The 55,927-nt window shown below is 57.4% G+C and carries 55 protein-coding genes and 1 pseudogene (1 of these 56 only partly in view); 25 read left to right on the top strand and 31 right to left on the bottom strand.

Features of this window, described 5'->3' with window-relative positions:
- Window positions 1-75 precede the first annotated feature (75 nt).
- The 6 genes from MED193_RS13105 to MED193_RS13080 form a co-directional block, all read right to left on the bottom strand.
- Window positions 76-882, bottom strand: a complete 807-nt coding sequence (locus MED193_RS13105; RefSeq protein ID WP_009810214.1) for a DUF1217 domain-containing protein — start codon at window positions 880-882, stop codon at window positions 76-78.
- Window positions 879-1,283, bottom strand: a complete 405-nt coding sequence (gene flbT / locus MED193_RS13100; protein WP_009810213.1) for a flagellar biosynthesis repressor FlbT — start codon at window positions 1,281-1,283, stop codon at window positions 879-881. The genes MED193_RS13105 and flbT overlap by 4 nt, the downstream gene beginning before the upstream one ends.
- Before the next feature lie 2 nt (window positions 1,284-1,285).
- Window positions 1,286-1,672 carry a flagellar biosynthesis regulator FlaF gene (gene flaF, locus MED193_RS13095; RefSeq protein ID WP_009810212.1) on the bottom strand — a complete coding sequence of 129 codons (387 nt, stop codon included), beginning with the start codon at window positions 1,670-1,672 and terminating at the stop codon, window positions 1,286-1,288.
- Between the two features lie 82 nt (window positions 1,673-1,754).
- The gene (locus MED193_RS13090) at window positions 1,755-2,579 is read right to left on the bottom strand and encodes a flagellin (RefSeq protein WP_009810211.1); all 825 of its coding nucleotides are present in this window, start codon (window positions 2,577-2,579) and stop codon (window positions 1,755-1,757) included.
- A gap of 229 nt (window positions 2,580-2,808) precedes the next feature.
- Window positions 2,809-3,189, bottom strand: a complete 381-nt coding sequence (locus MED193_RS13085; protein ID WP_009810210.1) for a flagellar protein FlgN — start codon at window positions 3,187-3,189, stop codon at window positions 2,809-2,811.
- Window positions 3,182-3,478 (bottom strand): rod-binding protein, encoded by a 297-nt coding sequence (locus MED193_RS13080; protein WP_009810209.1) that lies wholly within the window; start codon window positions 3,476-3,478, stop codon window positions 3,182-3,184. Before MED193_RS13080 ends, MED193_RS13085 begins: the two co-directional genes overlap by 8 nt.
- Window positions 3,479-3,607: 129 nt before the next feature.
- On the opposite strand from MED193_RS13080, the gene MED193_RS22315 reads away from it, so the two are divergent.
- From MED193_RS22315 to MED193_RS13065, 3 genes are all read left to right on the top strand, one after another.
- Window positions 3,608-5,491, top strand: a complete 1,884-nt coding sequence (locus tag MED193_RS22315) for a flagellar hook-length control protein FliK (protein WP_009810208.1) — start codon at window positions 3,608-3,610, stop codon at window positions 5,489-5,491.
- A 3-nt stretch (window positions 5,492-5,494) separates the two neighbouring features.
- Window positions 5,495-6,190, top strand: coding sequence for a flagellar hook capping FlgD N-terminal domain-containing protein (locus MED193_RS13070; RefSeq protein ID WP_009810207.1), 696 nt, complete (start codon window positions 5,495-5,497; stop codon window positions 6,188-6,190).
- Window positions 6,191-6,325: 135 nt separating this feature from the next.
- The gene (locus MED193_RS13065; protein ID WP_009810206.1) at window positions 6,326-7,138 is read left to right on the top strand and encodes an aminoglycoside phosphotransferase family protein; all 813 of its coding nucleotides are present in this window, start codon (window positions 6,326-6,328) and stop codon (window positions 7,136-7,138) included.
- On the opposite strand, the gene MED193_RS13060 is transcribed toward MED193_RS13065, so the two are convergent.
- From MED193_RS13060 to MED193_RS13040, 5 genes are all read right to left on the bottom strand, one after another.
- On the bottom strand, window positions 7,111-8,430 hold the full coding sequence (locus MED193_RS13060; protein WP_009810205.1) for an FAD-binding oxidoreductase: 1,320 nt from the start codon (window positions 8,428-8,430) through the stop codon (window positions 7,111-7,113). The two genes, MED193_RS13065 and MED193_RS13060, sit on opposite strands and share 28 nt — an antisense overlap.
- Window positions 8,430-9,245: an ABC transporter permease gene (locus MED193_RS13055; RefSeq protein ID WP_009810204.1), complete on the bottom strand. Its 816-nt coding sequence runs from the start codon at window positions 9,243-9,245 to the stop codon at window positions 8,430-8,432. The genes MED193_RS13060 and MED193_RS13055 overlap by 1 nt, the downstream gene beginning before the upstream one ends.
- A complete protein-coding gene (locus MED193_RS13050; RefSeq protein WP_039966874.1) occupies window positions 9,242-10,123 on the bottom strand; it encodes an ABC transporter permease subunit in 882 nt (293 codons plus the stop codon). The genes MED193_RS13055 and MED193_RS13050 overlap by 4 nt, the downstream gene beginning before the upstream one ends.
- Window positions 10,123-11,250, bottom strand: a complete 1,128-nt coding sequence (locus MED193_RS13045; RefSeq protein ID WP_009810202.1) for an ABC transporter ATP-binding protein — start codon at window positions 11,248-11,250, stop codon at window positions 10,123-10,125. Before MED193_RS13045 ends, MED193_RS13050 begins: the two co-directional genes overlap by 1 nt.
- A gap of 111 nt (window positions 11,251-11,361) precedes the next feature.
- The gene (locus MED193_RS13040; protein WP_009810201.1) at window positions 11,362-12,447 is read right to left on the bottom strand and encodes a polyamine ABC transporter substrate-binding protein; all 1,086 of its coding nucleotides are present in this window, start codon (window positions 12,445-12,447) and stop codon (window positions 11,362-11,364) included.
- A 145-nt stretch (window positions 12,448-12,592) separates the two neighbouring features.
- Between MED193_RS13040 and MED193_RS13035 the strand changes: the two genes are divergently transcribed.
- From MED193_RS13035 to MED193_RS13005, 7 genes and pseudogenes are all read left to right on the top strand, one after another.
- Window positions 12,593-13,282, top strand: a complete 690-nt coding sequence (locus tag MED193_RS13035) for a GntR family transcriptional regulator (RefSeq protein WP_009810200.1) — start codon at window positions 12,593-12,595, stop codon at window positions 13,280-13,282.
- Between the two features lie 65 nt (window positions 13,283-13,347).
- Entirely contained in the window at window positions 13,348-14,739 is a 1,392-nt protein-coding gene (locus tag MED193_RS13030) for an aspartate aminotransferase family protein (protein ID WP_039966180.1), read from the top strand.
- 390 nt (window positions 14,740-15,129) lie between these two features.
- A complete protein-coding gene (locus MED193_RS13025; RefSeq protein WP_009810198.1) occupies window positions 15,130-16,230 on the top strand; it encodes an ABC transporter ATP-binding protein in 1,101 nt (366 codons plus the stop codon).
- 87 nt (window positions 16,231-16,317) lie between these two features.
- Window positions 16,318-17,424 carry an extracellular solute-binding protein gene (locus MED193_RS13020; RefSeq protein WP_009810197.1) on the top strand — a complete coding sequence of 369 codons (1,107 nt, stop codon included), beginning with the start codon at window positions 16,318-16,320 and terminating at the stop codon, window positions 17,422-17,424.
- 89 nt (window positions 17,425-17,513) lie between these two features.
- Window positions 17,514-18,785, top strand: coding sequence for an ABC transporter permease (locus MED193_RS23255; RefSeq protein WP_009810196.1), 1,272 nt, complete (start codon window positions 17,514-17,516; stop codon window positions 18,783-18,785).
- A gap of 15 nt (window positions 18,786-18,800) precedes the next feature.
- A pseudogene (locus MED193_RS23250) lies at window positions 18,801-19,646 on the top strand (ABC transporter permease); the annotation flags it as partial.
- A gap of 133 nt (window positions 19,647-19,779) precedes the next feature.
- On the top strand, window positions 19,780-20,199 hold the full coding sequence (locus MED193_RS13005; RefSeq protein WP_009810194.1) for a DUF1801 domain-containing protein: 420 nt from the start codon (window positions 19,780-19,782) through the stop codon (window positions 20,197-20,199).
- Window positions 20,200-20,211: 12 nt separating this feature from the next.
- Here the strand turns inward: MED193_RS13005 and rnr are convergent, their stop codons facing one another.
- The 4 genes from rnr to dapE all read right to left on the bottom strand — a co-directional run bounded on the left by rnr (window position 20,212) and on the right by dapE (window position 24,712).
- Window positions 20,212-22,503 (bottom strand): ribonuclease R, encoded by a 2,292-nt coding sequence (rnr, locus tag MED193_RS13000; RefSeq protein ID WP_009810193.1) that lies wholly within the window; start codon window positions 22,501-22,503, stop codon window positions 20,212-20,214.
- A gap of 69 nt (window positions 22,504-22,572) precedes the next feature.
- Entirely contained in the window at window positions 22,573-23,148 is a 576-nt protein-coding gene (locus tag MED193_RS12995) for a TIGR04282 family arsenosugar biosynthesis glycosyltransferase (RefSeq protein ID WP_009810192.1), read from the bottom strand.
- Window positions 23,145-23,570, bottom strand: coding sequence for a GNAT family N-acetyltransferase (locus MED193_RS12990; protein ID WP_009810191.1), 426 nt, complete (start codon window positions 23,568-23,570; stop codon window positions 23,145-23,147). The genes MED193_RS12995 and MED193_RS12990 overlap by 4 nt, the downstream gene beginning before the upstream one ends.
- Window positions 23,567-24,712, bottom strand: coding sequence for a succinyl-diaminopimelate desuccinylase (dapE, locus tag MED193_RS12985; protein WP_009810190.1), 1,146 nt, complete (start codon window positions 24,710-24,712; stop codon window positions 23,567-23,569). The genes MED193_RS12990 and dapE overlap by 4 nt, the downstream gene beginning before the upstream one ends.
- A gap of 378 nt (window positions 24,713-25,090) precedes the next feature.
- Between dapE and MED193_RS12980 the strand changes: the two genes are divergently transcribed.
- From MED193_RS12980 to MED193_RS12970, 3 genes are all read left to right on the top strand, one after another.
- Window positions 25,091-26,662, top strand: a complete 1,572-nt coding sequence (locus tag MED193_RS12980) for a Hint domain-containing protein (RefSeq protein WP_009810189.1) — start codon at window positions 25,091-25,093, stop codon at window positions 26,660-26,662.
- A gap of 4 nt (window positions 26,663-26,666) precedes the next feature.
- Window positions 26,667-27,752: a Hint domain-containing protein gene (locus MED193_RS12975; protein ID WP_009810188.1), complete on the top strand. Its 1,086-nt coding sequence runs from the start codon at window positions 26,667-26,669 to the stop codon at window positions 27,750-27,752.
- A gap of 78 nt (window positions 27,753-27,830) precedes the next feature.
- Window positions 27,831-28,886 carry a transporter substrate-binding domain-containing protein gene (locus MED193_RS12970; protein ID WP_009810187.1) on the top strand — a complete coding sequence of 352 codons (1,056 nt, stop codon included), beginning with the start codon at window positions 27,831-27,833 and terminating at the stop codon, window positions 28,884-28,886.
- A gap of 59 nt (window positions 28,887-28,945) precedes the next feature.
- Here the strand turns inward: MED193_RS12970 and MED193_RS12965 are convergent, their stop codons facing one another.
- On the bottom strand, window positions 28,946-29,293 hold the full coding sequence (locus MED193_RS12965; RefSeq protein ID WP_009810186.1) for a hypothetical protein: 348 nt from the start codon (window positions 29,291-29,293) through the stop codon (window positions 28,946-28,948).
- Window positions 29,294-29,486: 193 nt separating this feature from the next.
- On the opposite strand from MED193_RS12965, the gene MED193_RS12960 reads away from it, so the two are divergent.
- Both MED193_RS12960 and MED193_RS12955 read left to right on the top strand, forming a co-directional pair.
- Window positions 29,487-31,070 carry a choice-of-anchor L domain-containing protein gene (locus tag MED193_RS12960; protein WP_009810185.1) on the top strand — a complete coding sequence of 528 codons (1,584 nt, stop codon included), beginning with the start codon at window positions 29,487-29,489 and terminating at the stop codon, window positions 31,068-31,070.
- Window positions 31,071-31,148: 78 nt separating this feature from the next.
- Window positions 31,149-31,703, top strand: a complete 555-nt coding sequence (locus MED193_RS12955) for a HutD family protein (RefSeq protein WP_009810184.1) — start codon at window positions 31,149-31,151, stop codon at window positions 31,701-31,703.
- A gap of 73 nt (window positions 31,704-31,776) precedes the next feature.
- Here MED193_RS12955 and dapD read toward each other — a convergent pair whose 3' ends face one another.
- The 3 genes from dapD to MED193_RS12940 all read right to left on the bottom strand — a co-directional run bounded on the left by dapD (window position 31,777) and on the right by MED193_RS12940 (window position 34,293).
- Window positions 31,777-32,604: a 2,3,4,5-tetrahydropyridine-2,6-dicarboxylate N-succinyltransferase gene (dapD, locus tag MED193_RS12950; protein WP_009810183.1), complete on the bottom strand. Its 828-nt coding sequence runs from the start codon at window positions 32,602-32,604 to the stop codon at window positions 31,777-31,779.
- Window positions 32,605-32,722: 118 nt separating this feature from the next.
- Window positions 32,723-33,322, bottom strand: a complete 600-nt coding sequence (locus tag MED193_RS12945; protein ID WP_009810182.1) for a GntR family transcriptional regulator — start codon at window positions 33,320-33,322, stop codon at window positions 32,723-32,725.
- A gap of 38 nt (window positions 33,323-33,360) precedes the next feature.
- Entirely contained in the window at window positions 33,361-34,293 is a 933-nt protein-coding gene (locus MED193_RS12940) for a threonine/serine dehydratase (protein ID WP_009810181.1), read from the bottom strand.
- A gap of 171 nt (window positions 34,294-34,464) precedes the next feature.
- On the opposite strand from MED193_RS12940, the gene MED193_RS12935 reads away from it, so the two are divergent.
- The gene (locus tag MED193_RS12935) at window positions 34,465-35,313 is read left to right on the top strand and encodes a TIGR00730 family Rossman fold protein (RefSeq protein ID WP_009810180.1); all 849 of its coding nucleotides are present in this window, start codon (window positions 34,465-34,467) and stop codon (window positions 35,311-35,313) included.
- Window positions 35,314-35,496: 183 nt separating this feature from the next.
- On the opposite strand, the gene MED193_RS12930 is transcribed toward MED193_RS12935, so the two are convergent.
- The 4 genes from MED193_RS12930 to MED193_RS12915 all read right to left on the bottom strand — a co-directional run bounded on the left by MED193_RS12930 (window position 35,497) and on the right by MED193_RS12915 (window position 38,584).
- The gene (locus MED193_RS12930) at window positions 35,497-35,718 is read right to left on the bottom strand and encodes a hypothetical protein (protein ID WP_009810179.1); all 222 of its coding nucleotides are present in this window, start codon (window positions 35,716-35,718) and stop codon (window positions 35,497-35,499) included.
- A 192-nt stretch (window positions 35,719-35,910) separates the two neighbouring features.
- Window positions 35,911-37,098, bottom strand: a complete 1,188-nt coding sequence (gene rlmN / locus MED193_RS12925; RefSeq protein ID WP_009810178.1) for a 23S rRNA (adenine(2503)-C(2))-methyltransferase RlmN — start codon at window positions 37,096-37,098, stop codon at window positions 35,911-35,913.
- A 175-nt stretch (window positions 37,099-37,273) separates the two neighbouring features.
- Window positions 37,274-37,831 carry a carboxymuconolactone decarboxylase family protein gene (locus MED193_RS12920; protein WP_009810177.1) on the bottom strand — a complete coding sequence of 186 codons (558 nt, stop codon included), beginning with the start codon at window positions 37,829-37,831 and terminating at the stop codon, window positions 37,274-37,276.
- Between the two features lie 219 nt (window positions 37,832-38,050).
- Window positions 38,051-38,584: an invasion associated locus B family protein gene (locus MED193_RS12915; RefSeq protein ID WP_039966175.1), complete on the bottom strand. Its 534-nt coding sequence runs from the start codon at window positions 38,582-38,584 to the stop codon at window positions 38,051-38,053.
- A 171-nt stretch (window positions 38,585-38,755) separates the two neighbouring features.
- On the opposite strand from MED193_RS12915, the gene MED193_RS12910 reads away from it, so the two are divergent.
- A complete protein-coding gene (locus MED193_RS12910; protein ID WP_039966173.1) occupies window positions 38,756-39,754 on the top strand; it encodes an asparaginase in 999 nt (332 codons plus the stop codon).
- A 158-nt stretch (window positions 39,755-39,912) separates the two neighbouring features.
- Here MED193_RS12910 and MED193_RS12905 read toward each other — a convergent pair whose 3' ends face one another.
- From MED193_RS12905 to MED193_RS12895, 3 genes are all read right to left on the bottom strand, one after another.
- A complete protein-coding gene (locus tag MED193_RS12905; protein WP_009810174.1) occupies window positions 39,913-40,671 on the bottom strand; it encodes a TSUP family transporter in 759 nt (252 codons plus the stop codon).
- A 6-nt stretch (window positions 40,672-40,677) separates the two neighbouring features.
- Entirely contained in the window at window positions 40,678-41,553 is an 876-nt protein-coding gene (gene serB / locus MED193_RS12900) for a phosphoserine phosphatase SerB (RefSeq protein ID WP_009810173.1), read from the bottom strand.
- A gap of 93 nt (window positions 41,554-41,646) precedes the next feature.
- Window positions 41,647-42,690 (bottom strand): AI-2E family transporter, encoded by a 1,044-nt coding sequence (locus MED193_RS12895; protein ID WP_009810172.1) that lies wholly within the window; start codon window positions 42,688-42,690, stop codon window positions 41,647-41,649.
- A 254-nt stretch (window positions 42,691-42,944) separates the two neighbouring features.
- Here MED193_RS12895 and MED193_RS12890 point away from each other — a divergent pair, with 254 nt between their 5' ends.
- From MED193_RS12890 to MED193_RS12875, 4 genes are all read left to right on the top strand, one after another.
- The gene (locus tag MED193_RS12890) at window positions 42,945-44,090 is read left to right on the top strand and encodes a phosphoserine transaminase (RefSeq protein WP_009810171.1); all 1,146 of its coding nucleotides are present in this window, start codon (window positions 42,945-42,947) and stop codon (window positions 44,088-44,090) included.
- Between the two features lie 104 nt (window positions 44,091-44,194).
- The gene (gene serA, locus MED193_RS12885; protein ID WP_009810170.1) at window positions 44,195-45,790 is read left to right on the top strand and encodes a phosphoglycerate dehydrogenase; all 1,596 of its coding nucleotides are present in this window, start codon (window positions 44,195-44,197) and stop codon (window positions 45,788-45,790) included.
- A gap of 133 nt (window positions 45,791-45,923) precedes the next feature.
- Complete coding sequence (locus MED193_RS12880) at window positions 45,924-46,517, top strand: ATP-dependent Clp protease proteolytic subunit (protein ID WP_009810169.1); 594 nt, start codon at window positions 45,924-45,926, stop codon at window positions 46,515-46,517.
- 134 nt (window positions 46,518-46,651) lie between these two features.
- Window positions 46,652-47,383 carry a metallophosphoesterase family protein gene (locus MED193_RS12875; RefSeq protein WP_039966171.1) on the top strand — a complete coding sequence of 244 codons (732 nt, stop codon included), beginning with the start codon at window positions 46,652-46,654 and terminating at the stop codon, window positions 47,381-47,383.
- A 168-nt stretch (window positions 47,384-47,551) separates the two neighbouring features.
- Here MED193_RS12875 and tdh read toward each other — a convergent pair whose 3' ends face one another.
- Both tdh and MED193_RS12865 read right to left on the bottom strand, forming a co-directional pair.
- Entirely contained in the window at window positions 47,552-48,604 is a 1,053-nt protein-coding gene (gene tdh, locus MED193_RS12870) for an L-threonine 3-dehydrogenase (protein ID WP_009810167.1), read from the bottom strand.
- Window positions 48,601-49,788 (bottom strand): glycine C-acetyltransferase, encoded by a 1,188-nt coding sequence (locus MED193_RS12865; protein ID WP_009810166.1) that lies wholly within the window; start codon window positions 49,786-49,788, stop codon window positions 48,601-48,603. The genes tdh and MED193_RS12865 overlap by 4 nt, the downstream gene beginning before the upstream one ends.
- A 222-nt stretch (window positions 49,789-50,010) precedes the next feature.
- On the opposite strand from MED193_RS12865, the gene MED193_RS23160 reads away from it, so the two are divergent.
- The gene (locus tag MED193_RS23160) at window positions 50,011-50,568 is read left to right on the top strand and encodes a hypothetical protein (RefSeq protein WP_157041355.1); all 558 of its coding nucleotides are present in this window, start codon (window positions 50,011-50,013) and stop codon (window positions 50,566-50,568) included.
- Window positions 50,569-50,614: 46 nt separating this feature from the next.
- Here MED193_RS23160 and MED193_RS12855 read toward each other — a convergent pair whose 3' ends face one another.
- Window positions 50,615-51,181, bottom strand: a complete 567-nt coding sequence (locus MED193_RS12855) for a helix-turn-helix domain-containing protein (RefSeq protein ID WP_009810164.1) — start codon at window positions 51,179-51,181, stop codon at window positions 50,615-50,617.
- A 131-nt stretch (window positions 51,182-51,312) separates the two neighbouring features.
- On the opposite strand from MED193_RS12855, the gene MED193_RS12850 reads away from it, so the two are divergent.
- Window positions 51,313-52,488 (top strand): acetyl-CoA C-acyltransferase family protein, encoded by a 1,176-nt coding sequence (locus MED193_RS12850; RefSeq protein WP_009810163.1) that lies wholly within the window; start codon window positions 51,313-51,315, stop codon window positions 52,486-52,488.
- A 144-nt stretch (window positions 52,489-52,632) separates the two neighbouring features.
- Here the strand turns inward: MED193_RS12850 and ubiB are convergent, their stop codons facing one another.
- Together ubiB and ubiE are read right to left on the bottom strand one after the other, a co-directional pair.
- Window positions 52,633-54,159 carry a 2-polyprenylphenol 6-hydroxylase gene (gene ubiB / locus MED193_RS12845; RefSeq protein ID WP_009810162.1) on the bottom strand — a complete coding sequence of 509 codons (1,527 nt, stop codon included), beginning with the start codon at window positions 54,157-54,159 and terminating at the stop codon, window positions 52,633-52,635.
- Window positions 54,160-54,162: 3 nt separating this feature from the next.
- The gene (gene ubiE, locus MED193_RS12840) at window positions 54,163-54,915 is read right to left on the bottom strand and encodes a bifunctional demethylmenaquinone methyltransferase/2-methoxy-6-polyprenyl-1,4-benzoquinol methylase UbiE (RefSeq protein ID WP_009810161.1); all 753 of its coding nucleotides are present in this window, start codon (window positions 54,913-54,915) and stop codon (window positions 54,163-54,165) included.
- A gap of 86 nt (window positions 54,916-55,001) precedes the next feature.
- Here ubiE and MED193_RS12835 point away from each other — a divergent pair, with 86 nt between their 5' ends.
- Complete coding sequence (locus MED193_RS12835) at window positions 55,002-55,613, top strand: hypothetical protein (RefSeq protein WP_009810160.1); 612 nt, start codon at window positions 55,002-55,004, stop codon at window positions 55,611-55,613.
- 51 nt (window positions 55,614-55,664) lie between these two features.
- Window positions 55,665-55,927 carry the 5' end (the start) of a hypothetical protein gene (locus MED193_RS12830; RefSeq protein WP_009810159.1) on the top strand. It continues 355 nt past the right edge of the window, so only the first 263 of its 618 coding nucleotides appear in the window; the start codon lies at window positions 55,665-55,667; its stop codon lies beyond the right edge, outside the window.

The following is a 55,927-nucleotide window of genomic DNA, read 5'->3' as shown; positions in this document are numbered from 1 at the left end:
GATGCAAAAAGGGCGCTTTCCAGTGCATCTGGAAGCGCCCTTTGTTTTATCTCGATCGATTGGTCAGGTAATGGCTCAGGACTGCAGGAGCGAAAGCGCCAGGGAGGCAGAGGAGTTGGAGCTTTGATAGGCTTCCAGCTCTGTCCGTGCCAGATAGGTGTTGATCAATGTCTTCATCTCTTCGGGGTCAGAAAACATCTTGAGATCATCAGAGCCAAATCGCTTTTTTGCGGCATCCTGCAGAATGTCCACCTGCTGATCAATATCAAGCAGGGCAAGATCACTTGGCAGTCCAAGTGTGGTCTGCATCATGGATTGAAGCTGCGGCTGACCAATGATGTTTAGCCATTGCCCCGTAATAGACAATTCTTCGCCTTCATCATCGAAGGTAACGAGGTCCACCAGTTCGCGTTCGGCATAAAGCGCGATCTGCATGGAGACGTCTTGTGCCCCAACCGCGTCTTCAAACGACTGAACAACATTTTTGTCCGCGATCTCCTGCATCTTGTAGGTCAGGCCAGTCACAGGTGCTAGACCGGGGCCGAACTTGAAGGCATCAGTGAAGTCGATCCAACGGTCGTCGCCCAATTTATTGGCCAGGGCATCATCCGCTTCACTACCATCTTCCAGAACTTTCTGAATCATCGCCTTTGAATCGATCTCACTTGCGAGACCGAAAGCGTTCAGGGCTACCTCCAACAAGCGGTAGTCAGAAACCAAGTCCTCTGCGGTTTTGACATTGCCGATGTTTTCCATGAAGTACTCGTTGTCGCGCTCCAGGATCGGATCTTTGTTGAAGTGCTCGAACTGGCGGTCGTAGGTGGACTGCAAGAAGGCCCAGCCAGTCAAGCCAGTTGAAGGGATGGTAGGTTCAAAGCTCATGACGGACGGATCGCCATCAAACGTTCTTCCCGTGGCAGCAGAGTGCGTAGGGATTTCAAGCACCTGTAGTGATTGTCCTCCAACAGGGCTTCTGTGGCGTCGGCAAGCGCACTGCGGCTATCAGCATCCAAAAAGACCTGGCTCAGTTCTTCGATCCGGCGCAGCATTGGCAGGCGATCTTCTTCGGGGTCACTGTCGCCAGTCAAAATCAGTTGAGCTGCATAGCACACTCGACGAACAGGCGTATTGGCGTTTTCTGGATGGATGGCATCGCGTAGGCGCAGGATATTGGCATCTGGCGTCACGATGGACAGGCGGCTCCGTCTGTCGCCGTTTTCAATAACGGCGCCGTTGACCAGAACCCGCTCTTTCGGGGCCAGTTTGAGAACAAGTCCACTCATATTTAGGTTGCTCCGCTGCGGAGGCCGCGCAAGACGGCCATGTTGATTTCAATCAGCGCTCTCACATTCGCTTTGCGCGATAGGACCTTGCTGGTGTGCTGACGGGTAAATTCAGCTAGGTAAAACAGATTATCTTTAACATCTTGCGGCAACTGGTTGTCCGATGAAGCGAGATCCGCGGTGAAAATGTTCCACATCTTGCGGTTCTTGTGCAGCGCTTCAGTTAGGACTTTGAACCCCTCGGTTCCCTTGTTCGCGCTAGCGACCTTATGTGCAGCAAGTAAATTTTGCGTCGAGCGAGCGACGATATCATATTCTTTGTCTACGGTCGTTCTGGTCGGGGCCTTTGCCGCAGAATAGGCACTCTTCGCTTTCAGCAGTGCGTTCACGTGTTTTCCTAACGTATTATTTCTTCAGATTCTCTGAGAAGAGGGGCCCAGGGCGTGAATGACACGCCCTGGGTTAGGTATTTTAACGGAACAGCTGCTGCAGAGTTTCCGGTGCCGAGTTGGCAATGGTAAGTGCCTGAACACCAAGCTGCTGCTGAGTTTGCAGAGCTTTTAGTCGAGCGGATGCTTCTTCCATGTTGGTATCAACAAGTGCACCAATGCCGGACTTCATGGCGTCGGTTACTTTAGAAACAAACTCGTTCTGCTTCTCGATACGGGCAGCGGAGGCGCCCAGAGCAGCAGCACCGTCAACAGCGGCCTGGATCAGAGCTTCGATGTCATCGATCGATGCTTCGGCAGTGGTCGCATCGCTCATGTCAACGGAGGTCAGGTTGAGGCCTGCTTCAAAGTCAACCGAAGCAACGGTGATGTTGGAGGCAGTCACGGTACCAGATGCATCACGGTCCAGCGAAGACAGAACAGTGATGTCGCCACCGGCGGTGTTCAGCAGGTTGGCGCCGTTGAACTGCGAAGCACCAATCACGGAAGTGATCTGGTTTTTCAGCTCGTCAACGTCAGCTTCCAGCTTGGCGTGGTCAACGTTTTCACCAGTTGCGGCAACAACTTTTTCCTTCATTTCTTTCAGAAGGTCGGTGATCTGCTCGGCACCCGCAGTTGCAACAGCAACAGTGGATTCACCCAGGGACAGCGAGTCAGATACGGCTTCAAAGCCAGCAACGTCAGATTCCATAACTTTGGAAATCGCCCAGATGGCCGAGTTATCTTTGGCAGAATCGACTTCTTTACCAGTGGAGATCTGGTTCTGAGTCTCTGTCAGGTCGCTGTTGATAGAAGACAAAGTCTGCAGAGCAACCATTGCGCCATTGTTTGTCAGAATACTGGTCATAGCTTTTTTCCTTTAGCGATTGAGACACTTTAGTCTCAGTAGTTTTCCCTGCCCCAGAAGGGGGCGTTTTGGCGTCTTTCTGACAATGCGTTTGCCTGTCGGCTTTCGCGCCACCTCAGTGATGAGATGCAAGGAGACATTGCGTCTAAAGTTGCTAAGAGAGTGCTAATGTTCAAAACCACATTCCGTAGAATTTTACTAAACCCTGGAGCGACTTAGCTCCCGTGTTTCAGCTGCGTTTTTCCAGCCGTTGCCCCATGGTTGTTCCATAGCGCGCCTTGCGGCCAGCACGGTCATAAACATCCAGTCCCTTTTTGACACGACGCAGTTCAGCCATGCGTGTGGCGACACTGCGAATGCCTTCCATAGCGCTGTTGAGCAGTTCCTGATTTCGCGACACCTTTGTTTGTACCTGGGCCAGGGCTGTTCGTTCCAATGTGTCGATGGTGTTGAGATTCGCGATGATCGCTTCCTTGCGAGCGAGGAGACCTTCGATCTGTTGCAGCTCGCCGCGCACCAATGCGCTGCGTTCCTGGTCAAGAATCTCGTCCAACTCATCAATAAGGCTTTGGGGGTTTTGGTGGGTCAGTTGTGGGTTTGGGTCAGTCATTAGAGGAATCCTTCATTGCTTGATAAAGTGATTCGGCGAGGCCAATGCCGCCGGCTTCGGTAATCTGTTCTGCCTGGGCGCGGACCAGAAAGCTGCTGAACTGGTCCTCGCCTTCGCCGCCGCCGCCAAGGCCCTCGCGGCTTTTCCCAAGCCCCGCAGATTTCAACATTTCCGTTAGAAAAGAAGCTTCTAACTTCTTTGCAGCATCGCGAATCGCGTCATCCGGTGTGGGCTGTTGAAGCCTGGGTGGCGCTGTTGTCGCCTGATGAACTGTCGTTAGATTGGGCATCCTGCACCTCGCTCCAGTTTTAATTCAGATTTGCTTGATTTTTCTGAGAATGCCTCAGGAGCGGTTAAAATTACCGTAACCGCTTTGCTCTAGAGCTGGGGGCATCGAGATAGAATGTCTGGAATCCGAATGCTCACAAATGTACTCCTTGGCCAGCTGCGTTCTGGCGCGACTGACCCAGTTGGCGTTAAGGCGACAGAAAGCCCCCAACGGCAGCAAACAACCCGCAGCTTTTCCGATCACATGGATGATCGTGCCCGAAGAGATGAGGCAAAGCTGGCGTCTGAAAAAGAGCGCTCCAAGCAGGCTGAAAAAGCAGCTGAGCAGCGAGAGGCGGATGGTCGATCTAAAGACGTTGATCAGAAGCAGCCCAATGCAGGTAAATCCGCAGCTCAAGAGGCAGAGACACCGCGCTCTGCTCGGGATGCGAGTGATGGGGAAACCGCTGCTGAGATCGGCATGAGCGAGACCTCGACCGAGGGCAAAATCTCTTTAGAAACTGAGCTATCGACCTCCGAAGGTGAGGTGAAGAGCGCCGAAACAGGCGTTTTGGACACTGATTCTGTATCCGATACCGCGCTGCCTGCTGCCGTAGAGGTTGCAGCGCAAGAGACAGAAGTTCCCCCTGTAGGGATTGCTCAGGGCGTTGATGGAAAGCCTGATACTGCAAAAACTGCTGTGGACCCTGATGCCACTGCCCGGGCTCAGAAACCCGTGGGCGCTGTTGGTGCGCAGGGGGCTGTCGCAGCGGAGCAGGGGGGCGAAAATGCAACGCCGCTGGCGGATGAGGTTCCCGCAGCACAGGGCGACAGTGCTGAAGGCGAAAGCGCAAATGTGCCTCGTGCGGCGCAATCCACTGCCAGTACCCAAGTTACAGCTGGTTTAGCTGCTCCCACGGGACAGACCTCAGCTCAGTCTTCTAAGACCACAGTTCAAACCGGCACCGCACCGGCTGAGGCTGTGATCAATGCAGATGATACAGCGCAGGCTGGGGCATTGGATGCGGAGCTGGGCGATAAGCTTCCAGAGCAGTCAGCGGCAACATCGGCTGTTACCCGTGCGCAAGATGCAGCGATTCGCCGTAGCGAGATGCGCGCCGCAGCGGCGGGATCTGCGCCCGTAACACAGACCTCTGGGCCGGATGAGACGACCCTAGCGGAGGGTGCAGCGGCGGATGAGGCCGCAGTTGACGATGCGACAGAGACCTCTCAGCCGACGGCAAATGCAAAATCCGCAAGCTCAGGAGAGGCACAGGCAGCGGCAGCTGCGAGCCAATCCCGTGGCACACCGTCCACTGAACCAGGGCGTCGGGCGGAGGGGCGGGCCCGCGAAGCCCGTGACGCGCAGGCCGTAGTCTCTGGTAATGCATCACCCGCGAACACAGCCCCCAAACCGACGACAGCTGCAGCTGCGCAGATTAGCGCCGTGCAGCAGGCCTTTGCCGCCCAGATGCTTGCCGGTGACGCCTCTGGCGCTGGTGCTGGCCTTGGGGGCGAGGCGCAACTGCTGAGCGCTGATCTCACACCAGATCTGCCGGGTTTGTCACAACTCTTGACTGAGGCTGTGGCTCAGCCGGGAACCGTACATCGCCCGGAAACACCCCGGTTGGTTGCAGTGCAACTGGCCCAGGCCTTTTTTGCCAAGGGGGAGCGCAATGTTGATGTGGCTCTGAACCCCGAAGAGTTGGGGCGGGTCAAGATGCGGGTCTCCACCAGCGAGACGGGAATCACTGTGGTCATCCAGACCGAGCGGGCCGAAACCGGTGATTTGATGCGCCGCCATATCCATGAACTGGCGGATGAGTTCCGTAAAATGGGTTTTGAAAACGTCTCGTTTGAATTCAATGGCGGCGGCGCTTCGGGTGGCCAGACCAGTAGCGAAGGCGAGAGCGCATCCGGCATGGGTACATCATCCAACACAGACGAATTGGATGACCTGGCAGCGTCTGAGCTTGCAGAAAAACAGGTACAACACCTCCGGTTTGGAAATGCCGGCGTGGACATGAGGGTCTAACTGATGACGACAGAAGTTTCTGGCACCAACTACAATACAGCGACAGCTAACAGCGCCTCCGCTGGGGGGGGCACCAATCTAACCTCTGATTTTGATACTTTCATCAAGCTATTGACGGCACAGGCCAAGTATCAGGACCCCACGGAGCCAATGGACAACACGGAATACGCCTCTCAGCTCGCGGAATTCTCCATGGTTGAGCAGCAGGTTCTGACCAATGATAACCTGGGGTCTGCGTTGGAGCAGCTGGGACTGGGCAATATGGCGGCCTTGACGGGCTGGGTCGGCATGGAAGTGCGTGCTGCCACAGCAGCGAGTTTTGACGGCACCACCCCAGTCAATGTGTCTCCCAACCCTGCAGCTGCGGCGGATGAAGTTACGCTTGTGGTCCGAAATGCAGATGGGGATGAGGTCAACCGCATCTCGCTGCCAGTCAGTGCAGAGCCCTATGATTGGGACGGCACCGGCTTTGACGGGGATACCGTTCCGGCAGGGGATTATACTTTCATCGTCGAAAGCTCGGTGGATGGAGAGGTTGTCCTGTCTGAGATGGCGGAAGTCTACACCACTGTGCAGGAAACCCAATTGGCGGGCAGTGATGTTGTCTTGATCAACGAAACCGGCTTTGCAATCTTGGCGACCTCGGTCACAGCGCTGCGCGACCCCGCAGCGGAACAAATGGAACAAGAAGAGGCTTGATCCAAACGGCGCCGCAGGGTCTAGAGATGTTGCTCCCTAAGAACGGAGCTGCCCAAAGCGGAGTGTGACGTCCTGCAAGACCTGGATACAGATTTTGATCAGCGGTTTTTCCAATCGCTCAAGGCGCAGGGGCTGGTGGCCGCTGCGCCTATTCCCTTGCAGGGGGGGCGATCTAACCGGGTCTGGCGGGTTGGCGACCTCGTCATAAAACTCTATTTGAAACAGGACGATAACCCGCTGTTCGACAATGATCCGGCGAGAGAGGCCGCAGCCCTGACGGCCTTGTCCGGGACCGGCATGGTTCCGCCTTTGCAAGGCGCGGGTTGTTTTGAGGGCCATGATTGGTTGATCTATGGTCACATCACCGGCGCGCCGTGGCAGCAGGATAGCGGCCATGTGGCCCAGCTTTTGGGACGGTTGCATGACCAGCCAGAGTTCGGCGGTCTGCCATTAGGCGTCAATGGCAGCGCTGAGCTGGAGGCGCAGGGGAATGCAATTCTCTCTCACTGCACCTTGACGACCGATTTGGTTGCTGAGCTGCAACGGAGGTGCCCAATTGGTCAGGTGCCTCCTCTAAAACAATTGGCGTTGATCCATGGTGATCCAGTGCCGGGGAACCTACTGGCCCATGACGGCACGCTGACGCTGATTGACTGGCAATGCCCGCAAATGGGCGACCCAAGCGAGGATCTGGCGCTGTTTCTGTCGCCGGCCATGCAGTTTCTTTATCGAGGCGCGGTGCTGTCACAGGCCGAGGAAGAGGCCTTTCTTTCCGCCTACCCCGATCCACGTATTGTAGGGCGATATCTATCCTTAAAGCCCTGGTTTCATTGGCGTATGGCAGCCTATTGCCTTTGGCGCTGCAGGCGGGGAAATCCACAGGACAGGCAGGCCTGTGATCTGGAGCTGGCGGCTATGGATCAATCCATCAGCCCCAAAACTGCGTAGGACGGTGGCATAAGAATTCGCCTGGCACGGCCAAAGGGGAAGCGAGACATGCCCTGCAGTGCGGGGGAATAGGGGAGGTCGGGTATCTTGTCCTGCGTCAGATCCGCCAACAAACGCCCAGCATAGCTGCCCATGGCAACGCCATTTCCATGGTAACACAACCCAGCAAAAAGACCGGGATTATCCGGTATCGGACCGACAAAGGGCACCAAATTACGCGCCATACAGACCATTCCAGACCAGAAATGTGTGCCCTCAACTTCGCGCCATGCGGGGAATAAGGTCTCGAAATGGCTGCGCAGAAGCCGGCGAATAGAGGCCTCAGCACGGGGGGAGGCAAACAGACCGCCGCGCATGCCGAAGAGAAAGCGCCTGTCTGGCATCAGACGGAAATAATGCAGCAGGTTGCGAGTGTCATAGGCCATCTGATCGCTGAACCAACCCTGCGCCTGTAGCTCGGCTTCGCTCAGTGGGCGGGTCACCATGACCGTTGATTGGGCCGGGAGATAACGCCCGGACAGCCACTTTGGCAGCCCATCCCAAGAGTACCCATTGGTAGCAATGATGACCTTTTTGGCGCGCACTTGCCCACTTGGGGTGGTCAGGACATGCCCGCCAGAGGTGGGTGCCAGTTTGGTCACAGGGCTGTATTGGAACAGCTTGGCACCAGCATTTTCGGCGGCGCGGGCGATGCCAAAGAGGTACTTGCGCGGGTTGAGGCCAAAGCCAACAGGTGTTGTCAGCGCACCAAAGAAGGTTCCGCTCATCCCCTGCGCTGCAAGATCCTCCTTTTCCAGCAGTTGGGGCGTGTCCCCTGCCGCTGCGATCTGATCCGCTTCGCGGCGCAGGGCGGCCATGGCACGGGGGCTGTGGGCCATCCGGGTTTCACCCTTGGAATGCGTGTCCGCGTCTATCCCGTGGCGCTCCAGCAGGCTGCGCACCAATTCGATGCTTGCCAATTCTCCAGCAGCGTAGGTTTCGGTGGCTTGCTGGCCGTATTTGCGCTGCATGGCAGTGCCAGAAAGCATGGTCCCGCCCAGGCAGCAAAAGCCGCCATTGCGCCCGGAAGCCCCCCAGCCGGGTGTCTCTGCCTCCAAGACCGCAACGCTGGTGCCGGTTTCTGCCAGGTGCAGCGCTGCCGACACGCCGGTAAAGCCGCCGCCAATGACGGCGACATCAACATTCAGCTCCCCGGCCTGCCGCGGCCAGGGGGGCGCATCCACGGTTTCATCCCACCAGCAGTTTTCGCGTGGCGCGGGGCCATAGGCGTAGTCGGAAAAGATCCTTCGCATTAGTTGCGCCCAGCCTCTTTTTCTTCACGCTGTTGCCGTACGATCTGGCGCTTGTTGACCAGCGAAGCGGTGAGGACGCCTATGGTGACAATTGCAATCATCAGGGTCGAGAGGGCATTGATTTCGGGAGAGACGCCTAGGCGCACCGCCGAATAGATCTTGATCGGCAGCGTTGTCGCCGCAGGCCCAGAGGTAAAGGAGGCGATGACCAGATCGTCCAGCGACAGGGTAAAGGCCAACAGCCAGCCTGAAATGACCGCGGGCGCAATGATCGGCAGGGTGACCAGCCGGAAGGCCTCAGAAGGAGAGCAACCAAGATCCAGCGCGGCCTCTTCCAGCGACCTGTCGAAGGTCACCAGCCGCGAGGACACCACCACCGAGACATAGCACATGGAAAAGGTTGTATGGGCCAGCACGATGGTCAGGACACCCCGATCCAAGCCGATGCCGATGAACAGCAAAAGCAGCGACAGGCCAGTGATGACTTCCGGCATCACCAGCGGTGCGTAGATCATGCCGGAAAACAGGGTGCGTCCCATAAACCGCCCGCCGCGCACCAGAACATAGGCGGCCATTGTGCCCAGAACCGTTGCGATGGTTGACGATATCACCGCCACTTTAATGGTCACCCAGGCGGCACTGAGAAAGGCCTCGTTCTGCATCAACTCGCCGTACCATTTGGTCGAGAACCCGGCCCAGACAGTGACCAGTTTGCTTTCGTTGAAACTGTAGATCACCAGGATCAGCATCGGGACATAGAGAAAGGCAAAGCCAAGTGTCAGCGAAACGGTATTGAACCAGCTCATGCGTTTCATTGCTCGGCCTCCTGCTGTTTCTGCTGGTTGCGCTGGAACAGCACGATGGGGATGATCAGGAGCAGCAACAGAACCACGGCCACGGCCGAGGCCACGGGCCAGTCGCGGTTGGAGAAGAACTCTTCCCACAGGACCTTGCCGATCATCAGCGTATCGGATCCACCGAGGAGCGAAGGAATAACGAATTCGCCCAACACAGGGATAAAGACCAGGAAACAGCCAGCGATGATGCCGGTTTTGGACAGCGGGATAGTCACCAGCCAAAAGGCCGAAAGGCGGGAGCAGCCTAGATCCTCAGCGGCCTCAATGAGGGATTCGTCAAGCCGCTCCAGAGCGGCATATATCGGCAGGATCATGAAAGGCAGATAGGTGTAGACGATGCCAATATAGACGGCTGTATTGGTGTTCAGGATGGTCAGCGGCTCTGAAATCACCCCGGTCCAAAGTAAAAACTGATTGAGAAAGCCCTCGTTCGACAGAATGCCCATCCAAGCATAGACCCGGATCAGGAAAGAGGTCCAGAAGGGTAGGATCACCAGCATCATCAGAGTGGCACGCCATTCCTGCGGCGCGCGCGCCATAGCGTAGGCCATGGGATAGCCGACCAGCAGGGTCAGCAGCGTTGAAATAGCAGCGATCTTGAGTGAGCTGAGATAGGCTTTCCAGTAGAGATCATCCTGGGTCAGAAAGACGAAGTTTTCAAAATCCAGCTCTGACAGGAAGGCCCAGATACCAGTGGCCCAATCAAAATGAGGGGTATAGGGCGGGCGGGCCAAGGCCACATCGGAAAGCGAGATCTTAAAGACGATGACAAAAGGCACCAGGAACAGCGCCAAGAGCCAAAGATAGGGGATAGCAATCAGGGTAAAGCGGCGCATCATGCAGCCAAGAGAACGCCTGCCGTGGCGGTCCAGGACAGCCAGACAGTGTCTTCCCATGTGAAGGCACGACGTGAAATTCGGCGGGTATTGGCGCTTTGAGCCTTGATCACTGCACCAGAGGGCAATTCAACATGGTAGGTCGACAGATTGCCGAGATAGGCAATGTCGAGGATCTTGCCTTCCACTACGTTATCGGCCCCGGTGGGTTTCTCCGCATTGATGGTGACCTTTTCCGGCCGTATCGCCAGATGGCAGCTCTGGCCATCGGAGAAGCTACTTGGCGATTTAACGTTCAGTGGGGCTTGTCCGTCTTTCCAGGCGACAGAATAGCTCTCTTCGCCATTTGGTGTGGCGATGCCGTCGATTATGTTCACTTCACCAATAAAATCAGCGACATAGACCGAGTTTGGGGTCTCATAGATACGGTCGGGGGTGGCGACCTGAATGATCCTGCCGTTGTCCATAACGGCAACGCGGCTGGCGACGGTCATCGCTTCTTCCTGATCATGGGTCACAATGACAAAGGTGGTTCCAGTCTTTTCCTGAATGTCCATCAGCTCAAACTGGGTGTCCTGACGCAGCTTTTTGTCCAGCGCGCCTAAGGGTTCATCCAGCAGCAGAAGTTTGGGCTTTTTGGCAAGAGAGCGCGCCAGAGCAACCCGCTGACGCTGACCACCCGATATTTGGTGTGGCTTGCGGCTGGCAAATTTCTCCAGCCGGGTCAGGCGCAGCATTTCGTTCACTCGGTCACTGATCTGCGGCTTGGCCATGCCTTCGCGTTTCAGGCCAAAGGCGATGTTTTCCCAGATACTCAAATGCGGAAACAGCGCATAGGATTGAAACATCATATTGGTGGCGCGTTTGTTTGGGGGCACAGGCGCCATGTCCTGTCCGGCCAGATAGATGCTGCCCTCGGTGGGCGTTTCAAACCCGGCGAGCATGCGCATCATCGTGGTCTTGCCGCAGCCCGAGGGGCCCAATAGCGCAAAGAACTCTTTCTCGTAGATACCGATGGTTAGATCGTCGATCGCCGTGAAGTCGCCAAATCGCTTGGTGACGTTCTGGAACTGGATCAAGGGCTTGGCCTCTGGATCGTTCCAGGGTTCGAATACAGGAATAGTCAAGCTGCGTCCCCCGCAATTTCTGAAGACGCTGGTTGCTCGCCGCGCTGTCAGAGGTTTGTCGCAATTAGGCAAAGGCAGGGCGCGCTGGGCGCCCTGCCGGATCGATTAAGATCAGGTGCCGGATTTGATCTTGGTCCACATGCGGGTCACCACACGCTGCACCTTGGGGGCATAGGGCGTGGTGGTGAAGAGGTTCGCCAATGTGGCCTCATCCGGGTAGATGGCTGGATCGCCAATCACGTCTTCGACCAGGAACTCCTGCGATGCCTTGTTGCCGTTGGCGTAGTAAACATAGTTCGATGCGTCCGCCATGTTCTTTGGATCCATGATGAAATTCAGGAACACATGCGCGGCATCTGGATTGGGGGCGTCGACAGGAATTGCCATCTGGTCAAACCACATCTGCGCGCCCTCGACAGCCGCATGGTAGGCGATTTCGACACCGTTCTCTGCTTCGGCGGCTCGGTCCCGCGCCTGCAGAACATCTCCAGACCAACCAACGGCGACACAAATGTCACCATTCGCCAGGCCATTGATATACTCGGAAGAGTGGAATTTCTGGATATAGGGACGAATACCCATAAAGACAGCTTCGGCCTTGGCCAGTACTTCGGGGTCATGGCTGTCGGGGTCTTCGCCGATATATTTCAACGCAGCTGGGATCATTTCGGCGGGCGCGTCTAGGAAATGGACACCACACTCGCCCAGTTTTTCCATATTTGCGGGGTTGAAAACCAGCTCAAGTGAGTTGATTGGAGCGTCGTCGCCCAGCAGTTCCTTCACTTTGCCGACGTTCACGCCGATGCCAGTGGTCCCCCACATATAGTTGACGGAATAGGCATTTTCCGGGTCGTATTGTTCGGTGCGAGATTCCACGACATCCCACATGTTTTTGTGGTTAGGTAGTTTGGACATGTCCAGTTTCTGGAATGCGCCTGCCACGATCTGGCGCTGTAGGAATGTGCCACTCGGCACCACCACATCATACCCGGAGCCACCTGCCAGCATTTTAGTTTCCAGCAATTCATTGCTGTCGAAGACATCATAGATCAGTTTGATACCGGTTTCGGTTTCGAACTTTTCCAGCAGTGCTTCATCAATATAGTCAGACCAGTTGTAGACGCGTACTTCTTCGGCCATGGCTGCGGAGCCGAGCAATGCGACAAGAGCGGTCGTTGTCATCATTTTGAGTGTCATTGTTATCTCCCTGTGGGTACCGGTGTTGGCCCGGCTGACCTAGATTTGATCAAGTTTTGCCTCATTCGGCAATACTGTTTATGTTTCCACTGGGCAGAACTTCGTGCAAGCTGCCCAAAATTTAGGAGGAAAACCGCAAGTGTCGATGACCAAAACAGTAGCTCAGTCCGGCCAGACTGACCCCGATGAGGGGCCAAAACTACCGGCCCATGAGATCGTCTATCAACAACTGCGGGCGCAGATCCTATTTGGAGAGCTGGCGCCAGGGCAGGCGGTTACCATTCAGGGGCTAACGGAGTCCCTTGGGGCGGGTATGACCCCAGTGCGCGAAGCCATTCGCAGATTGATTTCAGATGGGGCGCTGATGTTTCAGGGCAACCGCCGAGTTTCGGTGCCGGTTCTGAGCTCCGCGGATATTGATGAGCTAGGTTTTGTAAGGAAAACAATAGAGTCTGAGCTGGCTCGCCGGGCATCCCTGCGGATGAATGCGGTGCAGATTGCCCGTTTGGAAGCGATTGATATTGCCTTGGATCGGGCTATCTCTGCCGGGGATGTCGCGGGCTATTTGGTGCAAAATTACAGCTTCCATTCTGAGCTCTACGCCTGCGCCAATGCCCCCATCATGGCAGATCTTGCCGACCGGCTTTGGCTACGGTTTGGTCCTTCACTTAGGGTGGTCTGTGGGCGCTTTGGTACCCAGAGCTTCCCGGACCGGCATAAGGACATCATCGAAGCGATGCGCCGAGGGGAGCCAGAAAAAGTGGCGCAGGCCATGGAAAAAGACGTGGCGCAGGGCATGGAGCAGGTAACTCAAGGGTTAGGCGGTGCCAACTGATTCGATTGACAAGGTGAAATTTGATCATATTCTGGGCGCAATCTCTCATTGATGGAGTCTGCCTGATGAACGCGATCACCAATCACATGCCCACAGCCGAATTGCAGGCTCTGGATGCCGCCCACCATATGCACCCTTTCACGGCCAACGGGGAACTGGCCGAAAAAGGCAGCCGTATCATTACTCGGGCGTCGGGCGTGACGCTGACCGATAGCGAGGGCAACCAGATCCTGGATGCTATGGCGGGCCTGTGGTGCGTCAATATCGGTTATGGCCGCGATGAGCTGGCTGACGTTGCCGCGCGTCAGATGCGCGAGCTGCCCTATTACAACACTTTCTTCCAGACCACCCATGTGCCTGCGATTGCTCTGGCCGCCAAAATTGCCGAGCTGGCGCCGGGGGATCTGAATCATGTGTTCTTTGCCGGGTCTGGATCGGAAGCCAACGATACCAATATCCGCATGGTGCGGCACTATTGGGCGCTGAAGGGCAAGCCGACAAAATCCATCATCATCAGTCGCAAAAATGCCTATCACGGCTCCTCTGTCGGCAGCGGCTCGTTGGGTGGGATGAGTGCTATGCACGAGCAGGGTGGCCTGCCGATCCCTGACATTCATCACATTAATCAGCCTCATTGGTGGGCCGAAGGGGGTGACACGCCTGAGGATGATTTTGGTCTGGAACGGGCGCAGGAGCTGGAAGCGGCGATTCTGGAACTGGGTGAGGACCGCGTTGCTGCCTTCATCGCCGAGCCCGTTCAGGGCGCTGGCGGTGTTATTGTGCCGCCTGCCACATACTGGCCTGAAATTCAGCGGATCTGCGACAAATATGAAATCCTGCTGATCGCAGATGAAGTCATCTGTGGCTTTGGTCGGACTGGTAATTGGTTCGGGTCACAGACCATGGGCATCCGTCCGGATATCATGACGATCGCCAAAGGGCTGTCCTCTGGCTATGCCCCCATCGGTGGCTCTGTTGTCAGTGATGAGGTTGCCGCTGTTATTGCCTCGGATGAGTTTAATCATGGCTATACCTATTCTGGTCATCCCGTGGCCTCAGCGGTGGCGCTGGAAAACCTGCGAATCCTCGAAGAAGAGAATGTCGTCAGCCACGTTCAGGATGTTGCTGGTCCCTATCTGAAAGAGAAGTGGGAATCATTGGTTGATCATCCGCTGGTGGGCGAGGCTAAGATCGTCGGCATGATGGGGTCGATTGCTTTGACCCCAAACAAGGCGACGCGCGCAGCCTTTCCTGATGCGGGAACGGTTGGGTTTATTTGCCGCGAACGCTGTTTTGCCAATAACCTGGTGATGCGGCATGTTGGGGATCGGATGATTATTTCGCCACCGTTGGTCATCACGCAAGAAGAGATAGACGTATTGATTGCCCGCGCCCGCACCTCTCTGGATGAGTGCTATGAGATTTTGCAGGAGAAAGGCCTTTTGCAAAGTGCCTGAATCGCAGGTGTTCTGGAAAACGAGCGCCTAAATTGCAGCAGGTCGCCATTGCCCTGGCGCAACCTGCTGCGGCAGCTGTGGCGGGGCCTAAGGGTGAAAGGCCGGGCCAGAGCCTCAAAATGGTCCCGCGCCAAAGAGGGTGCGGGGCTTTCTTCTGGTTTTGTGTCCCAGCCCTCTTATGGTTTCCCCAGCGTTAGCGTAAACAAGTCGATACTTGTCGCAAAAATCACTTTGATGGTCGCAGTCGGTTCTTACTGGCGAGGACATGCCCCTAGTCTGGATAAACAACGGTAATCAGATGATGTGGTTGCATCCCCTGCTAAGGGTATGCTTACATCACGACAGAAGCGCAGAACCAATCTGCCGATTACATAAAACGGGGAGCCTGCTTTGGCTGATGCGTCGAATAATGACGCGTTCGTAGAATTCGAACGCGTGCAGAAGAGCTACGACGGTGAGAACCTTGTCGTAAAAGATCTGAACCTCATTATGCCCAAAGGTGAGTTCCTCACCATGTTGGGGCCCTCGGGTTCTGGTAAAACCACCTGCTTGATGATGTTGGCTGGATTTGAGACGGCAACCCATGGCGATATTCGCCTTGGTGGCACCTCGATCAACAACATCCCGCCGCATAAACGTGGCATTGGCATGGTGTTTCAGAACTACGCCCTTTTCCCGCATATGACCATTGCCGAGAACCTCTCCTTCCCGCTGGAAGTTCGCAAGATGGGCAAGTCCGAGCGTGAGGAAAAGGTAAAGCGCGCTCTGGATATGGTGGAAATGGGCGCCTTTGGCGGTCGCCGCCCCTCGCAGCTTTCTGGTGGCCAACAGCAGCGTATCGCTCTGGCGCGGGCGCTGGTGTTTGAACCCGAGCTGGTTTTGATGGATGAGCCGCTTGGCGCGCTGGACAAACAGCTGCGGGAAAAGATGCAGTTTGAAATTACCCACCTGGCGCACCGCCTCGGGATTACTGTTGTCTATGTGACTCATGACCAGACCGAAGCCCTGACCATGTCGGACCGTGTTGCGGTCTTTGAGGATGGCCGTATTCAGCAGCTGGCACCGCCAGACAAGCTGTATGAAGAACCACAAAATAGTTTTGTTGCGCAGTTCATTGGCGAGAACAACACGCTCGAGGGCGTGGTCAAAGAGATCAACAACGGCGTCGCGCTGGTGCAGCTGGATGGCGGTGAGTTGATCGATTGTCGGCCCGTGAATGTCAGCAAACCTGGCGAGCGGACACGTGTTTCCATTCGCCCAGAGCGCGTCGAATACAATAAGGACCGTCTTGCCGAGGGGGTTCATACCCTGAAGGCTGAGGTGCTCGAGTTCATTTACATGGGTGACATTTTCCGCACCCGTCTGCGGGTTGCAGGCAACGATGAATTTGTCATCAAGACACGGAACGCGCCTGATCAGGTCCGTCTGAAACCTGGCCAGCAAATCGAAATTGGCTGGTTGCCTGACGACTGCCACGCGCTGGACGCCTGATCTATACCCCACATAAGAACAACTCCCGGCAGCTATGACCGGGAGGGTAAAAGATAACGAACGACTTTCAACAAGGAGAGATCTCTCATGAAGATGACAAAACTGTCAGCATTGGCAATGACCACAGCGCTGATCGCGCCTGCGGCATTTGCCGAAGACATGGCGAACGAAATGACGCTGGTATCCTGGGGCGGTGCCTACCAGTCCAGCCAGCACAAAGCCTATGTTGAGCCCTATCTGGCGGCAAACGATGGCGTCAAAGCCGTTTGGGACGAAAGCTCAGCGGAAGCGGTTGCCAAGCTGCGCGCCATGAACGAAGCCGGCAACGTGACTTGGGATCTGGTTGACGTTGTTGCCTCTGACGCGATGCGCCTGTGCGACGAAGGTCTGGCTGAAGAAATCAACCACGACGAAGATCTGGCCGCTGCCCCCGATGGCACCTCGGCTTCTGACGACTTCGGCGACCTGCTGGTTTCTGACTGCTTTGTGCCTCAGATCGTTTACTCGACCACCTTTGGCTACCGTACCGACCTGGTTGGCGCCGAAGCACCTACCTCTGTTTGCGACATCTTTGACCTGGCGAAATTCCCAGGCAAGCGTTCGCTGCAGAAGCGCCCAATCGACAACATGGAATGGGCTCTGTACTGCGACGGCGTTGCGAAGGACGGTATCTATGACGTCCTGGGCACCGATGAAGGTGTGACCCGCGCGCTGAACAAGCTCGACACCATCAAAGACAGCGTTGTTTGGTGGTCTGCTGGTGCAGAAACCCCTCAGCTGCTGGCTGATGGCGAAGTTATCATGGGCTCCACCTACAACGGTCGCCTTTTCTCAGCCATTGCTGAGCAGAATCAGCCAATCGGGATGCTCTGGGACATGCAGTCCTTTGACCTGGACGGCTGGATCGTTCCCGCCGGTCTGCCTGCGGACCGTAAAGCCCGCGCAATGGACTTCCTGAAGTTCGCCACCGACACCCAGCGTCTTGCTGATCAGGCGGCTTACATCTCCTACGGTCCGGCACGTGCCTCTTCGGCGCCACTGGTTGGTAAGCACGCTGAACTGGGTATCGAAATGGCGCCTCACATGCCAACCGATCCTGCCAACGCTGGCAACGTTCACACCTATGACTACGAATGGTGGGCAGACAACCGCGATGATCTGGACGCAAAATTCCAGGCCTGGTTGGTTAAATAATCTGACCTCGTTGTGACAACGGGAAAGGGCCCGGCACAGTCTGGGCCCTTTCTCCACCAACCAAAAAAGACCCGACGGGGACCCCCACCATGAGTGACACCACCCAAAACGGCCCAGTGCTGGCCGCTGATGGCACGCCGCTAAAGCGCAGCCTCGCAAAGGCACTGCGGATGCAAAAGCTCAGGGCTTTGATGCTGATCGCACCGCTGCTCTTGTTTATCCTTGTGACTTTTATCCTGCCTGTTGGCGACATGCTGTTCCGGTCGGTGGATAACCGCATTGTTCAGGAGGTTTTGCCAAGAACTGTGGCTGCTCTTGAGAATTGGGATCCTGCCTCGCCGGACCTGCCCGATGAAGCGGTTTTCGCCGCCCTGGCAGTGGATCTAAAGGCTGCAGCAGAGATCAAGGTTCACACCAAAGTGGCCAAACGTCTGAACTATGAAAACCCTGGACTGTCCTCGGTGTTTCGTAAATCAGGTCGCAAGATCAGAAAATGGGATGTTGAGAACGAAGGCCCCTACAAGGAGCGCCTGATCGAGCTCAACGATGGCTGGGCCGATATCGAACTGTGGCGCACCATCAAGACCTATTCGGGCACCCGTACCATTGGGTATTTCCTCAATGCGGTAGATATGAAGCTGGGGGCCGAAGGCGCCGAGGTGCGCCCGGAAACAGAACGTATTTACAACACCATGCTGATCCGAACCATGCGGATGTCGCTGATCATTACTTTCAGCTGTATCATGCTGGGGTATCCGGTCGCCTGGTTGCTGGCCAATATTACGACACGCTCCGCCAATATGCTGTTGATTCTGGTGCTTTTGCCCTTCTGGACCTCGCTGCTGGTGCGGACCTCCTCCTGGAAAATCCTGCTGCAGCAACAAGGCGTCATCAATGACGTGCTGGTCTGGATAGGTATTGTTGGCGATGACAACAGATTGGTGCTGATCAACAACGAGCTGGGGACGATCATTGCGATGACCCATATCCTGCTGCCGTTCATGATCCTGCCAATGTACTCGGTGATGCAGACGATCCAGCCGACCTACCTACGTGCGGCCAAGTCGCTGGGCGCCACCAACTGGACGGCTTTCTGGCGGGTTTACTTCCCGCAGTCCATTCCAGGTATTGGCGCGGGCTCGATCCTCGTCTTTATCCTAGCGGTTGGCTACTACATCACACCTGCCCTGGTGGGCGGTACCAAAGGGACCTTCATCTCGAACCTGATTGCCTATCACATCTCGACATCGGGCAACTGGGGTCTGGGTGCGGCACTGGGTGCGATCCTTCTCGCAGTGGTGCTGTTGCTCTACTGGGTCTATGACAAAATTGTCGGCATCGACAACGTGAAGCTGGGGTAACCGACAATGAGTGCACTTCCTCCATACGCGACCACCGGCCAGCGGGCTTGGTACTACTCCTTTCGGGTGATCTGTGGGTTGATATTTTTCTTCCTGATTGCTCCGATCGTGGTGATCATCCCGCTGAGCTTCAATGCGCAGGACTTCTTCACCTTCACACCTGAAATGCTTCGGTTGGATCCGGAAGGGTTTTCGCTGAAGCACTATCGTGACTTCTTTGGCAATGACTCTTGGCAAAGTGCCATGTGGAACTCGCTGAAGATTGCCCCCATGGCAACGATTGTCTCTGTGACCTTCGGAACCTTGGCGGCGATTGGTCTCAGCCAGCCCCACGTGCCCTTCCGGCGTGCCATCATGGCGATCCTGATCTCGCCGATGATCGTGCCGCTGATCATTTCGGCCGCTGGCATGTATTTCTTCTACAGCCGTATCGGCCTGCAGGGGACATATATCGGTGTGGTTCTCGCCCATGCGGCCCTGGGTATTCCCTTTGTCATTATTACCGTAACCGCGACGCTTGTGGGCTTTGACCGCTCGCTGACCCGCGCGGCGGCAAATATGGGCGCAGACCCGGTAACCACCTTCTTCCGCATTCAGATGCCCCTGATCCTGCCTGGCGTGATCTCCGGTGGTCTGTTTGCCTTTATCACGTCGTTTGATGAGGTTGTTGTGGTTCTCTTTGTTGGCTCGGCCGGTCAGAAAACCCTGCCTTGGCAGATGTTCATCGGGCTGCGCGAACAGATCTCGCCCACCATCTTGGCGGTGGCGACGATTCTGGTGGCAATCTCAATTGCGCTGCTGGCAACTGTTGAACTGCTGCGCCGTCGTTCCGAACGCCTGCGGGGTATGAGCCCAAGCTAAGCGCGGCTCATCTCATATCGTTCTGACAAAGGAGGCCCTGGTAAATCTTGGGCCTCCTTTCTATTGGGCCTTAGCGATTCTGGCTGAAAACGCCTAAGTTGAATAGAAAGGTTCGGAATATGGGGGTGTGAAGATGAAATTCCCTTTCGCCAGTCAGCAAGTCGAAGAAGCCTATGATCTGTCGGACCGTGAGGCCCGCGAAGGCCTTTTGCAGCTGCGAGAGATGATCTTTGACACTGCGCAGGCGCAGCCCGATATCGGCGTGATAGAGGAAACGCTGCGTTGGGGGCAGCCAGCCTATCTGACACCAGAAACAAAGGCGGGGAGTACCATCCGCCTGGGCGTTCCAAAAACCGCAAGGTTTGCGTTGTTTGTACATTGCCAAAGCCGCTTGATCCCAGAGTATCTGGCGGAATACCCCATGTGGGACCGGGTGGAGGGCACCCGTGCCGTCCTGTTTGACCATGTCGCAGAGATAGACCCCCTGCGCCACGGTTGGCTGATTGAACAGGCTTTGACCTATCGGTTGCGAAAGAAAAAGGCAGGCAAATAGCCGCGCTTTTGCTCAGCGGCGTTTGCGCTCGACCTTCCGTTTCACCTTGGCAGCCTTATGCTTAGACCGGCTGCTTTTGCGTTTTGCGGTATGTCCTGCTGGGCTGCGCCGACGACCGCCACCCTTGCCGACCCCACCGCCAAAGCCGCCTTTGGGCAGGTCTGCGTCTTCGATCGACAAAAGCTCCAGCTCAAGTCCGCCGGTAACGGGCGCCGCTTGTGTCAGGCGCACCGTTACCCGCTGGCCGAGTGAGATGGTAAACCCGGTATCAGCCCCCATCAAGGTTCCGGCCTCGGCGTCAAAGTGGAAAAATTCCCGCCCGATGGTACGCACCGGTACCAGACCATCCGCCCCGGTTTCGTCCATTTTTACAAAGGCGCCAAAGCGCGCGATGCCACTGATCCGGCCAGCGAACTCATTGCCGACCCGTTCCGATAGATAGGAGGCCAGATAGCGATCGGTGGTGTCCCGTTCTGCGATCATCGAGCGGCGCTCGGTCTCGGAGATATGGGTGGCGGTCTCTTCGAGGCGTTCGATTTCGGCTGGCTGCAAACCATCTTCGCCCCAGCCATGGGCGGAAATCAGCGAGCGATGCACAATCAGGTCAGCGTAGCGGCGAATGGGCGAGGTGAAATGCGCGTAGTTGCGCAGGGCGAGACCAAAGTGACCAAAGTTTTCTGGCGTATAATAGGCCTGCTGCATCGAGCGCAGTGTCGAGATATTGATCAGCTCGGCGTCATCCGTGCCAGCAGCGCCATTCAACAGGGCGTTCAGGTGCTTGGTCTGCAAAACCTGCCCCTTGGCCAGCGGGAAACCGGCCGCCATGGCGGTTTCGCGCAGCGATTCCAGCTTCTCTGGTGCGGGTTCTTCGTGGACCCGGAACAAGAGCGGCGAGCGTTTTTTGATTAGGGTTTCAGCAGCTGAGACATTGGCGAGGATCATGAATTCCTCGATCAGCTTGTGCGCATCCAGCCGGTCGCGGAAGGCCACCGATGTGACCTTTCCGCTGTCGCTCAGCACGATCTTGCGTTCCGGCAGATCCAGATCCAGCGGTTCGCGCCTGGCACGCGCTTTTTTCAACGCGGCATAGGCGGCATAAAGCGGCTTGATCACGGGTTCCAGAAAATGCTCGGTGCGGTCTGTCACCTGACCGTCCATGGCGTCCTGGACCTCAGCGTAATGCAGCGAGGCCTGCGAGCGCATCAGCCCGCGCACAAAGCGGTGCGAGAGCTTGTTGCCCTCTGCATCCACCTGCATCCGCACCGCCAGACAGGGGCGCGGCACGCCCTCGTGCAGCGAGCACAGATCGCCCGACAGCCGGTCGGGCAGCATCGGCACCACGCGATCCGGAAAATAGGAGGAATTGCCGCGTTTACGGGCCTCGCGGTCCAGCTCCGACCCGGTTGTAACATAGGCGGCGACATCGGCAATGGCGACCCAGATGATATGGCCACCAGGGTTCTTGGGGTCGCTATCTGCCTCGGCATAGCAGGCGTCATCGTGATCGCGGGCATCCGCTGGGTCGATGGTGATCAACGGCATATCGCGCAGATCTTCGCGCCCCGACAGGCCCATCGGTTTGGCGGCATCTGCCTCGGAAACCACCTTGTCTGGGAAATCATCAGGAATGCCGTGCTGATGAATGGCGATCAGCGATACGGCCTTGGGGGCGGATGGATCACCCAGCCGGTTGATAACGCGCGCCCGCGGCAGCCCCATGCGGCCCTTGGGACCGGCCTGTTCGGCCTCCACCAGTTCACCATCCTTCGCGCCCTGTACGGCGTCTTCCAGAACGATCCACTCGTTAGAGGAGGATTTGTCGATAGGCACAATGCGGCCGCCCTCAGCCCCTTTGCGGAAGATGCCAATGACCCGCTTGGGATTAATGCCGATGCGGCGGATGATCCGCGCCTCGTAGTGGTGATCCGAGCCCTCGACCTTGCTCAACCGGGCCAGGATGCGATCGCCCTGCCCAAGGGCGGGACCCGCAGGGGTGGTGACCAGCAGCACGACGGGTTCAATCCCCTCGCCGTGCCATTCCAGCGGCTGCGCATAAAGATCGCCGTTTTCGTCCGGGGCCTTGACCAGCAGCACGGTGACGGGCGGCAGTTGCTCGGGATCACGATAGGTCTTGTTGCGCTTTTGCAAATGCCCTTCGGCCTCCAGCTCCTTCAGCAGGCGCTTGAGATCAATGCGGTCGGCGCCCTTGATGCCAAAGGCCTTGGCAATGTCGCGTTTCGATGTCTGGGTCGGGTGGGCGCTGATCCAATCGAGGATCTCGGCCTTGGAGGGAATACGGGTCATATCTCCCGCCTAACACGGCTGGACAGAGAGGTCATGATGAAAAGCGTTGCAGAGCGCGCAACCCTGTTCTCAGGAATTCTTGAGATCGGCTTCGGTGTCTACGTCTCGCAGCTGATCTGTCAGGGCGATCCGGTACCCAGGCAGGCCACGCAATGTATCAGCCAGTGCATGTTCACTGGACCAGCGCACATTCTGAAACAGGCTGCGGGGCAGGCGTTTGGGGTGCTTGACCCCCACCAGCCAATAGCCCCCATCCAATGCAGGGCCAAACACCGCGTCATGGCTGCCAAGCGCGGCAAAGGCGCGGGCAACATGGGCGCGGGTGATGCCGGGAATATCAGCACCAATCAGGCAGGTGGGGCCGGGACCAAAGTTGCGCAACATCTTTCCCATACGCTGACCCAGATCGCCCTGTCCCTGCGGGTGGCGGGCAATATCGCCGGGCCAAATGCGTGAGGAGACGGCCATATCAGGGGCAACAGCAAGCACAATCCTCCAGCGCGGATCCCGAAGACGGCGGATCAGCCGGGCGCTTTGATGGCGAAACCACCAGGTGGCAGCAATATTACCGATGTCACGCCCCAGGCGGGTCTTGACCCGGCCGGGCCGGGGCTCCTTCACCATGATGATCAGGACGGGTTTCACGCCAGCTCCAGCACCATGTCGCGGTGATCAATGCCTGCGTCATCATAGATAGGGCCAAAGGCCTGAAAGCCGAGCTTTTCATAAAAGCCAAGTGCCTGAAGCTGCGCCCCCAGTTTGACGTGAGAGATGCCGGGCGTTTCGCGGGCAATATTGATAGTGGCACGGATGATATCGGCGCCCAGCCCGGTTCCGCGGGCGCGTTCCAGCACGCAGACCCGGCCTACCTTGGCCGTGCCCTCCTGAAACAGAACGCGCGCGGTCCCCACCGGGGTGTCCCCGTCGCGCGCTAGCAGATGTGTCGCCGTTGCGTCCAGCGCATCCTGCTCTTCCTCAATGGGAACGCCCTGCTCTTGGACAAAAACGGTATGGCGCAGGGCAAGGCAGGTTTCAAAGTCCTCTGTCACATCAATGGTCAGGCTCATGCAAAGTAGTCTTTCAGGATGCGGGTGTAGATGGATTTGAGCTGGGTGATCTGCGCGATGGGCACGCATTCGTCGACCTGGTGCATGGTTTTGCCAACCAGGCCAAACTCCACCACCGGGCAGTGATGTTTGACAAAACGCGCATCCGAAGTGCCGCCCGTGGTCGACAGCTCGGGCTTGAGGCCGGTCTCAGCCTCAACGGCGGTAGCAACGAGATCCGACAGGGCGCCGGGCGGGGTGATAAAGCTCTCGCCGGAGATCTTGATGGTCAGGTCTACTGAGACGCCGAACTCGGTTGTGACCCGGTCGACTTCTTCCTGCAGCCAAGCGCTGAGACTGGCGCCGCTATGGCTGTCATTGAAGCGGATATTCACCGTTGCCCTGCTCTGGGCTGGGATCACATTGGTGGCGGGGTTGCCGGTGTCGATGGTCACAACTGCCAAGGTCGAGGCATCAAAATGTTCGGTGCCCTGATCCAGTTCGTGACTGGCAAGGCGATCCATCAGCCGCGCCATGGCGTTGAGCGGGTTATTGGCACGGTGGGGATAGGCGGAGTGACCCTGTTTTCCCGTCACAGTAAACCAGGCGGTCATCGAGCCACGACGACCGATCTTGATCATCTCGCCCATGGTATTGGGGCAGGTGGGTTCGCCTACCAAACAGACATCCATCGCTTCGCCAGCTGTCTCCAAATGGTCGAGCAAAGCGGTGGTGCCATCAATGGCATCGCCTTCTTCGTCTCCGGTGATGGTCAGAATGACGGCCCCGTCGGGGGGCGTGTTGGTAACAAAATCGATCGCAGCAGCGGCAAAGGCTGCAACCCCGGATTTCATATCCGTGGCACCCCGGCCATACATCACGCCCTCCTTAATCTCGGCTCCAAAAGGGGGCATGGTCCAGGCGGCCTCATCCCCCAGGGGCACCACATCGGTATGGCCATTAAAACCAAATGTACGCGCATGGCCTTTGTCGCCCCAGCGGGCAAAGAGGTTGGCAATACCACCCCTGTCAACGCGAGTGCAGGCAAAGCCTGCTTGGGTCAGCAGTTCGTCGAGCAGTTGCAGGGCTCCGCCCTCTTCTGGGGTTACCGAGGGGCAGCGGATCAGATCTGCGGTCAAGCTGACAGGGTCAATGGGGGGCATGCAGAGGTTCCTGTGTAGTGCCGGAATTTGGCGCCTGGACTATGGTTTTAGGGGTTTAGCGCGCTTTGCAAGCCCGTGCAAATAGGGGTCTCAAACAAAGGGTAAAGAGCCCCATAGGTCATCCTGTCTGTTGTGCCTCTTGTGGCGCAAAAGCTGCGCGTGCTCTCTTGAAAAAACTTCCGGGATGACTCTGCGCAAAAACACGTGTTAAGAAAATATTAATTAATAAGACCAGAGGCAGGTCACCAGAGCGCAAAACACCACAAAGTGGGTTTGCCAACAAAAATAAAGGGCCGGGACAGGTCCTGGCAACGCAGTGGGACTCCGCTGTGGCGCGGTCGGTGATATGCCTCTCCAATTGAGGACTGGGCAAGGCAAATGGCGACAGCAGCAGAGCTGGGATACGATACCGGTGCGAGTGCCACCGAGATGGCCGAAGAGATATTTGGCGATGGTGTCACCGTGGTTAGCGCCGACTACACAGGCGACAGCCGATCATCGGCGATATATTCAAACGGCGATGCCCTAGCCCCCGGTGCCACACCTGGCGACACAGGTGTTATTCTGTCAACGGGACGGGCCAACAGCTACACCAACTCCAGTGGTGATCCAAACCGGGCGCCCAATACGTCACGCAATACCAGCGGCGAAAACAATAATTCCGAGTTCAACCAGGTCGCGGGTGCACGCACTTACGATGCCTCTTACCTTGATGTGAGCTTTATTCCTGACAGCTCCGTAATGACCATTGAGTTTGTGTTCTCCTCTGAAGAGTTCCCGGAATATCAGGACTCGATCTATCAGGATGTGGTGGCGGTCTGGGTCAACGGCTCGGCGGTTGAAATGGACGTCAGCGGTGGTACCGCTAATCCAGGCAACATCAGCGCCTCAATCAATGAAAACCTATACCTTGATAACACTGGGGACGATTACAACACTGAGATGGATGGCCTGACCATCACCATGACGCTGACCATGCATGTCAATCCCGGTGAGGTGAATGACATACGCATCGGCATCGCTGATGTCGGTGACAGCAGCTACGACAGTAACCTGTTGATCGCTGCCGACTCGGTGCAAACTGATCTGGTTGCGGTGACAGATGAGGCCCATGTCGCGCCTGATGGCAGTAAGGTTGTCGATGTGTTGGCCAATGACGTCAGTCCCTCGGGCGGGGTTTTGACGATCACCCATGTCAATGGGGTAGAGGTCACGGCGGGATCCATAGTGACGCTTGCCAGTGGGCAGCAGGTAGAGGTGAACGGAGACGGCACCCTGACGCTTTATGGTGATGGGGATATTGAGGATTTCAACTTTACCTACACCGCGAGCAACGGGGAAAACAGTGACACTGGTTTTGTGAATGCCAGTTCGATTCCTTGCTTTGTGGCTGGCACCCTGATCCGCACGCCCGACGGAGAAGTGCCGGTGGAATGTTTGCAGCCCGGCGATCTGGTAAGCACCAGGGACCATGGGGCACAACCGCTGCGTTGGATCGGCTCCCGCAGCGTTGCAGCTGAGGGCGACTTTGCGCCGATTCTTATTCGGTCGGGGTGCTTTGGATCCCATCGCGATCTGTTGGTTTCACCCCAACACCGCATCTTGCTGCGCGACGCCTATGCGGAGCTTTTGTTCGGGGAAGGTGAGGTTCTGGTGGCAGCAAAAGATCTGTTGAATGGGGGCAGTGTTTCCCGTCAGTTCGGCGGCGAGGTTACCTATGTTCACCTGTTGTTTGACCAGCACCAAGTGATCTACTCCGAAGGGCTGACAACTGAGAGTTTTTTGCCGGGACCGCAGACGGCGGAGCTGTTTGAACAACCTGTATTGCAAGAGATCTACGCGCTGTTTCCTGAGCTCGACCCTGAAACCGGCCTGGGCTATGGCGCCTCTGCCCGACCTGGGTTGAAGGCGTTTGAAGGCAGGCTATTGGCCGCTGTGCAGGCCGCCTGACGCAATGGGTTGGCTGGGCATCAATGATCTGGAGCAGGGGTGCTTAGATCTCTCCGGGCTGTCGCAGGCCCAGAGGGACGAAGGCGGTGGCGATGCATTGATGCTGCGCGGAACCTTGGTGCTAGAGATGTCGATCCCGGATAGTCGGAGGCCAGAACCGCTGTTGCTGTTCTCCCAAGGGGGCGATTGGCCCATTGATTTACGGATCCAGGCCGTGCCCGGGGGCGGGGTGAGCCTCGTGTTGCAACACTCTGGCAGCCTGTCTCATGCGACGCTTAATCCCAGCGGGGCCGGCCGCGCTGGGCAGGTCAGGTTGACCTATGCCTGGGACAGCCTGTCAGGATATGCACGCCTGGCGCTGGAACGCGCCGACAGTGATCGGGTGCAAATCACTTTGCTGCCACCGCCCTGCCCATGGCGGTATCAGGATCTGCAGGCGGTGATCTCCCCTGGGCCGTTTCGGTTTGTCGCAGAGGCCGTGACCTATCTGGCGATCTCCACCGCCTTAGAGCCGGTAGGGCCGATGCCGGGTCTTGATCCGGCGACGCCGGTCGCGACGCCACAGGGCTATCGCCGGGTAGACAGCCTGAAACGTGGCGATCTGGTGCTCAGCGAGACAGGCGGCAGCCTACCTGTTCTACATGTCTTGCATCGGGAGGTGCCAGCCTTGGGGATCTTTCGACCCGTGACCCTGCGCGCTCCCTTTTTTGGGTTGCAGCAGGGCATTCAGGTCTCAGCCTCGCAGCGGGTGGTGGTGAGCGGCAGTGAGGTCGAATATCTGTTTGGCCGACCAGAGGTTTTGGTGCCTGCACGCCATCTGATGGGAACATCTGTCGCGACACCGGGTCAGGCTAAGGGATTCACCACGCGCTATACGCAGCTTGTGTTACCGGATCACGCCCCCTTGCTTGCGGCGGGGGCGGTTCTCGAAAGTCTCTATCTGGGAAGTCTGCGGCGCGATGCACTGCGTCTGCAAGCCAGCCAATTGGCAGCGGTGGACCGTATGACCCTGCCCGAACATGGTCCCCCCAGATATCCGGTTCTGCGAGCCTTTGACGCAGCAGTGCTGGCGGAACGTCGGGTGGCGTGAGGGGTTCAAGCTTGCCTGAGCGAGTTGAACCACCTAAGACATATTCAGAAATGCTGTATTTAGCTTTGAGGTATTGACGTGCGTGTTCTTCGCTTCATCACCCCGTTTCTCTTCCTGCTTTGGGGAAATGCGCTGACGGCGCAGGTGGTCGATGTCAATACCGTGACGCGGCCTCCGTTTTCAATGATCGAAAACGGCCGGGAAACCGGTTTCTCTATCGAGCTGCTGCGCGAGATCTCCAATCGTTTGGGCTGGGAGCTTAACATCCACCGCAAGGATACATTCTCTGAGATGTTGGCGGGTGTTAGCAACACTGAGGTGGCATTGGCAGCGGCAAATATTTCGATCACCGCGAGCCGCGAAGCTGAGATGGATTTTAGCCAACCGGTTTTTGAGAGTGGTTTGCAGATCTTGGTCCAGGCTGCAGATGTGCGTGAACCATCGCTGATGCATGCCCTGCTGTCCTGGGATCTGGCCTTGGCCATTGGGTTGGCATTTTTGCTGCTGTTGGTTGGCGGCATGTTCATGTGGGCGCTGGAGCGTCGCGCACAGCCCTATTTCGACCGCCCTCTCAAAGAGGCCTGGTTTCCTTCTTTCTGGTGGGCGCTCAATCTGGTCGTGAATGGCGGTTTTGAAGAACGGGTGCCACGCACAGCTATCGGACGGGTGTTTGGCGTAATGTTGGTGCTGTCTTCGCTTTTCATCGTGTCGATATTTGTCGCCAAGATCACCGCCGTGATGACGGTAGAGGCAATCAGCGGATCCGTTACCTCTGTGAATGACCTCTATGGCAAACGCACAGGCACCATCGAGGGGTCCACTGCGGCGAGCTTCTTGCAACGGCGCGATATCGATTACCGCGGCTTTGAGAACCTGGATGACCTTCTATCGGCCTTTGAGGTCGGAGATATTCGAGTTGTGGTCTTTGATGCCCCGGTTTTGAACTACTATGTTCAGCAAGGCGGCAGTGAGTACGGGCGTACTGTTGGTCCCGCCTTCCTGCGTGAATACTACGGCTTTGCCTTCCCACAGGGGTCTGAGCTGACCGAGCAGGTCAATCGGAGCCTGCTCGAGATGCAGGAGGATGGCAGCTATGAGGCGCTTTATCACAGTTGGTTTGGACGGTTGAACTGACCGATACCTTTGACAGGGTCAGGTCTGAACCGTCGCTGTGCCTGGCCTGGCAAAAATGGCTAGTGAAAGGTCGGCTCCTGGCCTTCGAAAAACGGAGTCATCTGAGCGACGATCACAGCGTTTTCTTCCAGCGCACGCTGCATCAGCGCAAGCTCTTCTTCACCGATCTCGTGACCTTCTTCCTGGCGTTCGGCCAGCGTACCATAGCCGGTGACATCCAGCGGAGCGGTATCCGCCTGCTTTAAGATGGCGACAGTTTCGCGCACGGCCTCTGCCTCATCCACGCCAGAGGCATAGATCATCAAGGCGGCCCCGGTTGCACCTTCGGGGAGGCCGTCACCCTCTTTGCGACCGATCTGAACCAGAAGCGTATAGACCTGTTGGCGGGATATCTTCTTTTTTTCCATAGCGTCGCCATAGCCCTGTCGGCGCCTTGGGGTCAATCGAATTCAGATTGATTGTATCCGCGACCCCCCTTTGGCTGAAACTGCGGCATTCACCTTGCGGTAAGGCCCATCCAGTTAGATGGGGCCAATGATTCCTTTTATGCACTCCGGTTGCGTTCACCCCGAGTGACTTTCGACAAATAAGGGTTACGACATGCCAACCGCTTCTGAGCTGCCCATTGATACCTCTGCAACCGCTTTGGACATGGCGGAAGCAATGTTTGGCGATGGTATCTTAATCCAAAGCGCAGACTATATCGGGGCGGCGGCATCTTCGGGTATCTATACGGACGGCGACACGGTTGCCCCTGGTGTTACGCCTTCGGACACCGGTGTCATCCTGTCCACAGGCCGGGCGACGGATATCACCAACAGTTCCGGAGATGCGAATACCTCCGCCAGCACGAGCGGCAATATGGGGACCGCTGGCAACAGCGACCTGAGCGAAATCGCCGGGGGAACCACCTTTGACGCAGCCATTTTTGAGGCGGAATTCATCCCCTCCGGGTCAACGCTTACGATGCAATTCACCTTCTCGTCTGAGGAATATCTGGAATATGTCGACCAGGGTTTTAACGATGCCATTGGGGTATGGGTCAACGGCGAAAAGGCTGAACTGACAATCGGAAACGGCGATGTTTCTATCGACAATTTCAACACCGGATCGAACGAAGATCTCTATGTCAACAACCCGCAGGGGGACAATCTATACAACACAGAGATGGACGGCTTCACAGTCACTTTGACCCTGAAGGCCCCAGTCAACCCTGATGAAGTGAATACGATCATGATCGGCATCGCTGATGCTGGGGACGCGGCATATGACTCTAACCTATTGATTGCCGGTGATTCTATCCAAACATCACTGGTTGCTCAGGATGACGAAGTCTCTGTCCAAGAGGGCAGTGCCACGACCTTGGATGTGCTGGACAATGACATCCACGCCAGTGGGACTAGTCTAACGATCACAGAAATTAACGGCCAGCCGGTTGTTGCCGGCTCGAGCGTCACCTTGGCAGGGGGCGAAGTGGTAACGCTCAATCCCGACGGTACCATGTCCATCGAGGGTCAGGATGATGTGGATGCTGATGAAGAGACAACCTTCACCTACACAGTCGAAGATGATCTGGGGAACACGGATACTGGCGTTGTTGAAGTCACCACAACGCCCTGTTTCGTGGCAGGCACCCTAATTGATACACCTACCGGCCTCGTGGCAATAGAGCATCTAGAGCCCGGTGATCTGGTATTGACCCGTGATAGCGGCGCCCAGCCCCTGCGCTGGATCGGCAGCTCATTGCGGCGCGCCGAGGCCGCCGAAGCCCCGGTGCGATTTGCGGCGGGTGCTTTGGGCGATCACGCAGAGCTGGAGCTGTCCCCCAGTCACCGGGTATTGATTCAGGATCAATGGGCCGAGGTGCTTTTTGGGACCTCTGAGGTACTTGTTAAGGCGGAAAATCTGGTCAATGACCGCAGCATCACCCGGCGCAGGGATGCAGCACCGGTCACCTATGTGCATCTCCTGTTTGACCAGCACGAAATCATCTGTGGCAACGGGTTGGAGAGCGAGAGCTACCATCCCGGCGCTGAAACGCTGGATAGTTTTGACTCTGAAACCCGTGCTGAGGTTCTGGAGCTGATGGGGGGAGACCTTGAAGGATATGGGGCCAGCGCTCGCCTGTCCTTGAAACCTTTTGAAGCCCGCGCTTTGCTCAGCGGAACCAGTTTGACGATCTAAACTCTGTACATCTCGCTTGCGACGGTGCTCCAAACTCTCCAAAATTATGTCTGTACATATTCAGATATAGGATAGCCCATGCGGTTCTCGCTTGCACAGATCTTGCCACAGGCGTGGAAAAACGGTGGTGGCTCAACGAGGGAATTGGCGCGCGCCAGTGCGACAGGCCAGGACGAAGGGCAGATGGTCTGGCGGGCCAGCTTGGCGCAGATTAATCAAGATGGCGCTTTCTCCGTCTTTCCTGGTTATAGGCGAATTCATTGCATCGTTTCCGGTGGCGGGCTGTGCCTGACCAATGCCGATGTTCAGCTTAGGGCTGATCCCTTGCAACCGTTGTTTTTTGACGGTGGTCTGGATTTGGTTGCGCAGCTGCAGGATGGCCCCTGCGAGGCCTTCAATTTGATTTACGATCCCAATGAAATCCGCCCAGAGATGCAGATTTGTGGGCTCGGCCTGCATCAACTTGGCGATGCGACACATTTGGTCTTTGTTCTGGAGGGCGAACTGCGGCTGGAAACCTCCGAGGGTGTTGAGCATCTTAGCCCCGGGGAGGGTTGGCAGGGCGAGGCATCTGGTGTTGCCCATATCGCGCAGGATGGCAGGGCCGTATTGTTGCGGTTAGAGCATCTTTAGGCCGGTTCAAAAAGAAAACGCGCCTCCTTTGGATCAAGGAGGCGCGCAGATTTTAAAATCGGGATCGGCAGGATCAGTCGCGCAGCAGCTCGTTGATGCCAGTCTTGGAGCGGGTCTGTGCATCGACACGCTTCACGATCACGGCGCAATACAGGCTGACGTTGTTCTTTGAGGGCATCGAGCCAGAAACCACCACCGAATAGGGGGGGACTTCGCCATACATCACTTCGCCGGTTTCGCGGTCGACGATTTTGGTGGATTTGCCGATGTAGACGCCCATGCCAAGAACCGAGCCTTCGCGCACGATGCAGCCTTCGACCACCTCGGAACGTGCCCCGATAAAGCAGTTGTCTTCGATGATGGTGGGGCCGGCCTGCATGGGCTCAAGCACGCCGCCGATGCCAACACCGCCTGACAGGTGCACGTTTTTGCCGATCTGGGCGCAGGAGCCAACGGTGGCCCAGGTGTCGACCATGGTGCCTTCATCGACATAGGCGCCGAGGTTCACAAAGGAGGGCATCAGCACCACGCCGGGGGCTACATAGGCGCTTTTGCGTACGATGCAGTTGGGAACGGCGCGGAACCCGGCCTCTTTCCACTCAGCATCGCCCCAGCCCATGAATTTGCTGTCGACCTTGTCCCACCAGCTGGATCCCTGCGGACCACCAGACTGCATTTCCATATCTTTGATACGAAAGCCGAGCAGAACCGCCTTTTTGGCCCACTGGTTCACATGCCAGTCGCCGCTGTCCAGTTTTTGGGCAACCCGCAGTGAACCGGAGTCCAGCGCCTGCAATGTGGCTTCGATGGCCTCGCGCTGCTCGCCTGTGGTGGCGGGGGTAATGCTGTCACGGGCCTCCCAGGCGGCCTCGATCGCGGTTTCCAGCTGAGCGTTGGACATGGGGGGTACTCCGGCGTGTTTGATAAGTTTAGGATTCGCAGCTTTCTAACGGCAATCTGTCCGCAGGTCATGCCCGGATTGCGCTCAAAATGACGCTCACCCCGGCGTTTTGTTGTCTTTAGCTGACGCGACGCAGGTGGCGACGCAGGATTTCGCAGGCGGCAGCGGCATCCTGGCGCTGCATTGCCTGTACAATGGCAGCGTGATCTTGGTCTATCCGGGGGCGCCATTGCTGCCGCCAATTGGCAAACAGATGCCGCGCCGAGGCAATATGGAGATCATCAATTGCGGTGAGCAGTCGTGGCATTTCGCAGGGTGTCAGGATTGCCCGGTGAAAAGCCCGATTGCAGCGTTCCCAGGTTGTCATGTCCTCAGCCGCATCACAGGCAATACGGGCATCCTCGGCCATGCGCAGGTCGGCTTTGGTAAGGCGGGCAAAGGAATGAGTGAGCGCGAGCACCTCAAGCGAGACCCGCATTTCAATCACTTCGCGGATTTCCGCAGGGTTTAGCGCGCTTACGCGTGTGCCGCGCCGGGGCGCTGAGATCGCCAGCCCATGGGCTTCGAGCCGCAGTAAGGCTTCGCGGACCGGCACATGGCTGGTGTCGAACGCCCGCGCAATATGCTCCTGGCGCAGTTTCTCACCGGCTTTCAGCGCGCCTGTCACGATCTGCTCGCTTAGGGCCTGATAGATTGTATCTGCAATTGTTGCGGTCATGACAGGTCGATAGGGCTCGGGTGCTGCTGGTGCAAGCCTCAGGCCAGCGGATCTGGGGCGATATTGCCACCACAGAGCAACACAGCCACTTTTTCACCCGGTTCAGGCTGGTAGGCCCCAGAGGTCAGCGCTGCCAGAGCGGTGGCCCCTGCAGGTTCAACCAACAGGCGGCGTTCGCGCCAAAGGGCCGTTTGTGCGGCCGTGATTGCGGCGTCATTGACGGTCAAAGAGGTGAGCGTACCCGTTTGGCTGTGCTGCTGCGCCAAATCAAAACAGATGGAGCCGATCCGCCGGGCGCCGAGTGCATTTGCCGCCACGCCAGACACTTCAACATCTCTTGGGGTGCCAGCAGCAAGCGCGGCATTTAGCGCACAGGAGGTTTCCGGCTCTACTGCGATGATCTTTTTGCCGCCTTGGAACCAGGCCATTGCGCCGGCAATCAACCCGCCGCCGCCGACGGCGATAATTACGGTATCCGCCGCAAGGCCCTGGGCCTGCCATTCAGCAAAGCAGGTGCCCTGACCGGCAACGGTGCCCGGGGCGTCATAGGCATGGACCTGCATTGCGCCGGTCTCTTGTTCATAGACCTGTGCCTGTTCAAGCGCATTGGCATAGGCACCGGGCACCACCTGTAGATCAGCACCGCTGTCTCGGATCAGGGAGATTTTTGCAGGCCCAGCCATTTCGGGCACATAGATACGGGCTTTGTGCCCCAGCTTGTGGGCCGCGTAACCCACTGCGGCACCATGATTGCCACCGGAGGCGGCCACCAGGCCAGAGGCTTGAACCTTCTGGCTCAGCAGCGTGTTGAACGCACCGCGCGCCTTGAAACTGCCGGTATGCTGCATGTGCTCCAGTTTCATCTCAATGGGATAGCCTAGGCCGAAACCGTTTCCTTGCATCACCGGAGTGACCTGAATGTGGCCTGTAATACGTGCTTGGGCAGCGTTGATTTCCGGTTTCCAGTCCATGTCGGCCTCTCTTAGTTGCAGCGCCCAGACCTTAGCGATTGATCGCCCTGGCACAAGGGTCTCCGGGCGGAGAGGCAAACTGGGCGAAACTGCGCGCCGGGGCTGGTGCCTCCGGTCAGATGAGGGTTAAGCTGGGCCTCTCATTTATCTAATAGGATTGCCTGACCCGCCATGAGTGATGATCGCCACAGCCGCTTTCCGGATGCCCATTCCGACAGAGATCGCGCCGAACATGTGCAATTGACGCCACAATCGGCCTCTCCAGCCTATAGTCTGGCCTTCGCAGACGAGGATTTCCTGTGCCGCGAGGAGTTGCGTCCGGTTCGGTTGCAGCTCGAGCTGCTCAAAGCGCAGCTTATGCTGGATGAGCAGGGTATTGATAGCACCGTCGTCATGTTTGGCGGCGCGCGCATTCCTAGCCCCACCAACAAAGACAGCGCCCGCACTCAGACCCTGGCCGATCTGTCACATTTCTACGATGAGGCCCGCGAATTTGCTCGCATGATGACTGAAAGCTCAATGAAGAGCGGCGGGCGCAAGAATGTGATCGTCACGGGCGGTGGTCCTGGTGTGATGGAAGCAGGCAACCGCGGTGCGATGGATGCAGGGGGGAAATCCGTTGGGCTGTCCATCGTGTTGCCTCACGAACAGGCCCCAAATGGCTATGTCACCCCTGAGCTGAGCTTTAATTTCCACTACTTTGCCATTCGCAAGATGCATTTCCTGATGCGTGCGGCGGCAATCACGGTGTTCCCGGGGGGCTTTGGCACCCTGGATGAACTGTTTGAGAGCCTTACCCTAATTCAGACCGGCCGTATGGAGCGGGTGCCCTTTATCCTGTTTGGACGTGCCTTTTGGGAGAAGATCATCAACTGGGAAGCGCTGGCAGATGCCGGCACGATCTCGGATCAGGATCTTGAGCTGTTCAAGTTTGTTGAAACCGCTGAAGAGGCGGCGGAAATCATCAACACCTGGTCGCCGGAGCCTGCCCGCGACAGCCTGCCTGGCCGCGAGCGCTAGGCGCTAATTTCAACAGCGCCAGCCCAAAACAGGTGGGAGCTGTTTTGGGCCGGTTGCTTTAGAGATCATAAAGTCTGGGCATGGGGTGTGGGGCACCATGCCCTAGAGTGGAAAATTGGAGTGGAAAACTGATTTAGGAGTGATGATCCTCTTTGGTGAGGGGGAATGCTTACGAAAGGCTGTTTAGGCGAATTCTGCTGGCAGAACACCAATTTCGGTGCCCTTGGGCAGGCTGGTCACGATTTGAGCGCCATCAACATTCTTGATCGCATAGCCATAGCCACGCAGGCGGAATTGCCATTCACGGGGGCTCAGCGCTTTTTCACGCTCTTCGCGGATCAGGTCGAGCACATAGGGCTCAAGATTGCTGTTGGCGGGTTGCGGCGTATGTGTTTCCAGTTTCATGCTCAGTCCTCATGGATTCTTTTGATTGTTTCCTGGGATTGAAACTGTTGGTCTCCTGTGGCCGGAATATATCCGGTTTGAGGAAAGATTGTGGCAGCGCACTTTTGCCGCCTCAGGGCCACATAAAAACGCCCCGGACCCTAGGATCGCGAGGCGTTTTAGTATCACTGAAGTGAATGTTGGGTCAGGCAGTCAAGATTTTACGCCTGCCTCTGCCTCGATCTGTTTGCGGCTTTTGCGGGCGCGCTCGGTTGCGGATTTCAACTGGCCGCAGGCCGCCATGATGTCTTCGCCGCGGGGTTTGCGGATCGGCGAGGCATAGCCGGCATCATGGATGATATCGGCAAAGGCATGGATGCGGTTGTTGGATGAACGCTGGTAGGGTGAACCGGGCCACTCATTAAAGGGAATAAGGTTGATCTTAGCTGGAATACCCTCGATCAATTTGACCAGCCGATGGGCGTCTTCCTTGCTGTCATTTACGTGGTCCAGCATCACATATTCAAAGGTGATGCGTTCTGAGTTGGCGAGACGCGGGTAGGCGCGCAGGGCCTCAAGCAGAGCTTCGATGTTCCAACGTTTGTTGATTGGCACCAGCTTGTCGCGCACCTCATCAGTGGTGGCATGGAAGGAGACTGCCAACAGGCAACCGATTTCCTGCGCAGTGCGGGCGATTTCCGGCACCACACCCGAGGTCGACAGGGTGATGCGGCGACGGCTGAGCTGGATGCCTTCGGGATCCATGGCGATCTTCATCGCGTCGCGCACGTTGTCAAAATTGTACAGCGGCTCGCCCATGCCCATCAGCACGATATTGGAAAGCAGCCGTGCCTCATCGGGGTTGCGGGTGCCGGGGACGGGCCATTCGTCCAGATCATCGCGTGCCATCATTACCTGGCCGATGATTTCGGCAGCGGTGAGGTTACGCACCAGTTTCTGCGTGCCGGTGTGGCAGAAGGAACATGTCAGAGTACAGCCCACCTGGCTGGAAATGCACAGGGTGCCGCGATCGGTTTCGGGGATATAGACGACTTCTACTTCGTGACCACCGGCGATGCGCACCAGGTATTTGCGGGTGCCATCCTCGGAAACCTGTTTGCTGACCACCTCTGGGATGGCGATCTCAAAACCCTCTTCCAGTTGGGCACGCAGGGCTTTCGAGAGATTTGTCATCTCGGAGAAGTCGCGTTTTCCCCATTGGTAAATCCATTGCCAGATCTGACCGACCCGCATCTTGGCCTGTTTTTCAGGGACCCCAATACCGACCAGCGCCTGGCGCATCGCATCGCGAGTCATGCCGACAAGATTGGTCTTGCCCGCCTCGGCCTCCTTGCGGGGAACTGTCAGGATATCCGGGGTGATTGGCGCGTTGGCGGTCATGGCAGATCGACTCTAAATCAGGAGGGTGGATGCGGCTCTATATAGGAATTTGTTCGAAGATCAAAAGGAAACCGCTGTGGGTATTTGGGCAGGGTGCCTTTGAACAGGTAGTAAAAAGGCCGCCCCGCTGCTGCGGGGCGGCCGGATCTGCGCGCTGAACCTGATAATTCAGGTCCTATTTTGCGGCGGGTTCCCAGGCGAAGGCCTGAAACGGTGCATCAAGAGGTGTGTCAAACAAAGAGTTGGTGAAATTGGACAGGATTTTCTGGGCATAGATCACCAGGAGATCCATCATCGCCTTGTTGTCGTAGCCGGCTTTGAGAAAACGGGCTGTTGCGGCTGCCTCCGGGTGGCCATGTGTTTCACGCACAGCCAGCGCAAAACTGCGCAGGGCTTCCAGCCGATCACTGGGCAGCGGGGTCTCATTGCGCAGGGCGTCAATGATCGTGGCGTCGATTTTCTCGCCCTGGGCGATCATCGTATGGGCTGGAACACAGTAGTGACACTGGTTTGCGACATTGATTGTCAGCCAGATGACTGTGCGTTCCTCAGGACTAAAACCTGAGGCCTCGGCCAGTCGGTGGAGCTGAAAATAACCTTCCAACAGTGCGGGGCTTTCAGCCATGACGGCGTAGAGGTTTGGCACCATGCCATAGGTCTTGATGGAGTCCTCCAGCAGAGGTTTGGCGGCTTCTGGGGCGGTTTGCAGGGTGTGGAGTGTGGCTTTGGCCATGATTTGGTCCTCTTAGGTTAGGTTTCCCCTAGCTAAGAGCGCAGGCAAGAAGGATAACCGGCAGCGACCCACAAGGGGATGTGCAGGAGAGAACCGACTTCTCGGCCTTGTGGTTTGGCGTGAGCCTGGCGTGTTGTCGCGCGTTTGTCTTGAGGCAAAGAAAAAGCCCGGTCAAATGACCGGGCTGAAACAAAACGGGTAGAACCATCAGCAGGCTGGTTAGCTGCTGCAGCGCTTTTCGGCGTCTTCAATGGCTGCGGTAAACCCGAGCAGCGAGAAGGAGTCCTTGGTTTGGGTGCCCCGCGCTGAGCGCGCAGTCAGCACCGCACCAGCGCCACGTTTCATGGCGGTGATGATCTTGGCATCATCCGCCGCCGTCGCAGGCCAGGCCCATTCGCCTTCGGTAAAAAGTTCAAATTCGGTATCGCCAATGGTCATGTTGACGGTCGACCCAGGGGCAAAGGGGTAGCCGCCGGTAAAGGTAACCTGACCCTTGCCGCCGTTGTCTGGACGGTAGAACACAAAGAGCTGGATTTCACTGCGGCGCACGGCGACCACGCGGCCATCGCGGGTATTGACGCTTTCTTTGGGGGCAGATACGCCCCAGCATTCTTTTGGGCTTTCACCCTGAAAGACGCTCCAATCCACATTTGCGCCGACGCGATTGTCGGTTGTGGTTTGCTGCGCGGTTGCTGTTGTGGCCATAGCGGCCAGACACAGGCCCGCGATCATACGGGCGAGTTTCGATGCCATTTGTCTCGACTCCAAGACTGTCTCTACCTCAATTACTCTGAGAGCGAGCAGCGTTAAGACCGCCGTCTGTACCAGATGCTCTCGCTTGCCATACACAAGCACACTAACGTAACAAGCGCTACGGGCGAAAGTGCGTTTGGCAGGAATTCGCCAAGAAAAGAGGCTGAAACAATGACAAAACCAGTACCAATGGCGGAAATTTGGCGCGGTTCCCTGCTGGAGAGCCTGCATTTGGGTCATGCAGTGATCTGCGATGATACAGGTCAGATTGTACGCAGCTGGGGTAATTCTGATGCGGTGATCTATCCGCGCAGCTCTGCCAAGATGATCCAGGCCCTGCCGCTGATTACGTCCGGGGCAGCTGCTAAATATGGCCTGACCTCAGAGCAGCTTGCACTGTCTTGTGCCTCACATAATGGCGCGCATATCCATACAGACCGGGTCAATAGCTGGTTGGCGCAGCTGGGGCTGGGCGATGATGATTTTCGCTGTGGCCCGCAGGAACCGGATGATATCCCAGCCCGCAACGCTCTCATCAAAACCGACACCAGCCCCTGCCAGGTGCATAACAACTGTTCCGGCAAACACGCTGGGTTTTTGACCCTGAACCAGCACCTGGGTGCTGGGCCGGACTATGTCGAGATGGACCATCCAGTGCAGCAGGCCTGCCTGACCGCCTTTGAGGAGGTCACGGATATGGCAAGCCCCACTTATGGCATTGATGGCTGTTCGGCGCCGAATTTTGCCACGACCGTGCATGGTCTGGCGCGGGCGATGTCCTGGTTTGCCTCGGCTGCGGATCGTTCGGATCGAGCCTCAGATGCTGCGGCGCAGCTGGTTTCGGCGATGGCGACACATCCGGATCTCGTGGCGGGGGAAACCCGTGCCTGTACCAATCTGATGCGGGCCATGGGCGGCAAGGTTGCGGTGAAAACCGGCGCCGAAGCCGTGTTTGTCGCAATCATTCCCGAAAAGAAATTGGGCGTAGCGGTCAAAATCACTGACGGTGCCACGCGCGCCAGCGAATGCGTTATTGCCTCTATTCTGGTGGGGCTGGGCGTGCTGGAGGCGGATCACCCGGAGACCCGCAAATACATCAACGCGCCTCTCTTGAACCGACGCGGCATAAACTGCGGCTCTGTGCGGCCCAGCGCCGAGATGCTGTTCTAGCAAAGGCCATTTGTCCAGAGCCCTCTATAAGGCCCAAGACAGAAAACGGGGGGCTCCCGCCCGTCGGCGTTTCTGGGTCGAAACGTCTCCCGTTGGGCCCGGCGCCGCGCTGTCGCGCGGCGCGGCTGCGGCTGAAACTGAGGGCGGCGGCTTGGGGGCTAGAGCATGTCCCAGATCAGCTTAATCGCCAGTGCAACTGAGGTGAGCACAAGCAGAGGTTTGATCAGCCTGGCGCCTTTGGTCTGGGCCAGAGTGGCGCCAGCCTGTGCACCGGCAATTTGCGCTATTCCCATGCACAGCCCGGTGATCCACCAGGGCGCTGCCACCAGGGCAAAGGCACAAAGCGCCCCAGCATTGGAGGCCAGGTTCAGCAGCTTGGTATGAGCGGTGGCCTTGAGAATCCCGTAGCCTGCAAGTGAGACAAAGGCGAGCATGTAGAAACTGCCCGCTCCGGGCCCCAGCAACCCGTCATAGGCCCCACAGAGCGGCACCATGGTCATTGCAAAGACCGCTGGGCTGAGGCGACGGGCGCGATCCTGATCGCCAAGGCCTTTCTTAAGGGCAAAGAACAGCGCGATACCGATGAGCAAAACCGGCAGAATAAGGCGGATCCAGCCGGTAGGCAGGATGGTGATCAACAAAGCACCCAGGATTGATGCAGCAAAGGCAATAAGCGCTGAGCCTGCCTGTTCTCTCAGGTTTACATGGCCGCCTTTTGCATAGGCGCGGGCTGCCGTGGCAGCGCCAAACAACCCTTGGATTTTATTGGTGGCCAGGGCGGTGACCGGATTGGCGCCGGCCAACAAGAGGACAGGCACGGTGATCAAGCCGCCGCCGCCTGCCACGGCATCAATGAATCCCGCCGCAAAGCCTGCCACCATCAAGAGCAGCAGGGTTTCAATCCCGACTTCAAGCATGCAAGCCTACCCTTTGAATGCGTCGCGGGCGTAGCCCTGTATATACAACAGCGCGGTCAGGTCACCGTGGTTGATGCGGATCTCACACTGGTCAGCAACAGAAGGTTTGGCATGCAAAGCCACGCCAGATCCGGCGCGCAGCAACATGCCCAGATCATTGGCACCATCGCCAACAGCTATGACATCAGCCTCGGTAATGGAGAGCCTGGCGGTGATCTGCTCGAGCGCCTCTACCTTTGCTTCGCGGCCTAGGATCGGCAGGCCGGGCTCACCTGTCAGCTTTCCATCCGCCACCAACAACGTATTGGCGCGGTTTTCATCAAAGCCAAGCTTGGCCGCAATGCGGGCGGTAAAGGCGGTAAAGCCACCGGAGACCAGCGCCGCATAGGCGCCATCGGCCTTCATCGTGGCCAGCAGAGCCGGACCACCGGGCATCAGGGTGATGCGGGTATCCAGAACCTTGCCTATCACGGATTCAGGCAGGTCCTTCAGCAGAGCAACCCGTTCGGTCAGAGCGCCGTCAAAATCCAGCTCTCCATTCATGGCGCGGGCGGTGATTGCCTTTACCCGAGGACCGACACCGGCCTCTTCGGCCAGTTCATCAATGCATTCCTGTTCAATCATGGTCGAATCCATATCGGCCAGAAGCATCTTTTTCCGCCGGTTGGCGCGCGGTTGAACAACCAGATCTACGCCGAGGCTCTGAAGGTCTTCCCAGACCTGCCATTGATTTTCGGGCTGGATGTCGAGCGGAAATTCTGCTGCAACATCAGGGGCAAGCCATGTTGCATCACCGCCGCCCCAGGCATTTCGCAGCGAGTCAACCAGGGCAGGGTTTAGGCAGGGTTTAGCGGGGTTGCAAAGCAGCGTAGCGATATACATGGGGCAGTTCCATCTGGCGCGAGGGTCGCGCTCTCATAGCGCCCAGAGCGAACGGGAACCAGCCCCCAAACTTCAGGAAGCATTGAACCGCTTCTATAGGTCGCCCTTTTCGGACATCAGCACAGCGATCCAACGCGTATGGGAAATTTCGGCCAGGATGATCATCACCATGGCAGTCAATGGCACCGCCAGGATGGCGCCGGTCATGCCCCAGAGTGTGCTCCAGACCGCCAAGGCGAGAAGCACGGTAAAGGGGCTGAGGTTGACCGACCGGCCAAGAAACTTTGGCTCGATATAGTAGGCGACTACAATCTGCGGGATCATCAGCAACACGAGGGCCAGGCCTGCATGGGAAAATGAGGTGAACTGAATCAGGCTCATGGTGACAGGGAAGACCACGGCAATAACCGAGCCAATGTAGGGAATGTAGTTCAGCAGACCAATGATGATGGCCCAGAATGCCGGATGCGCGATGCCCAGAAGTTTCAGCAGGGCAAAGGAAACCAACGCAAGGATTACGTTGACCAGTGTCTTTGCGGCGAGATAATTGCCGATCCTTTCGTTAATTTTGCGGACGAGCTCCATGGTATGTTCCGATTGGGCGTGATTGCCCAACGCCCTGCGGGTTTTGTCGGGAAGGCTGTCGAGTTCGGCCAGGATAAAGATGGCATAAAGCGCCGCCGCGATGATCAGCGAGCCGCCATTGCTGATGGTTGCCAGCGCGGTGGGCATCAGCGTGGTGGCATCGACCATATCCAGTAGATATTCGCCCAGATTGCCCCAGTTGGGTTCTTGTTTCATGCCAACGGCGGTGAGGAATTTGCTCTGCAGTGCGTCAAAGTTTGCGGCATACTGTGGCAGCGCCGCAGACAGGGAAGTGGCGCTGGCGGTGATAAAGGAGGCCAGGATCAGGAAACCCAGAGTGATGAGGACGACGGCCAGCAAGCGGCGTAATCGCCGGGGCAGTCGACCAATCAATGGCACCGGGACCAGGGCGTCAGCAGCGGTGGTGAGAATATAGACAGCAATGATACCAACCAAAACCGGTAGCAGGATTTCCTGGCCCGCGACCAGCAGCCATCCCACCATCAGGATCAGGGCAAGAGAATAGGTCACCAGCGCGAGTCTGCTTGTCATTGAATACCTCGAATCATCCTTCCCCATGTGGCAAGGAATTTGAAAAATCATAGGCCCGCGCATCGGAAATACCATCTGGCCCAGCAAGACTTTGGTAGGGAAGTTTCCGAAAGGCGTCAAAACCTGTCGCAAAAATATGCCAAAGCGGCGCTCATTGGCGATTTTGCTGGTTGCACCGGGAGCCGCCGCGCCCTAGCTCTAGCGGCGGGACACCCTTCCCCAACGAAGGGCAGATATCTGTAAGGATAGCATCAATGGCTACTCAGCAACCGGCTACGCGGCCGGCCAATCCGCGTTTTTCCTCTGGCCCCTGTGCCAAACCCCCCACTTTTGATGTCACCAAACTCGCCGATGCCGCTCTGGGCCGCTCGCACCGCGCTGCCGTTGGCAAGGACAAGCTGAAGGCCGCGATTGAAGGCACCCGCGAAGTTCTGGGCATCCCCGCTGACTATCGTATTGGCATCGTTCCCGCCTCTGACACAGGTGCGGTTGAAATGGCGCTGTGGTCGCTCTTGGGCGAACGCAAGGTCGAGATGCTGGCCTGGGAAAGCTTTGGCGCTGGTTGGGTCACCGATGTGGTGAAGCAGTTGAAAATCGACGCTGAGGTCAAAACCGCCGATTATGGTCAGATCGTTGACTTGGCCTCGGTCGACTGCACCAACGATGTGGTCTTTACCTGGAACGGCACCACTGCCGGTGTGCGGGTTCCAAATGCGGACTGGATTGCCGCTGACCGCGCCGGTCTGACCATCTGCGACGCCACTTCTGCGGCCTTTGCGATGGATCTACCCTGGGACAAACTGGATGTGACCACCTTCTCCTGGCAAAAGGTATTGGGCGGCGAAGCGGCCCATGGTGTGATCGTGCTGTCCCCCCGCGCTGTTGAGCGCCTTGAGAGCTATACCCCGGCCTGGCCCCTGCCCAAAATCTTCCGCATGACCAAAGGCGGCAAGCTGATCGAGGGTATCTTTACCGGGGCCACGATCAACACGCCTTCGATGTTGGCGGTTGAGGACTACCTTTTTGCTCTGGACTGGGCGCGTTCCGTTGGTGGGCTTGAGGGGCTGATCGCCCGTGCTGACGCCAATGCGCAAGCGGTGTTTGATTTCTGCACCGCCAACCCTTGGATCGCCAATCTGGCCGAGGATGAGGCGACGCGCTCCAATACCTCTGTCTGCCTGAAGTTCACTGATGCGCGCATCCAGGACGGTGCTGCCTTTGCCAAGGCTGTGGCCAAACGTTTGGAAGCGGAAAACATCGCGCTGGACATCGGCGCCTACCGCGACGCGCCTGCGGGTCTGCGGATCTGGTGTGGTGGCACAGTGGAAACCGCTGACATCCAGGCCATGCTGCCCTGGCTTGCCTGGGCCTTTGAGGCCGAGATCGCCGCGCAAGGCTAAATCTCAAGACTGAACTCAGTCGCCCGGCGGAACCGCCGGGTAGCGCTCCCCTAAGCGACACCCTTCAGGCCGTAACTGGCCCCCGCATAAAAGGACCTACAAAAATGGCTCCCAAGGTACTCATCTCCGACAAACTCTCCGAAGCCGCCGTACAGATCTTTCGTGATCGCGGCATCGACGTGGATTTCCAGCCTGATCTGGGCAAAGACAAGGACAAGCTGGCCGAAGTGATTGGTCAGTATGATGGTCTCGCCATCCGTTCCGCCACCAAAGTGACGGAAAAGATCCTCGCCAATGCGACGAATCTTAAGGTCATCGCCCGTGCCGGCATCGGCACCGACAACATCGACAAGGAAGCAGCGTCGAAAAAAGGCGTGATCGTGATGAACACGCCCTTTGGCAATATGATCACAACTGCCGAACACGCGATTGCGATGATGTTTGCCGTGGCGCGTCAGATCCCAGAGGCCTCCACCTCGACCCATGCGGGCAAATGGGAAAAGTCCAAATTCATGGGCACTGAGCTCACCAATAAAACCCTGGGCGTTATCGGTGCCGGCAATATTGGTGGCATCGTTTGCGATCGGGCCCGTGGCCTCAAAATGAAAGTCGTGGCCTATGATCCCTTCCTGGGTCAGGAAAAGGCCGACAAGATGGGCGTTGAAAAGGTCGAGCTGGACGAGCTGCTGGCCCGCGCCGATTTCATCACCCTGCATGTGCCCTTTACCGATGCCACAGCCAATATCCTGAGCCGCGAAAACCTCGCTAAGACCAAGAAAGGCGTGCGTATCATCAACTGTGCCCGTGGTGGTCTGGTGGACGAGGAAGCCCTGGCCGAGGCCCTGCAATCGGGCCATGTGGCCGGTGCCGCCTTTGACGTGTTCTCGGAAGAACCCGCCAAGGAAAACGCGCTGTTCAACCTGCCCAACGTGGTCTGCACGCCGCACCTGGGCGCGGCAACCACTGAGGCACAGGAAAACGTCGCCCTGCAGGTGGCCGAGCAAATGTCGAACTATCTGCTGACCGGTGCCGTTGAAAACGCGCTGAACATGCCAAGCGTCACCGCCGAAGAAGCCAAGGTCATGGGCCCCTGGATCAAGCTGGCCGATCACCTGGGCGCCTTCGTCGGCCAGATGACGGATGAGCCGATCAAGGCGATCAACATCCTCTATGATGGTGTCGCAGCGGAGATGAACCTCGACGCGCTGAACTGCGCTGTTGTGGCCGGCATCATGAAAAAGGTGAACCCGGATGTGAACATGGTTTCTGCCCCTGTGGTGGCCAAGGAACGTGGCATCCAGATCTCCACCACCAACCAGGACAAATCTGGCGCCTTTGATGGCTATATCAAGGTCACGGCCGTCACGGATAAGCGCGAGCGCTCGGTTGGTGGCACTGTGTTCTCTGATGGCAAGCCCCGGTTCATCCAGATCAAAGGCATCAATATCGACGCCGAGGTCGGCGCCCATATGCTTTACACCACCAACAACGACGTGCCCGGCATCATCGGCACCCTGGGTCAAACCATGGGTGAGCATGGCGTCAACATCGCCAACTTTACCCTGGGCCGCGCCGAAGCTGGCGGTGAGGCCATTGCCCTGCTCTATGTAGATGCAGCCGTACCCGCCGAGGCACGCGCCAAACTGGCCGAAACCGATCTGTTCAACCAGATCAAACCACTGCAGTTTGATGTCGCCTGATCTATCGGTGCTGTGCGCTTTCGAAGAGGACCACTTTAGGGTGGTCCTCTTCTTTGTTCCCCTTGCGGTTGCGTGGTGTTTCTGCTGCTATGTTTTTAGCTGCGGATAGCTCCAGTCGGAAAAGGAGGAATTTATGTTTCCCAAGATGTTGGACGACACAGAAAAACGTGAGGCCCGTCTTGGCACGGGCAAGGTTGACGCGTTATTTTTTCAAAGCCGAACGGTGATTGTTGCAGGTGAAATCAACGACAAGCTGGCGCAACGGACGGTGGCGCATCTTTTGGCCCTGGCTGAAGAGAGTGATGACCCGATCAATATCTTCATTTCCTCGCCAGGCGGTCATGTGGAAAGCGGCGATATGGTACATGACGTCATCGGCTTCATTCGGCCAAAGGTTCGGACAATTGGCACCGGTTGGGTCGCCAGTGCCGGGGCGTTGATCTACGTTGGTGCCAAACAGGAAAACCGCTATTGCCTGCCCAACACCCGGTTTTTGTTGCATCAGCCTTCGGGAGGGATTGGCGGTCAGGCCAGTGACATGTTGATACAGGCGGAACAGATCAAAATCATGCGCCAACGCTTTGATCTTCTTTTTGCTGAGGCCACTGGCCAGACCCCGGAAAAAATAGAAGCAGACACAGCGCGTGACTTTTGGCTGACGGCACAAGAAGCGATCGATTACGGGTTGGCGGGCAAAATCATTCACAGCGCAGAAGAATTGGTTTGATTCCTCTCTAGGTCTCACTAGGCGTTAGCTGAGCTTACCAAGTCGAAAAAAGAGTCCTTTGCCCTGGCAATGGGCTCTTTCAAATTGGGCTTCTTTTGACCACTAATGAGGCACGCAAATTTGGAGCCAAATTGATGACCCAACCGATCTACGCCATTGGTGACATTCACGGCCAGCTAGAGATGCTGGAACAGGCGCTTGCGCGGATTGAGGCGGATGGCGGGCCGGAGGCTCGGGTGGTTTTTCTGGGCGATTACGTTGATCGCGGGCCGGACTCGGGCGGGGTGATTGAGCTGTTGTCGAAAGGCCTGGCGGCGGGGCGCAATTGGGTCTGTCTGCTGGGCAATCACGACCGGATGTTCTCCATGTTCATGGAGGACTACCCGCGCAATGACGCGCGCCTGTTGGTGGGCTATCACTGGCTGCATGAGCGCATCGGCGGGATTGAGACGCTGCAATCCTATGGCACTGAAGTGACCGAGAACACCCGGATCTATGAGCTGCATGCCGAGGCGTTAAAGGCGGTGCCCGAGCACCATAGCCGTTTTCTGCAAACACTGCCGGATTACCACCAGGAAGGGGAGTTGCTGTTTGTGCACGCAGGTATTCGCCCTGGTGTGGCGCTGGAGGATCAAAGCCAGGATGATAAGATCTGGATCCGCCAGGAATTCCTGAACGATCAGCGCGCCTATCCCTGGCTGGTGGTACATGGGCACACGCAGATCCCCGCGCCCGAGCACCGCGGCAACCGAATAAACCTCGATTCTGGTGCTGGCTTTGGGCGCGATCTGACGGCAGCGGTGTTTGAAGGTCAGACGTGTTGGACCCTCACTTCGGAGGGGCGCAAGCCTCTTATGCCCACCTGAAAAACGCCGTTGATCAGCGAAACTGAAAATTGTGCGTAATTTGCACATATTCGATAAAGAAATTTTGTGTATACTGAAGGTGTGATCGGCGGTTTGGTCGTGAGTTCCTTTTGGCTAAAGCCGAATAGTATGTGTACCCGCCGATCATCGATTGCGCCTGGTTTGCGGCTATGTGGATTGATTCCAGTTCAGGACCACCTTACCGCTGTTGCCGGATTTCATTGCCGCAAATCCCTCGGCAAAGTCATCAACGCCAAACTGGTGGGTAATGACGGGGCTGACGTCCAGTCCGTTTTGCAGCATGGCAATCATTTTATACCAGGTTTCGAAGATCTCCCGCCCGTAGACGCCCTTGAGGGTCAGCGCTTTGAAGACGATCCGGCTCCAGTCTACTGGAGATTTGCCCGGCGGGATGCCTAGCAGAGCAATGCGCCCGCCCATAACCAGGGCCTCAACCATCTGATCCAGCGCGCGCTGGTTGCCGGACATCTCCAGCCCCACGTCAAAGCCCTGAGACATACCAAGCTCGGCAATGACATCGTTCAGGTCTTCGGTTGCCACATTAACTGGGCGGACATTGGCGACCTGTGCCGCCAGTTCAAGTCGTCCTGAGTTCACATCGGTAATGGCCACATGACGGGCCCCGGCATGGCGGGCTACGGCAGCGGCCATGATGCCAATGGGGCCGGCACCAGTGACCAGAACATCCTCCCCCACCAGATCAAAGCTGAGCGCAGTATGCACCGCATTGCCCAGGGGATCGAGAATGGCGCCGATGTCATCGGGGATGTCATCCGGGAGCGGTACAACATTAAAAGCCGGCAGCGCCAGATACTGGGCAAAGGCCCCCTGTTCGTTGACGCCGATACCGCGGGTTTCGGGATCGAGGTGAAACTTGCCAGCGCGGCTTTGCCGGGAATGATGGCCAATCAAATGCCCCTCGCCCGAGCAGCGCTGGCCGATCTCCAGATCGGTGACATTGCGTCCCAGCTCGACAATCTCGCCGGCAAACTCATGGCCGGTGATCAGCGGCACTGGTACTGTCTTTTGCGCCCAGGCGTCCCAGTTCCAGATATGCACATCGGTGCCGCAGATGCCGGTCTTGTTGATCTTGATCAGCACCTCGTCCGGGCCGATTTCCGGCACCGGGGCCTGCACCATCCACAAGCCCTCTTTGGGATGGGATTTTTCCAGCGCTTTCATCGTGTTTGGTCTGGTCATTTGATGATCCCCAATTCTTTGCCAACTTTGCCAAAGGCCGCCAGCGCGCGGGTGAGTTCCCCCCGTGTCAGGGCGGCGTTCATTTGGGTGCGAATACGCGCCTGACCACGCGGGACCACCGGGAAGAAGAAGCCCGAGACATAGACGCCTTCGTCAAAGAGCCGTGCGGCCATGTCCTGGGCCAGCTGCGCCTCGCCCAGCATCACCGGCACGATGGGGTGCTCTCCGGGCAGCAGGTCAAAACCCAGCTCTTCCAGCCCGGCGCGCCAAAAGCGTGTGTTTTCAAACAGCTGTTGGCGCAGATCGGCGCCTTCTTCGACAAGGCGGATGGCCTCCAGCCCGGCAGCAACGATGGAGGGCGGCAGCGAATTGGAGAACAAATAGGGCCGCGCCCGCTGCCGCAGCAGGTCGATCACTGGCTGCGGCCCGGCGATATAACCGCCGATGGCCCCCCCAAGTGCTTTGCCCAAAGTCCCGGTGAGGATATCCACATCCACCCCAAAATGATCCGGCGTACCGGCGCCATTTGGCCCCATAAAGCCGGTGGCATGGCAATCATCCACCATGACCACGGCGTCATACTTATCCGCCAGGGCGCGGATTTCCGGAAGTTTCGCCAGATAGCCATCCATCGAGAACACTCCGTCGGTGGCAATCATGATATGGCGGGCGCCGTCCTCGCGGGCCTGTTTCAGCCAGGCCTCCAGATCGTTCATATCGCTGTTGAGGTAGCGATAGCGTTTCGCCTTGCACAGGCGCACCCCGTCGATGATCGAGGCGTGGTTGAGACTGTCCGAGATGATCGCATCCTCTGGCCCCAACAGGGGCTCGAACAGCCCGCCATTGGCATCAAAACAGGCCGCAAACAGGATTGCGTCATCCTTGCTCAGAAACTTGGCCAAGCGCTGTTCCAACTCGCGGTGGATGTCTTGCGTACCGCAGATAAAGCGGACCGAGGCCATGCCAAAGCCCTTGTCGTCCATCACACCACGCGCCGCTTTGATCAGATCGGGGTGATCTGCCAGGCCAAGGTAGTTATTGGCACAAAGGTTGATGACCTCGCGGTCGCCAACGGTAATTTCACCCCCTTGTGGGGAGGTGATCATTCGTTCCCGCTTATAAAGGCCATCGGCCTCGATCTGGGTGAGCGTCTCAGAGATGTCGTTCAGAAATGCAGTGCTCATGGCGGGAAACTCCTTATCCGTGGAATCGCATCTATCATAACGGATGAAATTCCCAAATAGGAGATTTCATTATCTCGGAAAAAAATCCGTGAAGGTGGAAAAGTGGTTGGCGTGAGAAACTACGAAGTGCTGGATCCACCTTCACTTGATTTTTCTTGTTTCCTCAGGAGGATGCTGTTTAAAGGTGAGTGCACCGAATATCTTCTCCCAAGGGGTGATTGCGTGGAACCAGTTGAACAATCATATAGTCCACCTCGCGTCTTGGCCCTGTTCTTGGGATTTGGAATCTTTGTGATCTACCAGTGGATTTGGAGGCCTAACCTTTTAGAGCCTTCTATATTGTTGGGAGATCCAGTCGCGCTTCCTGTAGCAATCGGGTTTGCACTGATACTTGGGTACGCTTTGGCCATGGTTTGGTGGCTGATCCGGCAGACAAGAGGGCAGGTTCTAGATGTTTTGCGTCCGACGCGGGGACGCGTTGTTTCGGCAATTTGCCTGGTGCTGATCACGCCCATAGGTGTTGTCAGTTGGCTTCCCTGGATCGTTCTTGGAATGGCCCCGTTTTTATGGGGGAACATAGAGCTTGAATTTGTCTGGATGTTGGGAGTGCTTTGCCTCGTCGTCTATCCCCTGGCGGCAATGATCCAGAGCCAATCTTATCAACGGAGATGGCTACGTTTTGCATTGTTCTCGTTGTATTGCTGGGCGGCCTACGCATTCCACATGCTGTGGCGCGGCATTCTAACGTTTCCCTTTCCGGCCCCCATCCTACCAGCCTGAAGCTTCGACAAAGTTGAACGGGCGATGATACTTGTGCTTGAGAGTGCTACGCGTTCTTCACGATCAGAAACACCCGCGCCGCCCCATTGGGTGCGGTGATCGCATGAGCCACATCGGCAGCGTAGCGGGCGGTGTCGCCTGATTGTAGCCTATCCTTGGCGCTGCCGGAGGTTACCTCGATTTCGCCCTCCAGCACCGTCAGCTGTTCATGCGCGCCGCGGGTATGGGGCTGGCTGGTCAGGGCACCGCCTTTGTCGAACCGGATGTCATAGATCTCGTGGCCGCCGGCCTCTTCTGGCGGTGACAGGATGCGGATGCGGCAGCCCTCGCCGATGTTTTCGATCTTGGGCACATCCACCGCTCGCAGAACCTCGATCCGGTCCTGCAGGTCGCCGGCTTCCAGCAGGCCGGCAAAATCCACCTGCAGCGCGCGGGTGAGGTTCCACAGGGTGGCAATGGTCGGGGAGCTTTCACCGCGTTCGATCTGGCTCACCATCGAGCGGCTGACGCCCGAAAGATTGGCCACGGCTTCAAGGCTGAGGCCCTGGGCGCGGCGGGCCTCTTTCAGCCGGGCGGGCAGCAGTGTCAGGATATCGTCTGGGTTTTCCGTCATAACAGATGTCCTGCGGGTCCTGAGGGGATTTGTCAATGACGGGACGTCCACCGGGTTCGGGGGCAGTGAGGGGCAGACAGGGCGATGCTGCAGCTGCATAATGCGCCAACTGACTCGTGAGGAGAGAGATCATGACTGATATCGTCATTCTGGACGGTGCCCGCACCGCAATTGGTACCTTTGGTGGCGCGCTGGCCAATACTGCCCCTATTGATCTGGCCACAGTTGCCTCGAAGGCGGCGATGGAGCGTTCGGGCGTGGACCCGGAACAGATTGGCCATGTGGTCTTTGGCCATGTGATCAACACCGAGCCGCGTGACATGTATCTGTCCCGCGTGGCGGCGATGCAGGCGGGCGTGCCCAATGGTACCCCGGCGATGAACGTCAACCGTTTGTGTGGGTCCGGTGCCCAGGCGCTGGTGTCGGGCATTCAGTCGCTGATGCTGGGGGATGCGGATTACGCGCTGACCGGCGGTGCCGAGAATATGTCGCGCAGCCCCTTTATCATGCAGCAGCAGCGTTGGGGCGCCAAGATGGGCGATGTCAAATCGCTCGATATGATGCTGGGCGCGCTGAACTGCCCCTTTGGCACCGGCCATATGGGGGTGACGGCAGAGAATGTCGCGGATGAGCACGAGATCACCCGCGAACAGATGGATGAATTTGCCCTCGCCAGCCAAACCCGTGCGGCGGCGGCGATTGAGGCGGGCTATTTCAAAAGCCAGATCACGCCCGTAGAGGTGAAGGTAAAGCGCGACATGGTGGCCTTTGAGGTGGATGAGCACCCCAAGGGTACGTCATTGGAGGCCCTGGCGGGGCTGCGGGCAGTATTCCAGAAGGACGGCCGCGTCACTGCGGGCAATGCCTCTGGCATCAATGATGGCGCGGCGGCCCTGGTCATGGCGCGGGCAGAGGCAGCTGAAAAGGCCGGTCTGAAGCCCAAGGCGCGGGTTTTGGGCTATGCCCATGCCGGTGTGCGCCCTGAGGTCATGGGCATCGGCCCGGTGCCAGCGGTGCAGAACCTGCTGGCCAAGACCGGGCTGAAGGCGAGCGATTTTGATGTGATTGAAAGCAACGAGGCCTTTGCCTCGCAGGCGCTGGCGGTGAACAAGGAGCTGGGGCTGGACCCGGCCAAGGTGAACCCCAACGGCGGCGCAATTGCCCTGGGGCATCCAGTAGGTGCGACAGGGGCGATCATCACGCTGAAGGCGCTGTATGAGCTGGAGCGGACCGGTGGCTCTAAGGCCCTTATCACTATGTGTATCGGTGGTGGGCAGGGGATTGCCCTGGCGATTGAACGTCTTTGAAGCCTTAAAGAGCGGAGGGGCTACGCCCCGCCGGTTTGAAGGTGCGGGGCTTTGCCCCTCTGGCCCGTCTGGGCCATTCACCCCAGAATATTTAGGGAAAGATGATACGGGGGGCCGGTGTTCGACGGCCCCCTTTTGTGCCTGTCAGAAGATCTGGACCAACAGGAATGTTGCCAGGGCTCCGGCCAACGCGCCGAACAGGGTGGCGCGTTTCCACGATCTTTTGCTGTGATCTGAGGCGGGCTCCTGGCTTTGAGCGATGAGCGCCTGTTCCATCAGCGCGGGCAGGCGCGGGCCAAAGCGGGCCAGGACCTTGGCGGTTTTCATCAGATCCGAGGCTATGGCGCGGGGGCCAATGCTTTTCTTAATGTAGTCCTCAACCACAGGCTGGGCCACTTCCCAGATGTTGATATGGGGATCCAACGAGCGGGCGACGCCTTCGACCACCACCATGGTGCGTTGCAGAAGGATTAGCTCGGTGCGGGTTTCCATGCCGAAGCGTTCGGTGACCTCGAACAGATAGTTCAATAGGTTGCCCATGGAAATATGGCTGGCGTCCATGCCAAAGATAGGCTCGCCCACGGCCCGGATCGCCCTGGCGAATTCATCAACGTCGCGATCTGCGGGCACATAGCCGGCCTCAAAATGCACTTCGGCGACGCGTTTGTAATCGCGCTTGATAAAGCCAAAGAGGATCTCGGCGTAGACCCGGCGGGTGTATTCGTCGATATGGCCCATGATGCCAAAGTCATAGGCGATGATATCGCCATTGGCGGCCACCTTGAGGTTGCCTTGGTGCATATCTGCGTGAAAATAGCCGTCGCGCAGTGCATGGCGTAGAAAGAGCGAGAGCACGCGCTTGCCCAGCGCAGACCGGTCCTGGCCTGCCGCATCCAGGGCCGCGTTGTCACCAAGCGCAATGCCGTCGGCCCAGTCCAGGGTCATGACCCGGCGGGCTGAGGCTTCCCAACGGATACGGGGCAGTTGAAAACCCTCATCCTCGCTGGTGTTAGCGGCGAATTCCGAGGCGGCTGAGCTTTCTAGGCGGAGGTCCAATTCGCCCTGTACCACGCCGTCGAAATGTTCGATCACCTGCATGGGGCGCAGGCGGCGCGCACCAGGTGCAAAGATATCGACGATTCTGGCGGCAAAGTAGAAGGCGTCCACGTCTTTGTTGAAGGCGCGTTCGATGCCGGGGCGCAGAACTTTTACAGCGACATCTTCGCCGGTTTCGGTCAGCCGTGCCCTATGCACCTGGGCGATGGAGGCGGCGGCGATGGGTTCGCTGAACTCCGAGAAGACCTCTGCCAGCGGACGGCCCAACTCGCGCTCCACCTCAGCCATGGCCTCAGCCCTGGAGAAGGGCGGCAGCTGATCCTGCAACACCCGCAATTGCTGTGCCATATCTTCGCCAACCACATCGGGGCGAGTCGAGAGCACCTGTCCGAACTTGATATAGGCGGGCCCCAGCGCCGTCAGGGCGCGGGTGGCAGGGGGCATTTGAGGATCGCCCTTGTAGCCCAGCCACTGAAAAGGCCAGCCGAGCGTATAGGCCAGCACCCGCAGGGGGGCGGGCGCGTCAAAAGCATCCAATACCACATCCATGGCGCCGGTACGTACCATTGTGGCACCAGTGCGGATCAGGCGGATGATATTATGGGGGCCACGCATGGTTTAGATCTTCCAGCCAGAATGCAGCGCTGCGATACCCATGGAGAGGTTGCGGTACTTGGCATTGGCAAAGCCCGCGGTTTTCACCATCTCTAGGAAGGTGTCCTGATCAGGGAAGTTGCGGATTGATTCCACCAAATACTGGTAGCTGTCGTAGTCATTGGCAATGAGTTTGCCCATGCGCGGTATGACGTTGAAACTATAGAGGTCGTAGAGCTTTTGCATGCCGTCATTGGGCAGCTGCGAGAACTCCAGCACCATCAGGCGACCACCGGGTTTCAGCACGCGGTAGGCTTCATTGAGGGCTTCCTGCGGGCGGGTGACGTTTCGAATGCCAAAGGAGATGGTGTAGACGTCGAACGTATTGTCCTTGAAGGGCAGGGCCATGGCGTCGCCGGTGACCCAATCCAGGCTCTCGGCCATCTGCTCAGCCTCGGCCCGCTTGCGCCCTTCCTCCAGCATTGGCGTGGTGAGATCCAGCACGGTGGAATGGCCGTGGCCGGCGCGTTTGAGGAAGCGAAAGGAGATATCACCGGTCCCACCGGCCACATCCAGCAGCCGCTGGCCGGGGCGGGGTGCCAGCCAATCCATCATGGCGTCTTTCCAAACCCGGTGGATGCCCATGCTCATCACGTCGTTCATGATGTCATATTTGGAGGCCACGGAATTGAACACGCCCTGAACCCGGCCTGCTTTTTCATGCTCGGGGACGGTTTCAAAGCCAAAATGGGTGGTGCTGTCTGATCTGTCTGCCATGGGGACTTGCCTCTGCCGATACCGCCCCCTCTTATAGAGACCAAACCCGGGAACACAATTGGGCGAATAGGTAGCAGGGGGCGGGGATGCAAGGTGCCTTTTGGAAAGACAGGTTTTGGCGACGTTTTCTTTGGGGGAGCGTGCTTTTTAGCCTTAGCTTCTGGGGAGTAGCTAATCTGGATGGTGCTCCGGGGTATGCGGCTATTTTGCCGATGGTTGTTGGGTTGATCGCAGCGATGTCAGGGCTGTTCTGGGTCGGATCTGAGCGTCGAGTAGAACAGCCAGATGGGGCAATCGAATCCAGGTTTCCCATTGGGCATATGCTGTGTGGTTGCCTCCTCGCGATCGGCGGAGGGGCCATAGCACTTTATTGCCTGTTTGGGGGACCTGCAGAGGATCCAGTCATTTTTCGGATCCTAGGCGCAATACCTGGGTTTGGTGTCTTTGTTTTGGGCTGTGCCGCGGGGGTGCATTGCTTTCCCTATCGCGTTTTTATGAAAGCGGGCGAACTCTGGTCCTCGGAAGGCCTAAGGCCAAGCCTGCGAAAAGGCCCGTATAAGCTTGAGGATATCAGCAAGCGACAGATTGATCTGAATTCTCACATGACGGGCACACAGCCGATTTTAGCCGCTGCTGCATCTTTCTACCCTCATGACTATGCTTACGATGATTGCTTGGTTAGGAAAGTGAATGTCTGATTTGCCCGCAACTGGGAACGCGATGGGGCGAATGTGTAGCAGGGAGCGGGGATGAAGCCGTTGATAAGACCCGCACTTGTGCTAACCTTTTCCACCGTATGGGCGGTGGCGATTTTCTATTTGAAGATAAATGGTTGGGTATCAAAAATTCCTGACCTGGTGGTCGTATTGCTTGCCGCGGGACCACTAAGCATTGCGTGTTTGAAATTTGTTTTTGCTGCCATGGATAGCGGGCGCACTCATGGGATACTTCTGAAGGATGGTCGGCATTGTGCACGAATCAATGTCGGTGCGAGGATAGTATTGGTGTTCTT

Source organism: Roseobacter sp. MED193 (genome assembly GCF_000152965.1).
In the GTDB taxonomy this organism is placed as follows: domain Bacteria; phylum Pseudomonadota; class Alphaproteobacteria; order Rhodobacterales; family Rhodobacteraceae; genus Pseudophaeobacter.
Note: the sequence above shows the minus strand (reverse complement) of the source record. Positions and strands in the feature narration are given on the sequence as shown.

Coding starts and splice junctions, on each gene's coding strand:
- MED193_RS13060 (WP_009810205.1), bottom strand. CDS start 8,430: ATGCGAAGGATCTTTTCCGACTACGCCTATGGCCCCGCGCCACGCGAA.
- MED193_RS12905 (WP_009810174.1), bottom strand. CDS start 40,671: ATGCTTGAAGTCGGGATTGAAACCCTGCTGCTCTTGATGGTGGCAGGC.
- MED193_RS12990 (WP_009810191.1), bottom strand. CDS start 23,570: ATGAGCCTGACCATTGATGTGACAGAGGACTTTGAAACCTGCCTTGCC.
- MED193_RS13050 (WP_039966874.1), bottom strand. CDS start 10,123: ATGCGCCGCTTTACCCTGATTGCTATCCCCTATCTTTGGCTCTTGGCG.
- MED193_RS12910 (WP_039966173.1), top strand. CDS start 38,756: ATGACAAAACCAGTACCAATGGCGGAAATTTGGCGCGGTTCCCTGCTG.
- serB (WP_009810173.1), bottom strand. CDS start 41,553: ATGTATATCGCTACGCTGCTTTGCAACCCCGCTAAACCCTGCCTAAAC.
- MED193_RS13030 (WP_039966180.1), top strand. CDS start 13,348: ATGAACGCGATCACCAATCACATGCCCACAGCCGAATTGCAGGCTCTG.
- rnr (WP_009810193.1), bottom strand. CDS start 22,503: ATGACCCGTATTCCCTCCAAGGCCGAGATCCTCGATTGGATCAGCGCC.
- MED193_RS12855 (WP_009810164.1), bottom strand. CDS start 51,181: ATGACGGAAAACCCAGACGATATCCTGACACTGCTGCCCGCCCGGCTG.
- MED193_RS12965 (WP_009810186.1), bottom strand. CDS start 29,293: ATGGAAAAAAAGAAGATATCCCGCCAACAGGTCTATACGCTTCTGGTT.
- tdh (WP_009810167.1), bottom strand. CDS start 48,604: ATGACCAGACCAAACACGATGAAAGCGCTGGAAAAATCCCATCCCAAA.
- MED193_RS12935 (WP_009810180.1), top strand. CDS start 34,465: ATGAGTGATGATCGCCACAGCCGCTTTCCGGATGCCCATTCCGACAGA.
- MED193_RS12850 (WP_009810163.1), top strand. CDS start 51,313: ATGACTGATATCGTCATTCTGGACGGTGCCCGCACCGCAATTGGTACC.
- MED193_RS12945 (WP_009810182.1), bottom strand. CDS start 33,322: ATGACCGCAACAATTGCAGATACAATCTATCAGGCCCTAAGCGAGCAG.
- serA (WP_009810170.1), top strand. CDS start 44,195: ATGGCTCCCAAGGTACTCATCTCCGACAAACTCTCCGAAGCCGCCGTA.
- MED193_RS12890 (WP_009810171.1), top strand. CDS start 42,945: ATGGCTACTCAGCAACCGGCTACGCGGCCGGCCAATCCGCGTTTTTCC.
- MED193_RS13070 (WP_009810207.1), top strand. CDS start 5,495: ATGACGACAGAAGTTTCTGGCACCAACTACAATACAGCGACAGCTAAC.
- MED193_RS12960 (WP_009810185.1), top strand. CDS start 29,487: ATGCCAACCGCTTCTGAGCTGCCCATTGATACCTCTGCAACCGCTTTG.
- MED193_RS12955 (WP_009810184.1), top strand. CDS start 31,149: ATGCGGTTCTCGCTTGCACAGATCTTGCCACAGGCGTGGAAAAACGGT.
- flbT (WP_009810213.1), bottom strand. CDS start 1,283: ATGAGTGGACTTGTTCTCAAACTGGCCCCGAAAGAGCGGGTTCTGGTC.
- MED193_RS12880 (WP_009810169.1), top strand. CDS start 45,924: ATGTTTCCCAAGATGTTGGACGACACAGAAAAACGTGAGGCCCGTCTT.
- MED193_RS12915 (WP_039966175.1), bottom strand. CDS start 38,584: ATGGCATCGAAACTCGCCCGTATGATCGCGGGCCTGTGTCTGGCCGCT.
- MED193_RS13080 (WP_009810209.1), bottom strand. CDS start 3,478: ATGCCCAATCTAACGACAGTTCATCAGGCGACAACAGCGCCACCCAGG.
- MED193_RS12975 (WP_009810188.1), top strand. CDS start 26,667: ATGGGTTGGCTGGGCATCAATGATCTGGAGCAGGGGTGCTTAGATCTC.
- MED193_RS12835 (WP_009810160.1), top strand. CDS start 55,002: ATGCAAGGTGCCTTTTGGAAAGACAGGTTTTGGCGACGTTTTCTTTGG.
- MED193_RS13085 (WP_009810210.1), bottom strand. CDS start 3,189: ATGACTGACCCAAACCCACAACTGACCCACCAAAACCCCCAAAGCCTT.
- MED193_RS13005 (WP_009810194.1), top strand. CDS start 19,780: ATGAAATTCCCTTTCGCCAGTCAGCAAGTCGAAGAAGCCTATGATCTG.
- MED193_RS13020 (WP_009810197.1), top strand. CDS start 16,318: ATGAAGATGACAAAACTGTCAGCATTGGCAATGACCACAGCGCTGATC.
- MED193_RS12940 (WP_009810181.1), bottom strand. CDS start 34,293: ATGGACTGGAAACCGGAAATCAACGCTGCCCAAGCACGTATTACAGGC.
- ubiB (WP_009810162.1), bottom strand. CDS start 54,159: ATGCGTGGCCCCCATAATATCATCCGCCTGATCCGCACTGGTGCCACA.
- MED193_RS12895 (WP_009810172.1), bottom strand. CDS start 42,690: ATGACAAGCAGACTCGCGCTGGTGACCTATTCTCTTGCCCTGATCCTG.
- MED193_RS13090 (WP_009810211.1), bottom strand. CDS start 2,579: ATGACCAGTATTCTGACAAACAATGGCGCAATGGTTGCTCTGCAGACT.
- dapE (WP_009810190.1), bottom strand. CDS start 24,712: ATGCCCCCCATTGACCCTGTCAGCTTGACCGCAGATCTGATCCGCTGC.
- MED193_RS13035 (WP_009810200.1), top strand. CDS start 12,593: ATGACCAAAACAGTAGCTCAGTCCGGCCAGACTGACCCCGATGAGGGG.
- ubiE (WP_009810161.1), bottom strand. CDS start 54,915: ATGGCAGACAGATCAGACAGCACCACCCATTTTGGCTTTGAAACCGTC.
- MED193_RS13055 (WP_009810204.1), bottom strand. CDS start 9,245: ATGAAACGCATGAGCTGGTTCAATACCGTTTCGCTGACACTTGGCTTT.
- MED193_RS12920 (WP_009810177.1), bottom strand. CDS start 37,831: ATGGCCAAAGCCACACTCCACACCCTGCAAACCGCCCCAGAAGCCGCC.
- MED193_RS12865 (WP_009810166.1), bottom strand. CDS start 49,788: ATGAGCACTGCATTTCTGAACGACATCTCTGAGACGCTCACCCAGATC.
- rlmN (WP_009810178.1), bottom strand. CDS start 37,098: ATGACCGCCAACGCGCCAATCACCCCGGATATCCTGACAGTTCCCCGC.
- MED193_RS12875 (WP_039966171.1), top strand. CDS start 46,652: ATGACCCAACCGATCTACGCCATTGGTGACATTCACGGCCAGCTAGAG.
- MED193_RS13105 (WP_009810214.1), bottom strand. CDS start 882: ATGAGCTTTGAACCTACCATCCCTTCAACTGGCTTGACTGGCTGGGCC.
- MED193_RS12930 (WP_009810179.1), bottom strand. CDS start 35,718: ATGAAACTGGAAACACATACGCCGCAACCCGCCAACAGCAATCTTGAG.
- MED193_RS13040 (WP_009810201.1), bottom strand. CDS start 12,447: ATGACACTCAAAATGATGACAACGACCGCTCTTGTCGCATTGCTCGGC.
- MED193_RS22315 (WP_009810208.1), top strand. CDS start 3,608: ATGCTCACAAATGTACTCCTTGGCCAGCTGCGTTCTGGCGCGACTGAC.
- MED193_RS12980 (WP_009810189.1), top strand. CDS start 25,091: ATGGCGACAGCAGCAGAGCTGGGATACGATACCGGTGCGAGTGCCACC.
- MED193_RS23255 (WP_009810196.1), top strand. CDS start 17,514: ATGAGTGACACCACCCAAAACGGCCCAGTGCTGGCCGCTGATGGCACG.
- dapD (WP_009810183.1), bottom strand. CDS start 32,604: ATGTCCAACGCTCAGCTGGAAACCGCGATCGAGGCCGCCTGGGAGGCC.